Source organism: Allobosea sp. GW822-FHT05A11 (assembly GCF_058800455.1).
Genome location: NZ_JBXAMI010000003.1, coordinates 1 through 55,952 on the forward strand (window position 1 = coordinate 1; position 55,952 = coordinate 55,952).

General features: G+C 67.8%; 50 protein-coding genes and 3 pseudogenes (1 of these 53 running past the window's edge). 12 read left to right on the forward strand and 41 right to left on the reverse strand.

Annotated elements, in window-relative coordinates:
* Nucleotides 1-122: 122 nt before the first annotated feature.
* Nucleotides 123-1,313, reverse strand: coding sequence for an extracellular solute-binding protein (locus tag AC1RLU_RS09595; protein ID WP_061964393.1), 1,191 nt, complete (start codon nt 1,311-1,313; stop codon nt 123-125).
* A gap of 178 nt (nt 1,314-1,491) precedes the next feature.
* Between AC1RLU_RS09595 and AC1RLU_RS09600 the strand changes: the two genes are divergently transcribed.
* Both AC1RLU_RS09600 and uxuA read left to right on the forward strand, forming a co-directional pair.
* Nucleotides 1,492-2,187, forward strand: coding sequence for a GntR family transcriptional regulator (locus AC1RLU_RS09600; RefSeq protein ID WP_061964395.1), 696 nt, complete (start codon nt 1,492-1,494; stop codon nt 2,185-2,187).
* Nucleotides 2,188-2,234: 47 nt separating this feature from the next.
* Nucleotides 2,235-3,431, forward strand: a complete 1,197-nt coding sequence (uxuA, locus tag AC1RLU_RS09605) for a mannonate dehydratase (protein WP_492795260.1) — start codon at nt 2,235-2,237, stop codon at nt 3,429-3,431.
* Nucleotides 3,432-3,489: 58 nt separating this feature from the next.
* Here uxuA and AC1RLU_RS09610 read toward each other — a convergent pair whose 3' ends face one another.
* The 6 genes from AC1RLU_RS09610 to AC1RLU_RS09635 form a co-directional block, all read right to left on the reverse strand.
* Nucleotides 3,490-4,203: an urease accessory protein UreE gene (locus AC1RLU_RS09610; RefSeq protein WP_492795261.1), complete on the reverse strand. Its 714-nt coding sequence runs from the start codon at nt 4,201-4,203 to the stop codon at nt 3,490-3,492.
* A 111-nt stretch (nt 4,204-4,314) separates the two neighbouring features.
* Nucleotides 4,315-5,343 carry an ABC transporter substrate-binding protein gene (locus AC1RLU_RS09615; protein WP_492795263.1) on the reverse strand — a complete coding sequence of 343 codons (1,029 nt, stop codon included), beginning with the start codon at nt 5,341-5,343 and terminating at the stop codon, nt 4,315-4,317.
* Between the two features lie 70 nt (nt 5,344-5,413).
* Nucleotides 5,414-6,301 (reverse strand): DUF1003 domain-containing protein, encoded by an 888-nt coding sequence (locus tag AC1RLU_RS09620; protein ID WP_492795264.1) that lies wholly within the window; start codon nt 6,299-6,301, stop codon nt 5,414-5,416.
* 179 nt (nt 6,302-6,480) lie between these two features.
* Entirely contained in the window at nt 6,481-6,819 is a 339-nt protein-coding gene (locus AC1RLU_RS09625) for a hypothetical protein (RefSeq protein WP_492795266.1), read from the reverse strand.
* 102 nt (nt 6,820-6,921) lie between these two features.
* Nucleotides 6,922-7,818, reverse strand: a complete 897-nt coding sequence (locus tag AC1RLU_RS09630) for a PfkB family carbohydrate kinase (protein ID WP_492795268.1) — start codon at nt 7,816-7,818, stop codon at nt 6,922-6,924.
* A 4-nt stretch (nt 7,819-7,822) separates the two neighbouring features.
* Nucleotides 7,823-8,272, reverse strand: coding sequence for a VOC family protein (locus tag AC1RLU_RS09635; RefSeq protein ID WP_492796192.1), 450 nt, complete (start codon nt 8,270-8,272; stop codon nt 7,823-7,825).
* A gap of 104 nt (nt 8,273-8,376) precedes the next feature.
* On the opposite strand from AC1RLU_RS09635, the gene AC1RLU_RS09640 reads away from it, so the two are divergent.
* The 3 genes from AC1RLU_RS09640 to AC1RLU_RS09650 all read left to right on the forward strand — a co-directional run bounded on the left by AC1RLU_RS09640 (nt 8,377) and on the right by AC1RLU_RS09650 (nt 15,071).
* Nucleotides 8,377-9,825, forward strand: coding sequence for a cation diffusion facilitator family transporter (locus AC1RLU_RS09640; RefSeq protein ID WP_492795270.1), 1,449 nt, complete (start codon nt 8,377-8,379; stop codon nt 9,823-9,825).
* A 79-nt stretch (nt 9,826-9,904) separates the two neighbouring features.
* Nucleotides 9,905-12,550: an aminopeptidase N gene (pepN, locus tag AC1RLU_RS09645; protein ID WP_492795272.1), complete on the forward strand. Its 2,646-nt coding sequence runs from the start codon at nt 9,905-9,907 to the stop codon at nt 12,548-12,550.
* 361 nt (nt 12,551-12,911) lie between these two features.
* Nucleotides 12,912-15,071, forward strand: coding sequence for a PAS domain-containing sensor histidine kinase (locus AC1RLU_RS09650; protein ID WP_492795274.1), 2,160 nt, complete (start codon nt 12,912-12,914; stop codon nt 15,069-15,071).
* 3 nt (nt 15,072-15,074) lie between these two features.
* Here the strand turns inward: AC1RLU_RS09650 and AC1RLU_RS09655 are convergent, their stop codons facing one another.
* From AC1RLU_RS09655 to AC1RLU_RS09760, 22 genes and pseudogenes are all read right to left on the reverse strand, one after another.
* Nucleotides 15,075-18,029, reverse strand: coding sequence for a bifunctional [glutamine synthetase] adenylyltransferase/[glutamine synthetase]-adenylyl-L-tyrosine phosphorylase (locus AC1RLU_RS09655; protein ID WP_492795275.1), 2,955 nt, complete (start codon nt 18,027-18,029; stop codon nt 15,075-15,077).
* A gap of 16 nt (nt 18,030-18,045) precedes the next feature.
* Complete coding sequence (locus AC1RLU_RS09660) at nt 18,046-19,548, reverse strand: HAMP domain-containing sensor histidine kinase (RefSeq protein WP_082617045.1); 1,503 nt, start codon at nt 19,546-19,548, stop codon at nt 18,046-18,048.
* Nucleotides 19,532-20,215 (reverse strand): response regulator transcription factor, encoded by a 684-nt coding sequence (locus AC1RLU_RS09665; RefSeq protein WP_061964415.1) that lies wholly within the window; start codon nt 20,213-20,215, stop codon nt 19,532-19,534. The genes AC1RLU_RS09660 and AC1RLU_RS09665 overlap by 17 nt, the downstream gene beginning before the upstream one ends.
* A gap of 200 nt (nt 20,216-20,415) precedes the next feature.
* Nucleotides 20,416-21,508: pseudogene (locus tag AC1RLU_RS09670) on the reverse strand (trypsin-like peptidase domain-containing protein); the annotation flags it as partial.
* A gap of 126 nt (nt 21,509-21,634) precedes the next feature.
* Nucleotides 21,635-22,105, reverse strand: coding sequence for a cytochrome c-type biogenesis protein (locus AC1RLU_RS09675; protein ID WP_492795278.1), 471 nt, complete (start codon nt 22,103-22,105; stop codon nt 21,635-21,637).
* 4 nt (nt 22,106-22,109) lie between these two features.
* A complete protein-coding gene (locus AC1RLU_RS09680; RefSeq protein ID WP_492795280.1) occupies nt 22,110-24,086 on the reverse strand; it encodes a heme lyase CcmF/NrfE family subunit in 1,977 nt (658 codons plus the stop codon).
* A 7-nt stretch (nt 24,087-24,093) separates the two neighbouring features.
* Entirely contained in the window at nt 24,094-24,609 is a 516-nt protein-coding gene (gene ccmE / locus AC1RLU_RS09685) for a cytochrome c maturation protein CcmE (protein ID WP_142115096.1), read from the reverse strand.
* The gene (gene ccmI, locus AC1RLU_RS09690) at nt 24,606-25,709 is read right to left on the reverse strand and encodes a c-type cytochrome biogenesis protein CcmI (protein WP_492795282.1); all 1,104 of its coding nucleotides are present in this window, start codon (nt 25,707-25,709) and stop codon (nt 24,606-24,608) included. The genes ccmE and ccmI overlap by 4 nt, the downstream gene beginning before the upstream one ends.
* 67 nt (nt 25,710-25,776) lie before the next feature.
* Nucleotides 25,777-27,156: an ATP-binding protein gene (locus AC1RLU_RS09695; RefSeq protein WP_492795283.1), complete on the reverse strand. Its 1,380-nt coding sequence runs from the start codon at nt 27,154-27,156 to the stop codon at nt 25,777-25,779.
* Between the two features lie 9 nt (nt 27,157-27,165).
* Nucleotides 27,166-27,834, reverse strand: a complete 669-nt coding sequence (locus AC1RLU_RS09700) for a response regulator transcription factor (protein ID WP_061964427.1) — start codon at nt 27,832-27,834, stop codon at nt 27,166-27,168.
* Between the two features lie 39 nt (nt 27,835-27,873).
* Nucleotides 27,874-28,191, reverse strand: a complete 318-nt coding sequence (locus AC1RLU_RS09705; RefSeq protein WP_061964429.1) for a PepSY domain-containing protein — start codon at nt 28,189-28,191, stop codon at nt 27,874-27,876.
* A 62-nt stretch (nt 28,192-28,253) separates the two neighbouring features.
* Nucleotides 28,254-32,171 (reverse strand): baseplate multidomain protein megatron, encoded by a 3,918-nt coding sequence (locus tag AC1RLU_RS09710; protein ID WP_492795286.1) that lies wholly within the window; start codon nt 32,169-32,171, stop codon nt 28,254-28,256.
* The gene (locus AC1RLU_RS09715; RefSeq protein ID WP_492795288.1) at nt 32,171-32,602 is read right to left on the reverse strand and encodes an NlpC/P60 family protein; all 432 of its coding nucleotides are present in this window, start codon (nt 32,600-32,602) and stop codon (nt 32,171-32,173) included. The genes AC1RLU_RS09710 and AC1RLU_RS09715 overlap by 1 nt, the downstream gene beginning before the upstream one ends.
* The gene (locus AC1RLU_RS09720) at nt 32,599-33,480 is read right to left on the reverse strand and encodes a phage/gene transfer agent baseplate hub protein (protein WP_492795290.1); all 882 of its coding nucleotides are present in this window, start codon (nt 33,478-33,480) and stop codon (nt 32,599-32,601) included. The genes AC1RLU_RS09715 and AC1RLU_RS09720 overlap by 4 nt, the downstream gene beginning before the upstream one ends.
* A 9-nt stretch (nt 33,481-33,489) precedes the next feature.
* Complete coding sequence (locus AC1RLU_RS09725; RefSeq protein ID WP_492795291.1) at nt 33,490-34,128, reverse strand: phage distal tail protein, Rcc01695 family; 639 nt, start codon at nt 34,126-34,128, stop codon at nt 33,490-33,492.
* Nucleotides 34,129-34,139: 11 nt separating this feature from the next.
* Nucleotides 34,140-34,736 (reverse strand): phage tail tape measure protein, encoded by a 597-nt coding sequence (locus tag AC1RLU_RS09730; protein WP_492795292.1) that lies wholly within the window; start codon nt 34,734-34,736, stop codon nt 34,140-34,142.
* 36 nt (nt 34,737-34,772) lie between these two features.
* A pseudogene (locus tag AC1RLU_RS09735) lies at nt 34,773-34,943 on the reverse strand (phage tail assembly chaperone); the annotation flags it as partial.
* Nucleotides 34,944-34,969: 26 nt separating this feature from the next.
* Nucleotides 34,970-35,311, reverse strand: coding sequence for a gene transfer agent family protein (locus AC1RLU_RS09740; protein ID WP_492795294.1), 342 nt, complete (start codon nt 35,309-35,311; stop codon nt 34,970-34,972).
* 10 nt (nt 35,312-35,321) lie between these two features.
* Nucleotides 35,322-35,732 (reverse strand): phage major tail protein, TP901-1 family, encoded by a 411-nt coding sequence (locus AC1RLU_RS09745; protein WP_492795295.1) that lies wholly within the window; start codon nt 35,730-35,732, stop codon nt 35,322-35,324.
* Between the two features lie 80 nt (nt 35,733-35,812).
* The gene (locus AC1RLU_RS09750; RefSeq protein WP_492795297.1) at nt 35,813-36,223 is read right to left on the reverse strand and encodes a DUF3168 domain-containing protein; all 411 of its coding nucleotides are present in this window, start codon (nt 36,221-36,223) and stop codon (nt 35,813-35,815) included.
* Nucleotides 36,220-36,555, reverse strand: coding sequence for a phage head closure protein (locus AC1RLU_RS09755; protein WP_492795298.1), 336 nt, complete (start codon nt 36,553-36,555; stop codon nt 36,220-36,222). The genes AC1RLU_RS09750 and AC1RLU_RS09755 overlap by 4 nt, the downstream gene beginning before the upstream one ends.
* A 2-nt stretch (nt 36,556-36,557) precedes the next feature.
* Nucleotides 36,558-37,127: a head-tail connector protein gene (locus AC1RLU_RS09760; protein ID WP_492795300.1), complete on the reverse strand. Its 570-nt coding sequence runs from the start codon at nt 37,125-37,127 to the stop codon at nt 36,558-36,560.
* Nucleotides 37,128-37,239: 112 nt separating this feature from the next.
* On the opposite strand from AC1RLU_RS09760, the gene AC1RLU_RS09765 reads away from it, so the two are divergent.
* Together AC1RLU_RS09765 and AC1RLU_RS09770 are read left to right on the forward strand one after the other, a co-directional pair.
* Nucleotides 37,240-38,019: a S1 family peptidase gene (locus AC1RLU_RS09765; protein WP_492795302.1), complete on the forward strand. Its 780-nt coding sequence runs from the start codon at nt 37,240-37,242 to the stop codon at nt 38,017-38,019.
* Nucleotides 38,020-38,082: 63 nt separating this feature from the next.
* Nucleotides 38,083-38,925, forward strand: a complete 843-nt coding sequence (locus AC1RLU_RS09770) for a trypsin-like serine protease (RefSeq protein ID WP_113585985.1) — start codon at nt 38,083-38,085, stop codon at nt 38,923-38,925.
* Between the two features lie 6 nt (nt 38,926-38,931).
* Here AC1RLU_RS09770 and AC1RLU_RS09775 read toward each other — a convergent pair whose 3' ends face one another.
* The 9 genes and pseudogenes from AC1RLU_RS09775 to AC1RLU_RS09815 all read right to left on the reverse strand — a co-directional run bounded on the left by AC1RLU_RS09775 (nt 38,932) and on the right by AC1RLU_RS09815 (nt 46,059).
* On the reverse strand, nt 38,932-40,176 hold the full coding sequence (locus tag AC1RLU_RS09775) for a phage major capsid protein (protein ID WP_492795304.1): 1,245 nt from the start codon (nt 40,174-40,176) through the stop codon (nt 38,932-38,934).
* A gap of 22 nt (nt 40,177-40,198) precedes the next feature.
* Complete coding sequence (locus AC1RLU_RS09780; protein ID WP_492795306.1) at nt 40,199-40,708, reverse strand: HK97 family phage prohead protease; 510 nt, start codon at nt 40,706-40,708, stop codon at nt 40,199-40,201.
* Complete coding sequence (locus AC1RLU_RS09785; protein ID WP_492795307.1) at nt 40,705-40,887, reverse strand: hypothetical protein; 183 nt, start codon at nt 40,885-40,887, stop codon at nt 40,705-40,707. Before AC1RLU_RS09785 ends, AC1RLU_RS09780 begins: the two co-directional genes overlap by 4 nt.
* Nucleotides 40,884-41,084, reverse strand: a complete 201-nt coding sequence (locus AC1RLU_RS09790; RefSeq protein WP_492795309.1) for a hypothetical protein — start codon at nt 41,082-41,084, stop codon at nt 40,884-40,886. The genes AC1RLU_RS09785 and AC1RLU_RS09790 overlap by 4 nt, the downstream gene beginning before the upstream one ends.
* Nucleotides 41,081-42,260, reverse strand: a pseudogene (locus AC1RLU_RS09795) (phage portal protein). Before AC1RLU_RS09795 ends, AC1RLU_RS09790 begins: the two are co-directional and overlap by 4 nt.
* Before the next feature lie 36 nt (nt 42,261-42,296).
* Nucleotides 42,297-43,559 (reverse strand): DNA-packaging protein, encoded by a 1,263-nt coding sequence (locus AC1RLU_RS09800; protein ID WP_492796193.1) that lies wholly within the window; start codon nt 43,557-43,559, stop codon nt 42,297-42,299.
* Nucleotides 43,537-43,938 (reverse strand): hypothetical protein, encoded by a 402-nt coding sequence (locus AC1RLU_RS09805; protein ID WP_492795311.1) that lies wholly within the window; start codon nt 43,936-43,938, stop codon nt 43,537-43,539. The genes AC1RLU_RS09800 and AC1RLU_RS09805 overlap by 23 nt, the downstream gene beginning before the upstream one ends.
* Before the next feature lie 160 nt (nt 43,939-44,098).
* Nucleotides 44,099-44,680 (reverse strand): LOG family protein, encoded by a 582-nt coding sequence (locus AC1RLU_RS09810; protein ID WP_091855733.1) that lies wholly within the window; start codon nt 44,678-44,680, stop codon nt 44,099-44,101.
* Nucleotides 44,677-46,059, reverse strand: a complete 1,383-nt coding sequence (locus AC1RLU_RS09815) for a M20/M25/M40 family metallo-hydrolase (RefSeq protein ID WP_492795313.1) — start codon at nt 46,057-46,059, stop codon at nt 44,677-44,679. Before AC1RLU_RS09815 ends, AC1RLU_RS09810 begins: the two co-directional genes overlap by 4 nt.
* Before the next feature lie 236 nt (nt 46,060-46,295).
* Between AC1RLU_RS09815 and AC1RLU_RS09820 the strand changes: the two genes are divergently transcribed.
* On the forward strand, nt 46,296-47,639 hold the full coding sequence (locus tag AC1RLU_RS09820) for an Nramp family divalent metal transporter (RefSeq protein ID WP_091856150.1): 1,344 nt from the start codon (nt 46,296-46,298) through the stop codon (nt 47,637-47,639).
* A 115-nt stretch (nt 47,640-47,754) separates the two neighbouring features.
* Here AC1RLU_RS09820 and AC1RLU_RS09825 read toward each other — a convergent pair whose 3' ends face one another.
* Nucleotides 47,755-49,299, reverse strand: a complete 1,545-nt coding sequence (locus tag AC1RLU_RS09825) for a helicase HerA-like domain-containing protein (protein WP_492795314.1) — start codon at nt 49,297-49,299, stop codon at nt 47,755-47,757.
* Nucleotides 49,300-49,453: 154 nt separating this feature from the next.
* Here AC1RLU_RS09825 and AC1RLU_RS09830 point away from each other — a divergent pair, with 154 nt between their 5' ends.
* From AC1RLU_RS09830 to scpA, 4 genes are all read left to right on the forward strand, one after another.
* The gene (locus tag AC1RLU_RS09830; protein ID WP_091855735.1) at nt 49,454-49,837 is read left to right on the forward strand and encodes a DUF2267 domain-containing protein; all 384 of its coding nucleotides are present in this window, start codon (nt 49,454-49,456) and stop codon (nt 49,835-49,837) included.
* 167 nt (nt 49,838-50,004) lie between these two features.
* Nucleotides 50,005-51,978 (forward strand): methylmalonyl-CoA mutase family protein, encoded by a 1,974-nt coding sequence (locus tag AC1RLU_RS09835; protein ID WP_492795316.1) that lies wholly within the window; start codon nt 50,005-50,007, stop codon nt 51,976-51,978.
* Nucleotides 51,979-51,993: 15 nt separating this feature from the next.
* The gene (thiD, locus tag AC1RLU_RS09840) at nt 51,994-52,818 is read left to right on the forward strand and encodes a bifunctional hydroxymethylpyrimidine kinase/phosphomethylpyrimidine kinase (protein WP_492795318.1); all 825 of its coding nucleotides are present in this window, start codon (nt 51,994-51,996) and stop codon (nt 52,816-52,818) included.
* Nucleotides 52,815-54,977 carry a methylmalonyl-CoA mutase gene (gene scpA, locus AC1RLU_RS09845; protein ID WP_061964469.1) on the forward strand — a complete coding sequence of 721 codons (2,163 nt, stop codon included), beginning with the start codon at nt 52,815-52,817 and terminating at the stop codon, nt 54,975-54,977. The genes thiD and scpA overlap by 4 nt, the downstream gene beginning before the upstream one ends.
* 62 nt (nt 54,978-55,039) lie before the next feature.
* Here the strand turns inward: scpA and AC1RLU_RS09850 are convergent, their stop codons facing one another.
* Together AC1RLU_RS09850 and AC1RLU_RS09855 are read right to left on the reverse strand one after the other, a co-directional pair.
* Complete coding sequence (locus AC1RLU_RS09850; RefSeq protein ID WP_492795320.1) at nt 55,040-55,312, reverse strand: hypothetical protein; 273 nt, start codon at nt 55,310-55,312, stop codon at nt 55,040-55,042.
* 97 nt (nt 55,313-55,409) lie between these two features.
* Nucleotides 55,410-55,952 carry the 3' portion of an ABC transporter permease gene (locus AC1RLU_RS09855; RefSeq protein ID WP_492795322.1) on the reverse strand. It continues 246 nt past the right edge of the window, so only the last 543 of its 789 coding nucleotides appear in the window; its start codon lies beyond the right edge, outside the window — the gene reads right to left on this strand; its stop codon occupies nt 55,410-55,412.

Consider the following 55,952-nt stretch of genomic DNA (forward strand, 5'->3'; position numbering starts at 1 on the left):
AGCCGAAGCTCGCGGAACGAAGCTGCGTTGATGGTCATGGCTTCCGGATGAATCTGAGAAACGGGATCGAAAGGACGGCGGCGGTCCCCGGCGCGTGCCGGAGCCCGCCGCCGCAACCAGTCTTACTTCTTCTTGGCGCCGCCGACCTGCTCGTCCCAGATCCGGAAGGCGATCACCATCTTGTCGGGGTTGAGCGGGGTTTCCATCGGGTTGTCGGCGATCAGCTTCTCGTATTCGGGGCGGCCGAACTCGGCGATGGCCTTCTGGCTGGAGGCCGGCGCCATCGAGAGCGGCACGTCCTTCACCGCCGGACCCGGATAGAAATAGCCCTCGTCATAGGTGTAGGCCTGCTGCGCGGGGGTCAGCATGTGGCGGATCAGGTCGAGCAGCACGTTGAGCTTCTCGTCGGAAACGCCCTTGGGGATCATCATGTACTGGGCGTCGGTGACCCAGTGGAACCCCTTCAGGGCCTGGATCTTGGCTTCCTTCGGCACGATGCCGAGCACGCGCGGGTTGATGTCCCAGCCGGTGGTCGAGATGATGATGTCGCGCGAGCCGTCGCCGAGCTCCTTCATCGTCTGGCCGGTGCCGGCGGGGTAATACTCGATGTTCTCGCCAAGCTCCTTGAGATAGGCCCAGGTCTTGTCCCAGCCCTTCTCGGGATCCTTCGGATCCTTGTCGCCGAGGAGATAGGGCAGACCCATGATCCAGGTGCGGCCGGGGCCGGAATTGGCCGGGCGCCCGTAGAAGAAGCGGTTCTTGTTCTGCTTGGTCCAGGCCAGCAGTTCCTCAGCGGTGGTCGGCACCTGCTTGACGCGCTCGGGCATGTATTCGAGCAGCGGCCCGGACGGGTAATAGACCATCGCCATGCCCTGGCCCTGGCCGAGATTGTGCATGGCCAGCGCCGGCTTGAGGAAGACATCCTCGGGCTTCGGCAACTCGGATGCGTGGCTCGGCAGCAGCTCGACCCAGAGCTTCTGCTCGATACCCGCCGAAAGCACGTCGAGGCCGCCGATGACGAGGTCGATATCGACGCGGCCGGCATTCTGCTGGGCCTTGATCTTCGCCGGCAGTTCTGGTGCCGGGGCCTTGGTGAAGACCATCCGCGAGACGGCCTTGGGATTCGCCTTCGGATAGTTCTCCAGCGGCGTCTGGACGAGGGCGAGCGCCCCGCCGACGTCGATGACACTGATGGTGAGCGGAGCCGCCGGCAGCTTGAGCTGCTGCGCGAACACGCCCGGCGCATGCGCTGCGACACCGAGTCCGGCGACGCCGCCGATGAAATGACGCCGATTGATGCTGTCGTGAGCCATGATTTCTCCTCCCGATGCGGATGCCCGCTTATGAACTTTATTATGCTGCGCCGATCCGGCCGCCGCGATCCCGTTCCTGCCCCTTGATCCAGGAACTTACCAAGTCGACGAACCTGCCAAGTTGACGCAGCCCCCGGTTGGTCAGTATCCTAGTATACTAGCCGTCGAGAGCTTGGCAATGGCCCACCCTGCAACCCGTCATAGCACGGACCAGATCTACAGCGTGCTGCGCACCGACGTGATCAGCGGCGCGCTGAAACCGCGCGAAGCGATGTCGGAGGCGCGGATGGCTTTGCGTTTCGGCGTCAGCCGCACACCCGTACGCGAGGCGTTCAAGCGGCTGGTCGACGAAGGCTTCCTCGTCGCCGTGCCGCAGGTCGGCACCTTCGTCGCGCCGATCGACCTCGCCGCCGTCCATGACAGCCAGTTCGTGCGCGAGACGCTGGAGTGCCGCACCGTCGTGCTGGCTGCGCAGCGCATCGGCGACGCCGATTGCCGCCGGCTCGCGGCGCAGGTCGAGGAGCAGGCGGAAGCCGTGCAGCGGGGGGACCGGACCGAAATCTTCCGCCTCGACGAGGTGTTCCATGCCGAGATCTCGCGCATTGCCGGCCATCGCGCCGTCTGGAGCATGATCGAGGGCATGAAGGCCCAGATGGACCGGGTGCGCTGTCTCTCGCTGGAAACGCCGTCCTGGTCCGAGGTGATCCTGAACGAGCACAGGATCATCGCGGCCTGCGTCATGAAGCACGACGCCAAAGGCGCGGAGGCCGCGATGCGCGCGCATCTGCGCACCGTCTTCGCGACGATCGACACGATCGCGAAAGACCATGCGGACGCCTTCGACGATTCCCGCCTCGCCCACGAAGCCTCCTGACGCCCCGCGTCCCCGACCAGCGACATCTCTTGTAAGGATATCACACTATGGAACAATGCTGGCGCTGGTTCGGGCCGGACGATGTCGTGACTCTGGCGCAGGCCCGGCAGGCTGGCGCGACCGGCATCGTCAACGCGCTGCACCAGATCCCTTATGGGGTGGTCTGGAGCGTCGAGGAGATCGAGAAGCGCCAGGCGATCGTGCGCGCCGACAAGAGCCTCGGCCTGGAATGGAAGGTGGTCGAGAGCCTGCCGATCCATGAGAGCGTCAAGATCGGCGAAGGCGACCTCGAACCCATCTTCGAGAACTATCGCCAGTCGATGCGCAATCTTGCCGCCTGCGGCCTCGAGGTAATCTGCTACAATTTCATGCCGGTGCTGGACTGGACCCGCACCGAGCTCGCCCACAAATTGCCGGGCGGCGGCACGGCTTTGCGCTTCAACCTGCATGAATATGTCGCGCTCGACCATTTCATGCTGAAGCGCAAGGGCGCCGACGAGGGCCATTCCGCCGCGGTGATGGACAAGGCGAAGGCCTGGTTCGACAACTCCTCGCAGGCCGATCGCGACCGGCTGCTCTCCAGCGTGATGGCCGGCCTGCCCGGCGCGTTCGACCGCTACGACCTGCCCGGCCTCGCCCGCATCCTCGATCGCTATGCCGGCATGACCCATGACAAGCTGCGCGCCAACCTGAAGCGCTTCCTCGAAGCGATCATCCCGACCGCCGAGGAGGTCGGGATCCGCATGTGCATCCATCCGGACGATCCGCCGCGCTCGCTGTTCGGCCTGCCGCGGATCTGCTCGACCGAGGAGGACATCGCCTACATCCTCGGCTCGGTGGAATCCCCCGCGAACGGGCTGACGCTGTGCTCGGGCTCGCTCGGCGCCAATCCGAAGAACGACGTGCCCAAGATCGCGCGGCGCTTCGCCGACAAGATCTGGTTCGCGCATCTGCGCAACGTCGCCAAGGACCCGGACGGCTCGTTCATGGAGGCCGAGCATCTCGGCGGGGACACCGACATGGTCGCGCTGGTCGATGCGCTGATGGCCGAGGAGCAGCGCCGGAAGGCTGCCGGCCTCAGCGCCTGGCAGATCCCGATGCGGCCGGACCACGGCCACGAACTGCTCGACGATGTCGGCAAGGGCAGCTTCCCGGGCTATCCGGCCGTCGGGCGCCTGCGCGGGCTGGCCGAGCTGCGCGGCGTCATGGCCGCCCTTGCACAGGTCAAGGGCTACGCTGCCTGAGACGCGAAAGGCGGGCCAAAAGGCCCGCCTTTGCTAAACTATCGAAGCGCCCGCGGCCTCAGTGATCGTGGGAATGGCCCTTGTGGCCATGGGCGGCGCCGTGGCCGTGGCCATGATCGTGGTGGCCGTGCCCGTGATGATCGTGGTCATGGCCGCAGCCGCAACCCTCGCCATGGGCATGCTGGTGCTCGTGACCATGCTCGTGCTTGTGCCCATGCGCATGATCGTGGCCGTGATGGTCGTGATGATGCCCATGGCCGTGGTCATGGCCATGATGGTGGTCATGGTGGTCATGGTGGTCATGATGGTCGTGCCCGCAGCCGCAATCATCGCCATGGGCGTGGTGATGGACTTCCGCCTCCGGTTGGAACGGACGCTCGACCACCGTCATGGAGCAGCCCTGCCCACGCACCAGTTCGCCGAGCGCCGCATCGTTCGGGATGTAAAGGGCGTCGGCGGCCATCTCGGCCGGGACGTGATGGCCGCCAAGATGCCAGGCGAGACGCACCAGCCGCAGCGGGTTCTCGGCGCGGATTTCCAGCAGGCTTTCCGGCGCCGCCTTGATCTGAACCAGCGTGCCGTCTTCCAGCTTCAGCGCGTCGCCATCGTTCAGCGTCGCCGCCTTGTCGAGCGAGATCGCGAGTTCCAGCCCGCCCGTCGCGCGGACACTGACGCCATTGATCGTGCGGTCGCGGTGACCGAGGGCCAGCGTATCGACGACGCGCTCGGCCTTGACGGCGGCCTTGCGAAGGACGGAGGTGGCGCGGAGCATCGGTGGCGATCCCATGGCTTGAGGCCAGGGCGCCACGCGCCCGAGCCCGGATCGCAGCTTAGTAGCACAAACCAGCGGCCGTGCTACCAAGCTAGGATGTCGCGGAGGTGCTCAGCGCGGCAGCGCCTTGACCTCGGTGTCGAACTTCTTCAGCAGGCGCGAGCGCTCGGCCGGCGAGCCCCAGCGCGGGGTGTCGTAGTCGATCAGCTTCATCTCCGAGAATTTCGGCGCGTCCGGCGAGAGCAGCGAGTTCTTGTTCGACGGGATCGAGTTGATCTTCAGCTTCGCATTGATGTTCTGCGCATCGGGCGAGAGCGTGAAATCCACGAATTTGCGCGCGGCCTCGGGGTTCTTGCCGCCCTTGATGATCGAGACCGAGCCGGTCTCATAGCCCGTGCCCTCGCAGGGCGCGAAGGTCTCGATCGGCGCACCCTGCAGCTTCTGCGTCAGCATGTCGTGGATGAAGGCGATGCCGACCGCCGTCTCGCCGAGCGCCGCAGCCTTGACCGGGGCGATGCCGGACTTGGTGTACTGGCTGATGTTCTTGTGCAGGGCCTTGAGGTACTCGAAACCCTTCTCCTCGCCGAGGCGCTGCACCGTCGTCGCCAGGAAGACATAGGCCGTGCCCGACGAGCTGGGATCGGCGATCTGGACCTCGTCGCGCAGCTTGGGATCAAGCAGGTCGGCCCAGCATTTCGGCGCGGCGATGCCCTTCTTCTTGAGGACCTCGGTGTTGTAGCCGACGCCGAGCGCGCCGAGATAAATGCCGTTGGTGCGGAACTTCGACTGCTCGGCATGGCGCTGCGCCCAGTCATGCAATTCAGGAAGCTTCGGCGACTTGTATTCGTCGAGCAGGCCTTCGTCGGCCGCCTGGAGATGCGGCTCACCCGGCCCGCCCCACCAGACGTCGCCGCGCGGATTGCTCGCCTCGGCCTTGACCTGCGCATAGACCTCGCCGGTGCTCTTGCGGACCATCGAGACCTTGATGCCGGTCGCCTTCTCGAACATCGCCGCGCCCTCGCGGCACTGCTCCTCAAGGATCGAGCAATAGACCGTGACCTGGCCCTGGGCGAAGGCCGGGGCCGTGAAAGCCAGGCCGGCGAAGAGCGCGCCGACAGGCGCAAAACGCGAAGCAACCATGATGATCCTCCCGAGCGGATTCGTTTGCCGACGAAAAGACCGGCGGGAGGATGGGGAGTCAAGCGAAGGGCTAGTTCTCGCCCTCCGGCTTGTCCTGCACGGGAGCGGCGAGCGCCTCGGCCGGCTTCGCGCGTTTCTTCTTGGCGACGGGCTTCTTGCGCCGCTTCGCCCGCGCCTTGGGCAGTTGCGCCTCCTGCAGCATTTCGAGCTGGACCTGCTGGATCTCGGCGAGGCGTTGCCATTGCCGGGTGACGAGATGGTCCATCTTCTCATGCAGGTGCCGGATTTCGAGCTCAGCCTTGAGGTTGACCTGGTAGTCGTTGAGCGAGCGCAGCCGGTCCTTCGATTCCTGCCGCTTCTGGCTCATCATGATGATCGGCGCCTGCACCGCCGCGATGCAGGACAGGACGAGGTTCAGCAGGATGAAAGGATAGGGATCGAAGGCTTTGGTCTCACCCATCAGGCCGTTGATCCCCATCCAGACGACCAGCACGAAGCCGAAGCTGATCAGGAAGGCCCAGGAGCCGCCGAAACTGGCGAGATTGTCGGAGAAGCGCTCGCCCAGCGTGCGGTGCTCCTCGAAATCATCCTCGGTATTCTCCGCGATGGTCTCCTGCCGGGCGATGCTCTCGGCGACCTCGCGGTCGAGGTCCGAATATTCGCCGTGCTCCTCGCGCAGGATTTCCTCGACATAGCGGGTGCGATAGCGCGCAAGCTCCTTCAGGCTGATCAGCGCGTGGTCGGGCAGATCGGGGAAATCGTTACGGATATGGTCGGCGAGCGCGGGGCGCAGCGTGCCGATCTCGATCAGATTCCTGCGCGCCAGCTCCTGCCCGCTGATGGCGCAGACACCGCGCTTCTTGCCGGCCGCGCCGGCGACGCTCGCCGGATCGGCCAGGGTCGCGAGCGCCACTGAAGGCGCCTCCGCGACCCGATCATCATCCTGTTCCTGTGTCATTCCCTGCCCGTCATCACGTCTTAAGCCTTGCGCAGATTGCACCTGATCCCGGCGCGGATACCAGCAGCCGAAAGAGCCCGGCCGATGGCGGCCACCGAAACGAGATCGCCCGGCGAGGCGGTTGCCTCTCCGGGCTCATGGTCGTCACGGGGCCGCGAGCGGCCCGTTCAGGCGAGGCCTCAGCCCTTCGGCTTCTCGTCCTTGCCGGTCTCGTCGGACTCCGCGTCCTCCTCTTCGGATTCCTCGGTTTCATCCTCCTCGCCCTCGTCTTCGTCGTCTTCCTCGTCCTCTTCGTCGAGGTCGATATATTCGTAACCGAAGACGATCTCGCCGGTTTCCGGATCGAAGGCGCTGGCCGAGGAATCCTCGAAGGCTTCGATCAGCAGTTCGGCATCTTCGGCTCCGTCGACATCGAAGCGGCGCACGGCATCCTCGCCATCGGCCCGGAGGACGAGCTCGATCGACCAACCCTTGCCCGTGGTGTCATAGATGCATTTCAGACCCTGGATCGCCAGCATGATGCTCTCTCCTGAGCTCGACCGATGCGCGGCAGCGCGCGCCGGGTCAGATGCCCGACGCGCGTGACGACTGCGCGACGTTGGAGGGAAAGCTCAAACGGGCTAGGCGCCGCCCTGCGCCAGGAAACGCTCGACCTCGTCGCGCTTCGGCGCGCCACTGCGGCCGCCGAAACGGGTGCATTTGATCGCGGCCGCCGCCGAGGCAAAGCGAATCGCCGCCGGCTCGGCCTGCCCTTCGGCCAAGGCCAGCGCAAAGGCGCCGTGCCAGACATCGCCGGCCCCCAGCGTATCGACGGTATCGACGACGAAAGCCGCGCTGTGCCGGACCTCGCCGCCGTCCATAAAGAGCACGCCGCCCTTGCCGAGCGTGACCGCGAGCCAGGTCGGGACGCCGGCGGACACCTTGGCGAGACCACTGCGCGGGTCTTCCTCGCCCGAAATCTCGCGCAGGGCCTGCTGGCTGAAGGCAACATGGCTCGCCGTGCCCACGAGATCGGGATGCGGCGGCCTGCGGTCGCCGTCGAGCACGCCGGGCACGCCTGCGGCGCGGGCGAGCTTCAGGGCGGCGAGCGCGCCCTCCCCCCAGCGGGTGTCGGCGAGCACGGCGCCGGCTCCCCTTGGAAGCTCGGCCGGCAGCCAGGCAACATCCTCGGGCATGGCCGGATCGGAATAGGAGATCACCATGCGCTCGCCTTCGGCATCGACCAGAATGGCCGAGACAGGCGAGCGCAGGCCGGCGACACGGCGGGCGAAGCCGGCATCGACGCCTTCCGCTTCGAGATCGGCGACGATCTGGTCGCCGGTCAGGTCATCGGCGAGGCGCGTCGCCAGCCAGCAGGCGCCGCCGAGCCGCGCGATCGCGACCGAGGCATTGCCGGCGCAGCCGCCACCGACGACGGCGAGCCCGCGCGAGCGGTATTTCTCCCCGCGCGTCGGCATGGTCTCGACGCTGTAGACATAGTCCAGCGTCGCGATGCCCAGGCAGAAGACGCCGGCCAAGGCTTCACCAGCTCCCGGTGTTCTGCATGCTCGCCCAAGGCTCGGCCGGGGCCTTCGGCTCGCCCTTCTGGAGCAGTTCGATCGAGATGTTGTCGGGCGAGCGGATGAAGGCCATGTTGCCGTCGCGCGGCGGACGGTTGATGGTGACGCCGGCCTTCATCAGCTTGTCGCAGGTCGCGTAGATGTCGTCGACCTCATAGGCGAGATGGCCGAAATTGCGGCCGCCGGTGTAGTTTTCCGGGTCCCAGTTATAGGTCAGCTCCAGTGTCGGGCTGCCGCGCGAGGCACCGGCCTTCGCTCCCGCCAGATCGTCGGAGGCGGCGAGGAAGACCAGCGTGAAACGGCCCTTCTCGTTCTCGATGCGGCGGGTTTCGACCAGCCCGAACTTGTTGACGTAGAAATCCAGCGCCTGATCCAGGTCGGTCACGCGCACCATGGTGTGGAGATAACGCATCATGTTTCCTCGTTGAGGGGCGGCAGGGTTGATCCGTTTCCTAAATCAGGCAAGAGCATCGGCATTCCAGACCACCTCGCCAAGCCATCTGAACAGGACGCGCCATGACGACAACGCAAGACGGGCCGGCGACGGCACCGGCCGTGCGCGCCACGCCCGCCCAGATCGCGCAGATCAAGCAGCGCGCCGCGATCCTCTCGGTGATGGCCACGATCCTGCTGACGGCAGCGAAGATCGTCGGCGCCATCATCTCCGGCTCGCTCGCCCTGCTCACCGACGCGCTGCAGGGGCTGGTCGATGTCGGCTCGACGCTGTTCACCTGGTTCGCCGTCCGCGCCTCTGACAAGCCGGCCGATGACGAGCACCACTACGGCCACGGCAAGGTCGAGGCGCTGGCCGCGCTGGTCGAGACCGCCATCCTGTTCACGCTCGCCGGCGCGATTCTGTGGGAGGCCGGCAACCGGCTCTGGACCAATGTCATCGCGCATGTCGAGGTGACGCCGCTCGTCATCGGCGTGCTCGTGCTCTCCATGATCGTCGACGCAATTCGCTGGCGCTCGCTGACCAAGGTCGCCAAGGAGACCGGCAGCGAGGCGCTTGCCGCCGAAGCCACGCATTTCTCGGCTGATTTCGTCGGCTCGACGCTGGTGCTCGGCGGCCTCATCGGCGTCTGGTACGGCATCGAGCGGGCCGATACCGCAGCCGCCTTCGCGATCGCGGCCTATACCGCCTTTTCGGCCTATCGCCTCGCCCGGCGCGTTCTCGATACATTGATGGACACAGCTCCCGAGGGCATGAGTGAAAAGCTGCGCGAGATCGCGCGTGGCGTGCCGGGCGTGGTCGGCGTCAACTGGCTACGGGTGCGTCCGACCGGCGGGCGCGTCCATGGCGAGATCGGCATCAGCGTCTCGCGCACCCTGCCGCTCGACCGGGTCGTCGCGATCAAGGCCCAGCTCGGCGAGGCGCTGGTGAAGGTCGAGCCCGATGCCGAGATCACGATCACGGCCGATCCCGTGCAGGTCGACGACGAGACGGCGCTGGAGCGCGTGCTGCTGATCGCACTCAAGCTCAAGATCCCGGTGCACCATGTCACCGTCCACTCGATCGGCGACAAGCTCTCCGTCAGCCTTGACATGGAGGTCGACCAGAGCCTGCCGCTCGGCGAAGCCCATGAGATCGCCACCCGGCTGGAAAGCGCGATCCGGGCCGAATTCGGCGGCGAGACCGAGGTCGAGACCCATATCGAGCCGATGGAGACGGGCCAGCCCGCCGGCCATAACGCCGCCTGGGAAACGGTCGAGGATATCGGCAAGGCGCTCGCCGGCGAGGCCGCGAAGCTCTCCGGGCCGATCCACGACATCCACAGCGTGCGCGTGCGCCAGACCGCCAAGGGGCTGGTCGTCAACTACCATTGCCGCGTCGACCCGGGGCTTAACGTCGCCGCCGTGCATGATGCGGTCGATGCGATCGAGCGCGCGGTTCGGATCGCCCGCCCGCAGGTCTGCCGGCTGGTGAGCCATGCGGAACCGGCGGTTCCGGCCGGAGCAAAGTGACCCGTCGCGCCGGACGAGGCTTCCGGCCCCGTCCGGCAAAGGCTACACACGCACCCTGACTCTCGCCATCAGGGTTCCCATGCGTACCGAAGATGCCCCGCTGATCCGCCTCGAGGATTATCGCCCCAGCGACTGGCTGATCGACACGGTCGATCTCGATGTCAGCCTGCATCCGCAGAAGACGCGGGTGCGCGCCCTGCTGGCGCTGCGGCCCAATCCGGAGGGCCAGCCCGGCGCGCCGCTCAAGCTCGACGGCGACGAACTTGTGCTGAAGTCGCTCGCCATCGACGGCAAGCCGCTCGACCCCGCCAGCTACACGGTGACGCCGCAGGCGCTGACGATCCCCGCCCCGCCGGCACATGATTTCACGCTGACGATCGAGACCGAGCTCGACCCCTCCGCCAATACCAAGCTGATGGGGCTCTACCGCTCCTCGAAGGTCTATTGCACGCAGTGCGAGGCGGATGGCTTCCGCCGCATCACCTATTTCCTCGATCGGCCGGACGTGATGAGCGTCTATACCGTCAGGCTGGAAGCGGCGAAGGCGGAAGCGCCGGTGTTGCTCTCCAACGGCAATCTCGTCGCGGCCGCCGAACTGCCCGGCGGCGATCGGCACTTCGCCGTCTGGCACGACCCGCACCCCAAGCCCGCCTATCTCTTCGCGCTGGTCGGCGGGGCGCTCGACCATGTCCGGCAGGATTACGTCACCGCCGACGGCCACAAGGTCGAACTCGCCGTCTATGTCGAGCCCGGCAAGGCCGATCGCGCCGGCTGGGCGCTGGATTCGCTGGTGCGCTGCATGCGCTGGGACGAGCAGGTCTTCGGCCGCAACTACGATCTCGACATGTTCAACGTCGTCGCCGTCTCCGATTTCAACATGGGGGCGATGGAGAACAAGGGCCTCAACATCTTCAACGACAAATACGTCCTGGCCGATCCGCAGACTGCGACCGACGGCGACTACGCCTCGATCGAGGCGATCATCGCCCATGAGTATTTCCACAACTGGACCGGCAACCGCATCACTTGCCGCGACTGGTTCCAGCTCTGCCTGAAGGAAGGGCTCACCGTCTTCCGCGACCAGGAATTCTCCGCCGACGAGCGCTCGCGCCCGGTGAAGCGCATCGCCGATGTCCGCACCCTGCGCTCGACCCAGTTCTCGGAGGATGCCGGCCCCCTCGCCCATCCGGTCAGGCCGCGCGCCTACAAGGAAATCAACAACTTCTACACGCCGACGGTCTATGAGAAGGGCGCGGAGGTCATCCGCATGCTCAAGGTCCTGATCGGCGACGACGCCTTCAAGCGCGGCATGGACCTCTATTTCGAGCGCTGCGACGGCACGGCCGCGACGATCGAGGAATTCCTCGGCTGCTTCGTCGAGGCCTCGGGCCAGAACCTCGATCATTTCGCCCGCTGGTACGAGCAGGCGGGCACGCCGACCATCGTCGCCTCCGGCCGCTACGACGCGGCGGCGAAGCGCTACACGCTCGACCTCGCGCAGAGCACGCCACCGACACCCGGCCAGACCGAGAAGCAGCCGGTCGTGCTGCCGATCAAGCTCGGCCTCGTCGGCGCGAAGGGCGACCTGCCTCTGAAGACGGCCTCGAACGCCTATGCCGGCGACGGGCTCGTGGTGCTCGACCAGCCGTCCCTGTCGGTCACCTTCGAGGATGTCGCGGAAGCGCCGATCCCCTCGCTGATGCGTGGCTTCTCGGCGCCTGCGCGGCTCGATCTCGATTTGTCGGATGCGGACCTGCTCCGGCTGTTCTCGGCCGACAGCGATTCCTTCAATCGCTGGCAATCGCTCCAGAGCGTCGCGACGCGCGTGCTCGTGGCTGCCGGCAAGCCCGGTGCCGATGCGGACGTGCTGGCAGCGACCGCCGGCAAGCTCGGCGAAGCACTGCGCAGCTTCCTCAAGGCGGATGGGCTGTCCGACCCGGCCTTCGCGGCGCAGGTGCTGCGCCTGCCCGCGCCGGCCGATATCGCTCGTGAGATCGGTGGGGATGTCGACCCCGATGCGATCTTCGCCGCCCATCGCAAACTATCGACCGCGATCGGCGCCGCCCTCCTCGGCGAATTGCCGGGCCTGCGTGGCGCGCTCGCAGCCAGCGGCGCCTATCGCCCTGATGCGGCCTCGGCGGGGCGACGCGCACTGCGCAACGAACTGCTCGGGCTGGCGGCGCTGGCCGCTCCGACCGAGGCTGCCGATCTCTGCGAGGAGCAGTTCGCCACCGGCGACAACCTGACCGATCGCCTCGCCGCGCTGGCGGCAATGACGCTGATCCCAGGCGAGCGGCGCGAAGCCCTGATCGCGCGCTTCGCGAAAAGCTATGCGGGCGAACCCCTCGTACTCGACAAATGGCTGATGGCGCAGGCGCTGATCGCCGAACCCGGCACGCTGGAACGCGTCAAGGCGCTGATGCAGCACCCCGCCTTCTCGCTCGGCAATCCCAATCGCGTGCGGGCGCTGATCGGCGGCTTCGCGGCGAACCTGACCCAGTTCAACCGGGCCGATGGCGCAGGCTATGATTTCGTCGCCGATATCGTCGTCGCGCTCGACAAGACCAATCCGCAGGTCGCCTCGCGACTGCTCGGCTCGTTCAAGAGCTGGCGCATGCTGGAGCCCGGCCGAAAGCGCCTGGCGCGGGAGGCGCTGAGCACCGTCGCGGCCCTGCCGAACCTGTCGCGGGACGTCGCCGACATCGCCGAAAGAGCGCTCGCCTGAGCACTCTCCGGGAATCGTTAACGCCGACCTGTCCAAAAGATTAACGTTTCATTACCCGCGCAGGATTCATCGGCATAAGCGCTGCAACCTAAAGGAGAATTCGACACTCCTGACTCAACTCAGGGCTAGACAAACCGAGGCGCCCGGATTCAACTGACGGTGATTCGCGGGGATGCGGCACGTCTCCCGATCTTACTGACGGTAAAGTTCCGAAGGGGGACCGGGCATGTCGCGTGCAAACGCGGGCTGCGCACCTGTGCGCGCCGATACGATTCTGGGTGTGGCGCGCTCGCTGACGCACCCTCTGTATCATCGCTTCGAAAGCTTCGAACCTGCCTTTCGCACCGCAATCCCTGCGTTTGTGGGACTTTTCCTCATCATTCTCGGTGCCGGCGCGCTGATCCAGACCTCGGCCATGCGCGACGACGCCCTCATCGACGCGGCCGGCGACATGGACCTGGTCTCGGCTCTGGTCGCCCGGGAGCTCGACGCCGCCACGCTGGCGGGCAAGGAGCCCACCGCCGTCCTCGCTGCACTCACCGCCCGCCACCTCGCGGCCCATGGCCGCTTCGTCCATGTCAGCGGCGCCGATGGCCGCGTGATCGCCAGCGAACCGGTGATCGGCCAGACGCAGCGCACGCTCGTCGACTTCCTCGGCCAGACCCAGCCTCTCACCGTATTCGGGGACCGCGCCGGCGTGATGCGCATTACCCTGCCGAACGGCGCCGACGCCTTCGCCAGCGTGCGCAACCTCGCCGCCCCCCTCGGGCAGGTCGCGGTGCTGCAGCCGGTCTCGCGGGCGCTCTCGACCTGGCAGATCCGCCGCTCGGGCCTGATCATCCTGTTCGGCTCCGCCGGCCTTATCCTCGGCGTCACCACGCTCGCCTTCATGCTCCAGTCGAAGCGGGCGAGCGCCGCCGACCAGGATTGCGACTGCGTCCGCGAACGCATCGACACCGCGCTCAACCGCGGCCATTGCGGCCTGTGGGACTGGGACCTCGCGCGGGGCCGCATCTACTGGTCGGATTCGATGTATGCCCTGCTCGGCTATGACCGCACCGGCGAATACATGTCCTTCGGCGAGGTCTCGAGCTTCATCAACCAGGACGATGTCGACCTCTATGCGCTCGCCGACGCGATCAGCCGCGGCGAGGCCGACCATCTCGACCGCGAGTTCCGCGTCCGCTCCGCCACCGGCGAATGGATCTGGCTGAAGGCTCGTGCCGAGCTGGTCATCGATCGCCGCACCCGCGCGCGCCATCTCGTCGGCATCGTCGTCGACATCTCCGAGCAGCGCCGCATGGCCGAGCGCACCGCCACCTCCGATGCCCGCCTGCGCGACGCCGTCGAGGCGATCTCGGAAGCCTTCGTGCTGTGGGATGCCGACAACCGCCTCGTGCTCTGCAACGCCAAGTACCAGCAGCTCCACCAGCTCCCGGCTGACGCCCTGCAATCCGGCGCCTCCTACGACGAGATCATGGAGCTCTCGGCCCAGCCGCAGATCGACCGCGAGCCGATGCGGGTGCAACGCGGCATGGCCGGGGCCTCCTACGAGGCCCGCCTCTCGGATGGCCGCTGGCTGCAGATCAACGGCCGCCGCACCAAGGATGGCGGCTCGGTCTCGGTCGGCACCGACATCACCAAGTTGAAGCAGCAGGAAGAGCGGCTGACCCAGTCCGAGCACCAGCTCCTGATGCATGTCACCGACCTCAAGGCCTCGCGCCAGAAGCTCGAGGCCCAGGCCCAGCAGCTCGCCGATCTCGCCGAGCGCTATCTCGAGCAGAAGGCTTCCGCCGAAAGCGCCAACCGCGCCAAGTCCGAATTCCTTGCCAATATGAGCCACGAGCTGCGCACGCCGCTCAACGCCATCATCGGGTTCTCCGAGATCATGGAGAACGGCCTGTTCGGTCCGCTCGGCGAGAAGTACACCGACTATGTCCGCGACATCCGCACCAGCGGCGGCTATCTCCTGAGCATCATCGACGACATCCTCGACATGTCCCGCATCGAATCCGGCCGCCTGCGGCTGGAGAAGAGCGAGATCGCTCTCGGCCCGGTGCTCGACCAGGCGCTGCGGAAGGTCCAGCCGGAGGTCGAACGCAAGCAGCTCGTGCTGGCCATCGAAGGCCCGCTCGACACCCATCTCGAAGCCGACCCGCACGCGCTCTACCAGATCCTCGGCAACCTGCTCGACAACGCCGCCAAGTTCACGCCGGAAGGCGGGCGGATCGCGGTCCGCACCCGCCATGTCCCCGGTGCGCTCAACATCTTCATCGAGGATACCGGCATCGGCATCCCCAAGGAGAAGATCGACCGCGTCGGCCGCCCGTTCGAGCAGGTCGAGGGCGATCTGGTGCGCAGCTACAAGGGTTCGGGCCTGGGCCTCGCCATCGCCCGCTCGCTCGTCGAGCTGCATGGCGGCTCGCTCCGGCTGCGCTCGGCGATCGGCGCCGGCACCATCGTCATGATCCACCTGCCACTCGACGGCGGCGCCGACCGCATCACCGCGCAGGCGGCTTGAGCCTCAGCCAGCCTTCGCCTTCGACAGCACGCGGGTGAAGATCGCCCTCACCGCGCCGCGAACCTCGTCGAGCTCCGCCTTCATGACCTTCGCATCGGGCCGGCCGACGGCCGTCGCGATTCTCCTGAGCACCCGGGGCGGCACGGCCTTGGGATCGAAGGCCTCTTCGACGGTGAAACGCTGCCAGAGCTGGACGTCGCCGATCAGGCGATGCGCTTCGAGCAGAACAGAGGCATCTCCGTCCGAGAGCAGGCCAGCCGCCTTGGCTGCCGCGAAGACCGAGGCCGTGTCGTTGACAATCAGGCCGGGGTGTTCGCTGGCATAGGCCAGCAGCAGGAACTGGGCGAGGAAGTCGAGATCGGTGATGCCGCCGGCCGCGAGCTTCAGGTCCCAGGGATCCTTCTCGCCCTTCTCCCTGGCAATCAGTGCGCGCATCTCGGCGACCGCCGCCGCGACCTTGGCCGGCTCGCGCTTGCGCGACAGGATCGCGCGGATCGAGGCCTCCACCCGCTTGGCCAGACCGGCATCGCCCGCGACGACGCGGGCGCGGGTCAGCGCCATCTCCTCCCAGATCTCGGCCTCGCCCTGATGATAGGCCTCGAAGCCGGCGAACTGGGTCGCAGCCGGACTCTTGTTGCCGGTCGGGCGCAGGCGCATGTCGACCTGATAGAGCGTGCCGCGCCGCGTCGGCACGGTCAGCGCCGCGACGAGGCGCTGGGTGAAGCGGACATGCCAGGTGACGGGATCGAGGCTTCTGGCGCCGTCGCTCGCGCCGGCATCCTCCGGCCGGTCGTAGAGCAGGATCAGGTCGAGATCGGATGAAGGCGTGAGCTCGCCTGCACCGAGCCGGCCAAGGCCGAGCACGACCGTCTCCGCCCCTTCGATGGCGCCATGGTCTTCCGTGAAGGATCGGCGGGTGTCGGCGAAGGCGACGCGCAGGCAGGCCTCGGCGACAGCGCAATAAGCCTGTCCCGCCCCTTGTGCCGGGTAGACGCCGGAGAGGAGGCGCGCGCCGACCAGGAAATTCTCCTGCCGGGCTGCGTCGCGCAGGCGGTCGAGCCCGTCCTCGACGCTGGGCGGTGGCGAGCCGACATGATTGCGGATGCGCCGCTCCAGCGCCTCGACATCGAGCACCGCCTGCCCGAAGGCCGGGTCGATGACGCCGTCGAGCACATGCGGGTGCAAGGCCGCGACCTTGGCGAGGCGCGGCGCACTGCCGAGGATCTCGGCGAAGAGCGTCAGCAAGGAATCATGCGAGCGCAGCAGCGTCAGCAATTCGACCGCCGCCGGCATGCGGACGAAGGCGTTGTCGAGATGGGCGAGCGCGCCGTCTGGGTCGGCAGTACGGCCGAGCGCGACGAGCAGCGCCGGGGTCAGCTCCGTCAGCACCTCGCGGGCGCGGGCGCTGGTGACGGCGGCGCGGCGGCCGAAATGCCAGCCGCGCACCGTCTCCGCCGCGGTCGCGCCATCGCGGAAGCCGAGCTTGCCAAGCGTCTCGATCGTCTCGGGATCGGCTTCCGAGCCGGTGAAGCTCAGCGTGCCGGCTTCGGAGGCAAGGCTCGGCCCTTCCTCGAAGAGCAGGGCGTAATGCCCTTCGACGCACTTCGCATGCGCGGTCAGCGCCTTGCCGAAGGCGGCCGTCGAGGGATAGCCGCAGAAGCGGGCGAAGGCTTCGAGATCGCCCGCCGCCTTGGGCAGGGTCTGCGTCTGCTCGTCGGCCTGCATCTGCAGGCGGTGCTCGATGGTGCGCAGCCAGCGATAGGATTCCGATAACTCGTCGCGGGCCTGCGGCGTGATCCAGCCTTCGGTCGTCAGTTCGCCAAGCATCTCCAGCGTGCGCGGGCCGCGAAGAGCCGGGCGACGGCCGCCGAAGACGAGCTGCTGCGTCTGCACGAAGAACTCGATCTCGCGGATGCCGCCGCGCCCGAGCTTCACGTTATGACCGGCGACCGCGATGGTCTCGTGGCCCTTCACGGTCTGGATCTGGCGCTTCATCGCATGGATGTCGGCGATGGTCGCGAAGTCGAAATACTTGCGCCAGATGAAGGGCGCGAGATCCCCAAGGAAGCGCTGGCCGAGCTCGATATCACCCGCGATCGGCCGCGCCTTGATCATGGCGGCGCGTTCCCAGTTCTGGCCGACCGTCTCGTAATAGGAATAGGCCGAGGGCAACGAGACTGCGACATGGGTCGAGGCCGGATCGGGCCGCAGGCGCAGGTCGACGCGGAAGACATAGCCGTCCGGCGTGCGCTCCTGGATGATACGCGCGATCTGCTGGGTCAGCTTGACGAAGAAGCTTGTGGGCTCGGCGACGCCGGCCGCTTCAGCGGCCTCGGGATCGAAGAAGACGACGATGTCGATATCGGAGGAATAGTTCAGCTCGCCGGCGCCATGCTTGCCCAGCGCCAGCACGACGAGGCCGGAGCCGGGGCCGGGATTGGCTGGGTCGGCAAGGTTGATCCGGCCAAGATCGGCGGCCTGCCGCAGGACGTGGTCGGTGGCGAGGCGCGCCGCCATGTCGGCGGTTTCGGTCAACGCGCCCGTCACGGTCTCGACATCCCAGGCACCGCCGATGTCGGCGAGCGCGATCAGGAGTGCCATGGCGCGGCGGAAGCGGCGCAATTCGCGCATCAGGTCCGCAGTTTCACAGCCCGCCTCGGCGAAGGCCGCGATCCCGGCCAGCAGTGCGTCGCGACGGACTTCCGGCGCCTCCGTCAGACTGGCGAGCAGCCCGGCCGGGTCGAAGCGCATGATCTGCGTCAGGAAGGGCGAATGGGCGAGGATGCCGGCGACCAATGCTGCGCTGCGCGGATGCTCGGCCAGATGCGCCTTGAGCGCCTCGGCCGCTTCCTCGTCATGGAGGCGCTCGATCAGCTCTCGCTTCAGCAGCGCATCGGCCTTGGCCTTCGCCGGCAGGACCGGCGCAGCCTCGAGCCTGTCACAGAGCCGTTCCGCCATCGTTCATCGTCCTGCCTCAGTGGATCGGCACGCCAGCAGGGTTTGGCGCCGCTGTCGAGGCGGCAGGCTCGGCGAGGGCCGGCGTGTCCACAGGCTTGGGGCTGCCGACGGGCAAGAGGATGACGACGCGCAGGCCCGGCGCATTATCCTCCAGCGTGAGGCTACCGCCATGCAGGCGCACCACGCCGGCCACCAACGAGAGGCCGAGCCCGAAGCCCGGCTTGCTGCGGCTGGTATCGAGCCGGACGAAACGATCGAAGACGCGGCCGCGATCGGCCTCCGGAATCCCTGAGCCATGGTCGGCGACGGAGAGCTCGACCTGGTCGCCAATCGCCCGGGCAGAGACCGCCACGGTGCCGTCGCCGCCCTGCTCCGGCGCACCGTATTTCAGGGCGTTGTCGATCAGGTTGTTCAAGGCCTGCCCGATCAGTTCGCGATTGCCGCGGACCTTCAGGCCAGGGGCGACATCGCTGGCGAGCGACAGGCCGGCTTCCTCGGCCAGCGGCTCGTAGAGTTCGGCGAGGCCGGAGACGATCTCGGAAATGTCGAGCTCGCTCATGTTGTCGCTGACGCGACCGGCCTCCAGCCGCGCGATCATCAGGAGCGCGTTGAAAACACGGATGAGGTTGTCCGCCTCCTCGATCGAGCCGTCGAGCGCCGCCCGCAATTCATCTGGCGATTTCGCAGTCCGCAGCGCCTCCTCCGCCCGGTTGCGCAGCCGGGTCAGCGGCGTCTTGAGGTCATGGGCGATATTGTCGGTGACCTGCTGCATGCTGGCCATCAATTCACCGATGCGGTCGAGCATGGCGTTGAGGTTGAGCGCGAGCCGGTCGAGCTCGTCGCCGGTGCCGGTGATGGCGAGCCGGCCTTTCAGGTCGCCCTCCATGATGCCATGCGCGGTTTCGCTCATGCCGTCGATGCGCTTCAGCACACGCCGGGCCACGAACCAGCTGGCGAAGCAGCCGAGGATAAGGACCAGCGCCAGCGACCAGCCGGCGGCGCGCCGGATGACGATGCCGAGCCGATCGCGCTCCTCGAGGTCGCGGCCGACGAGCAGGCGGAACCCGGCCGGCAGCAAGAACACGCGCACCAACGCGCGGCTCGGTGTGTCGACCGTCTCGCTGGAGCGGGCATATTCGATCTCGCTCTCGCCGGTGCGATCGAGCGTGCCGGGCGGGATCGCTTCGACATTGCCGGCGATGCGCTCTCCCACCGGCGTGGTGACGAGGTAGAGCGAGGCGCCCGGCGCGCGCGAACGGCGCTCGACGATGTTGACGATACGGCGGATACCGCCCTGGCGCTGCTGCTCGGCCAGGCCCTGGATCTCGGCATCGATGGTCGAGCGGATCTGGTCGTCGAGCAGGCGCTTGGCGTTCCAGGCGACATAGCCGAGGACGAAGGCGGCAAAGAGCGCGAAGATGACGAGATAGGCCGCCGTCAGCTTGAAGGCGGTCGTGCGGAACAGCGTGGGCAGGAAGCGCTGGCGCTTGTGCGAGGAGGCGTCAGCGGGCGCTGTCACGGACCATGTACCCCGCGCCGCGGATGGTGTGGATCATCGGCAGCTCGAAACCCTTGTCGACCTTGGCGCGCAGGCGGCTGACATGCACGTCGATGACATTGGTCTGGGGATCGAAATGATAATCCCAGACGTTCTCCAGCAGCATGGTGCGGGTCACGACCTGCCCGGCATGCTTCATCAGATATTCGAGCAGGCGGAACTCGCGCGGCTGCAGGACGATCTCCTGGCCCTCGCGCGTGACGCGATGGGCAAGCCGGTCGAGCACCAGCTCGCCGACGCGATAGGTCGTAGGCTCGGCGGCTGGAGCACCGCGGCGGCGCGCCAGCACCTCGACGCGAGCGAGCAGCTCGGAGAAGGCATAGGGCTTGGGCAGGTAGTCGTCGCCGCCGGCCCGCAGACCCTTCACCCGGTCGTCGACCTGGGCGAGTGCGGAGAGGATCAGGGCGGGCGTATCGTCCTTCTGCTCGCGCAGGGAGCGGATCAGCGAGAGCCCGTCGAGGCGCGGCAGCATGCGGTCGATGACCAGCACGTCGTAGCCGCCGCCCTCGGCCATGGCATAGCCTTCCAGCCCGTCCGCGGCATGGTCGGCGACGTGGCCGACTTCGCGGAAAGCCTTGGTCAGATAGGCCGCAGCCTCGGCATCATCTTCGACGATCAGGAGTCGCATAGACCAACCCTATCTCAAGAAACGCGAAAACGGCAGGCCGGAGGATACGCATCCGGCCTGCCGCCGCGACGGCGAAGTCCCTGGGCTGGGGCGACAGGGAACCGAGGGACCCGCCAGCTCGGATCAGGCCGCCGGCTGGCGGCCGACCTCGAAGGTCACGTCACGCGACTTGCCTTCGCGGAAGAGAGTGATCGTGGTCTTGGTACCCGGCGCGAAGGTCGCGATCTTGCGCGAAAGCTCGCGAGCGTCCTTGATCGCCTCGCCATTGACGGCGGTGATGGTGTCGCCGCGACGGATGCCGGCCTTGGCGGCGGGGCCGTTGCCCTGTGCCTCGGCGACGAGCGCACCCTTGGCATCCTTCAGGCCGATGGCATCGGCCATCTCGCTGGTCACCGGCTGGATCTGCACGCCGATGAAGCCGCGCGCCACCGTGCCGTCCTTCTTCAAGGAGTCCACGACCTGACGGACGGTCGAGGCGGGGATAGCGAAGGCGATGCCGACATTGCCACCCGAGGGCGAGTAGATCGCGGTGTTGACGCCGACGACCTCGCCGTTCTGGTTGAAGGTCGGGCCACCCGAATTGCCGCGGTTGATCGGCGCGTCGATCTGGATGAAGTCGTCATAGGGACCGGAGCCGATATCACGACCCTGCGCCGAGACGATGCCGGCCGTGACCGTGCCGCCGAGGCCGAAGGGGTTGCCGATCGCGAGCACCCAGTCACCGATGCGCGCCTTGGCGTCGGCGAGCTGGACATAAGGGTAGTTGCCGGCGTCCTTGACCTTGAGCAGGGCCAGATCGGTGCGCGGATCGGTGCCGACGACCTTGGCATCAAGCGTCTTGCCGGCATCGGTGACGAGCTGGACCTCGACAGCGTTCTCGACGACGTGGTTGTTGGTCACGACATAGCCGTCCTGGCTGACGAAGAAGCCCGAGCCCTGGGCCATGCCGACCTGCGGCTTCGGCTTGCCCTGGCGGGCCCCCTCCTGATCACGGAAGAAACGGCGCAGCTGCGGGGGAATGTCGTCGAGGCTCTGCTCGTCGCCGGCGGCGGCGGTCTGCGTCTTGACGCGGACGGAGACGACGGCGGGCTTCACCTTGTCGACGAGGTCGGCGAAGGAGGGCAGCGCCGTCTGCGCGCCCGAGAGCTGGATCGGCTGGGCGATGGCATTGTGGTTCTGCATCAGGGCGCTGTCGGCTATGCCGGCGGCGAGGCCGATGCCAAGGATGGCGGTGCCGGCAAGAAGGGCGCCGCGCTTCAGGATGGACTTGCGATTTTCAGTGTGTGTCGTCATGGCGGGAACCTCGTGGAGCGACAGGGTGCTTTCCCCTGCTCGTGACGAGGACCATGAGACCCGCCGCCTTACGTGGCTTTGGCCTGAAGATGACGATTTCGTAAGGTTGGCCCGGCTCGCCGCGCCTTACCCCTGCTCGTCCCGCAGCAGCTTGTCGACGCGATTGCGCTCCGCGTCCGTCAGGGGCGTTGGGGTGGCGTTTTCCTCGCCGGCGCGCTGCCGGCCTCGACGCCAGACGAAAGCGGCTCCGGCCAGGAAAATCAGGAAAGGCGCGCCCCAGAGCAGCAGCGTATGCGCGTTGAGCGGCGGGCGCAGCAAGACGAAATCGCCGTAGCGGGCGACGACGAAATCCACGACAGCCTTGTCGTCGTCTCCAGCGACGAGACGCTCCCTGACGAGGATGCGCAGGTCGCGGGCCAGAGGCGCGTCGGAATCGTCGATCGACTGGTTCTGGCAGACGAGGCAGCGCAATCCGCCGGAAATGCTGCGCGCCCGCTGCTCCAGCGCCGCGTTGGGCAGGATCTCGTCGGGCTGCACCGCGCGGGCGCCGGGCGCCGCCAGCAGCATCAGACCGAGGATGAGAGCGATCCGCCGCATCGGCCTATTCCGCCGGCTGCACGGCGGCCGCGGGCGCGGCGCGCTTCGGTGCCGCCAGCCGGAAGCGCCGGTCGGTCAGCGACAGGCCGCCGCCGAGCGCCATGACGAGCGAGCCGATCCAGATCAGCAGGATCAACGGCTTGTCGTAGAGGCGCACCGCGACGCCGCCATCCTGCGCCTCGCCGAGGCTGACATAGGCCTGGCTCAGACCATCCGTCCGGATACCCGCTTCAGTCGTCGGCATGGCGCGCGCCGTATAGATACGCTTGGAGGCCTCGATCGGCGCCAGCTCGCGATCACCGGAGAAAACCTGGAAGCGGGCGATTTCGGCGCGGAAATTCGGCCCCGTGCGGGGCGACATGCCTTCGAGCATGATGGTGTAGCGGCCGCTGGTCAGGCGCTCGCCCGGCTTCAGAACCGTGATCGCCTCGCTGCTCCAGGCCTGGGCGGCGATGCCGATGATGCTCAAGCCGACGCCGGCATGAGCCAGTGCCGTGCCCCAGGCCGAGCGCGGCAGCCCGCGCGCTCGCGACAGCATCGCCCGCCAGCCGCTGGCGCGGGTGACGATGCGCTCGGCGAGGTCGAAGCCGGCACCGAGCACGAGGAAGACGCCCAAGCCCACGCCGAGCGGCGCCAGCACCGGCCCGCCACGGGTGAAGGACAGCAGTGCCAGAGCCGCCAGCACCGCGATGCCGAAGGCAAAGGCATTGCGCTGGGCCGCGCCGAGCAGGTCGCCGCGCTTCCAGGCGAGCGACTGGCCGATCGGCAGCAGCAGCAGCAGCGGCACCATCACCGGCACGAAGGTCGCGTTGTAGAAGGGCGGGCCGACCGAGATCTTGTCGCCGGTGACCATCTCCAGCAGCAGCGGATAGAGCGTTCCGACGAAAACGGTGGCGCAGGCGGTCGCGAGGAAGACGTTGTTGACGACCAGCGCGCTTTCCCGGGAGACCGGTGCGAACAACCCGCCCTGCCGCAGCAGAGGCGCCCGCCAGGCGAACAGCGCGAGCGAGCCGCCGACGAAGAAGATCAGGATGAAGAGGATGAACAGGCCGCGCGCCGGATCGGTCGCGAAGGAATGCACCGAGGTCAGCACGCCCGAGCGGACGATGAAGGTGCCGAGCAGCGACAGCGAGAAGGTCAGGATCGCGAGCAGGATCGTCCAGACCTTCAGCGCGTCGCGCTTCTCCATCACCACGGTCGAGTGGATCAGGGCCGTTCCGGCAAGCCAGGGCATGAAGGAGGCGTTCTCGACCGGGTCCCAGAACCACCAGCCGCCCCAGCCGAGCTCGTAATAGGCCCAGTAGGAGCCCATCGCGATGCCGAGCGTCAGGAAGGTCCAGGCCAGCAACGTCCAGGGCCGGACGGCGCGCGCCCACATCGCGTCGATGCGTCCGTCGATCAGGGCGGCGACCGCGAAGGCATAGGTGATCGAGAAGCCGACATAGCCGATATAGAGCAGCGGCGGATGGATCGCGAGGCCGAGATCCTGCAGGATCGGGTTGAGGTCCTGCCCCTCGGCCGGCACCGGGACCAGCCGCTGGAACGGGTTCGAGGTCAGCAGGGTGAAGGCGATGAAGGCGACGGCGACAAGCCCCTGCGCCGCAAGCGCGCCGGCCCGCAGGCGCGGTGGCAGCGAGCGGCGCGACAATGCGACCAACGCCCCGAACAGCGTCAGGATCAGCACCCAGAGCAGCATCGAGCCTTCGTGGTTGCCCCAGACGGAGGTGAATTTATAAATCAGCGGCTGCGCCGAATGGGAGTTGGCGACGACATTGCCGACCGAGAAATCGGAGCGGACATAGGACGTCACCAGGGCGGCGAAGGACAGAGCGACCAGTGCGAACGAGACCAGCGCCGCGCTGCTGCCGACCGAGGCCAGCGTCCGGTCCTGCCGGAACACGCCCCAGAACGGCACCACCGCCTGGATCACGGAAACGCCGAGCGCGAGCGCCAGCGCGTAATGGCCGATCTCGACAATCATGAGCGGCTCACGGCTTGGCCGGCGCGGCAGCGGGGGAGCCGGAGCCTCCCGCCTGCCAATGCCCCTGCTTCTTCAGCGCGTCGGCGACCTCGCGCGGCATATAGGTCTCGTCATGCTTCGCCAGCACCGAATCCGCCTTGAAGCGCCCGGCGCCCTCGAAAACGCCTTCGGTGACGACGCCCTGCCCTTCGCGGAAGAGATCGGGCAGCAGGCCGTCATAGCCGACCTTGATCGAGGTCTTGCCGTCGGTGACGCTGAAGCTGATGCGCTGGCCGCCATTGCGCTGGACCGAGCCGGCTTCGACCAGCCCGCCGAGACGCATGCGGGTTCCGGGCTGGACGCCCTTCTCGGCGATCTCGGTCGGCCCGTAGAAGAAGACGATGCTGTCGCGCATCGCGAAGAGGACGAGTCCGGCCGCCAGGAACAGGACCGCACCGGCCGCCGCGATCAGGGTCAATCTGCGCTGCTTGCGGGTGAGGCGGCGTTTTGCGGGGAGCGGCCGCGTCGGCTGAGCTAGGGTCATGGCGCGGCCTCCTTCAAGGCCAATTCATCGGCGAGAGCGTCGATGGCTGCAAGCGCCGCCTTGTCCTCAGCCAGACGCTCGCGTGCCGTCTTCACGGCCTGAAGCGCCGCAGGCCTGTCCCCGAGGACGGTGCGGGCGCGGATCAGGCGGCTCCATTCGGGCAAGCTGCCACCCCCGGTGCTCAAGCGTTCGGCAAGCCCGTCGACCATCCCCTTGATCGCCTGCTGGCGCTCTGCCTCGGGAAGGGCAGCGACCGCCTTGCGGCCGGCATCGGCCTGCATCCGCTCCAGCCGGGCGCGAACGGCACCGGACCAGTCGGCATCGGCGGGCGCTTCGGCGAGGAGCTGGGCAAGCGCCGCCTGCGCGCCCTCGCCGTCGCCATCCTGCTCCTTGGCGAGGGCGAGATAGTAGCGGGCTCGCGGGCTTTTCGGATCGAGCTTGACGGCCTCGGCCAGCGCTTCGCGCGCCGCGGCGGTCACAATGCCACCGGTTTCCATGATGCGAGCTTCGCCCAGGCCGGCGTAAAGCTCGGCATCGGGCTTTCCGGCGCGGACCGCGGCGGCGAAGGCTTTCGCGGCCTCGTCGTAGCGGCCCTGGCGGAGATAGATCGGCGCCAGCAGCGCCCAGCCCCTCGCATCGCCGGGATTGGCGGCGAGATGGGCCTCCATCCGCGCGAGCACGATGGCAAAATCCTGCTGCGGCCCGGCCTTCTCCAATCGCGCCGCCAACGGCTGGTCGGGCTGCCCGGGAGAGCCGTAGAGGCCGTAGATCAGCAGCGCCAGCAGCGGCACGACCGAGAGCATCAGCGCGGAGCTCGCCCGGCGACGGCGCAGCGAGGGCTCGGTCTCGCCGGTGGGATCAGCTTCGTCGCCTGCGGCGCGCAAAAGGCGGCGGGCGGCTTCGGTACGGGCGGCCTGCGCTTCCTCGTCGCCGATCAGCTTGCGGGCGAGATCGCGGTCGATCTCCTTGAGCTGGGAACGGTAGAGGCTGCGGGCATCGGCCGCGTCGGCGAAACCCTGCGCCCGGCCACGGCTGAGCGGCCAGAGCAAGGCGAAAACCGCTGCTCCCGTCATCGCTGCAAAGATGGCCCAGATCATCATGCGGCGTTCTTACTCAATCGTCCGCTCGGGTTCATGGTGACAAAGGGTCACGCGACAAAGAATTCCTCTAAACCGAAGGCAGTTCGAGCCGCGCCCTCAATCCGCCCAGCGGCGAACGATCGAGGCTCAGGCCGCCACCATAGAGCTTGGCGAGATCGACGACGATGGAGAGCCCGAGGCCTGAACCCGGCGTCGTCTCGTCGAGCCGACGGCCACGCTTCAGAACCTCGGCCATGGCCTCGGCCGGCAGTCCGGGACCGTCGTCGTCGATCAGGAGCGCGATCCGCTCGGTATCGGCCGTCTTCTCACTGGCAAGGGAGACCTCGACTGCCGAGGACGCCCATTTGAAGGCGTTGTCGAGGAGATTGCCCAGCATCTCCTCCAGATCCTGCTTCTCGCCACGGAAGCGCAGGCCGGGCGGGATCGCATGCGAGCCGGAAATACCTCTGCCCTGCGAGATCTTGGTGAAGGTACGCAGCAAGGCATCGAGCGAGGGCGCGATCTCGGTCACGCCGCCGAGCGCACCCGAGAGGGCCGCGGCCCTGGCGCGGTCGAGATAGTACTGGACCTGGTCGCGCATGATCGCAGCCTGCGCGCGGACGGTCTGGGAGAGCTGGCCGTCGCCGCTCGTGCCGGCCTCGTTCATCATCACGCTGAGCGGGGTCTTGAGCGCATGCGCGAGGTTGCCGACCTGGGTCCGGGCGCGGTCGAGGATCTCGTGATTGGCGTCGATGAGCTGGTTGAGCTCGCTCGCGAGCGGCGCGAGATCGGGCGGGTATTGCCCGACGATCCGCGGATTCTCGCCGGTCCGCACCGTCCCGACAGCAGCGCGCAGCCGCACCAGCGGGCGCAGGCCGAACCGCACCTGCACGAGCGTCGAGGCGACCAGGGCGATGCCGAGCAGCAGGAAGGTCATCGCCAGCGCGAAGCGGAAATCCTGAATGTCGCCCTCGATCTCGTCGGCGGGCGCCGCGACCGCGACGGTGAAGCGCCCGTCCTCGCCGACGTCGATCTCGCGCTCCAGCACGCGCAGGCGGCGATCGTCGGGGCCAGAGACATAACTTTCGCGCAGGCCCCGGCTGTTCGGCGCGATGGACTGATCGAGCAGCTTGGGGAGTTGCCCGCCGACCAGCGAGCGCGAGGCGCGGACATTCGGCCGCTCGCCGTCGAGCCTGGTGATCTGCCAGTACCAGCCTGTCAGCGGCAGGTCGAAGCGCGGCTCACCGAGATCGCCGACCGTCTGGCGCTCGGTCTCGGGCGGCGCGGCAAGGTCGGCGACCAGCTGCTTGATATAGACCGACAGCCGCTCGTCGAAGCCGCGCTCGGCCGAGCGGCGATAGAAGGTGGTGAGGCCGACGCCGGCCAGCACCAGGATCAGCACGCAGCAGACGGCCGCCGAGAAGAACAGCCGCGCTCCCAGCGAATAGCGATGGGATTTGAGCGGCATCGCCCGCGATCAGACCTTTTCCGGAGCGGCGGCGATATAGCCTAACCCCCGGACGGTCTCGATGACATCGACGCCCAGCTTCTTGCGCAGGCGGCCGACGAAGACCTCGATCGTGTTGGAATCGCGGTCGAAATCCTGATCGTAGAGGTGCTCGACCAGCTCGGTCCGCGAGACGACCCGCCCTTGATGGTGCATCAGATAGGAGAGCAGGCGGTATTCATGCGAGGTGAGCTTGACCGGGTTGCCGTCGACGACGACGCGGCTCGCCCGCGTATCGAGCCGGACAGGGCCGCAGACCAGTTCCGAGGTCGCGTGCCCGGTGGCGCGGCGCAGCAGCGCCCGGACGCGGGCCAGCAGTTCCTCGATATGGAAGGGCTTAACGACATAATCGTCGGCGCCGGCATCGAAGCCGCCGACCTTGTCGCTCCAGCGGTCGCGCGCGGTCAGGATCAGCACCGGCATGGTCTTGCCGGCGCGGCGCCAGCCCTGCAGCACGGCGACGCCGTCGACCTTCGGCAGGCCGAGATCGAGGATCACCGCGTCGTAAGGCTCGGACTCGCCGAGGTAAAGCCCCTCCTCGCCGTCGAAGGCCTTGTCGACGGCATAACCGGCATTCTCAAGCGCGGTCACGATCTGGCGGTTGAGGTCCTTGTCGTCCTCGACGACGAGCAATCTCACGGTCGGGTAACTCCAGTTGTCGGATGGCCGCGACGGCTGTCAGCGGATGGTGGCGATCTTGCCGGATTGTCCTTCCAGCGTCACCCTTGCGACGCGGCCATCGCGTTTCAGCGTCGTCACCACATAGACGAAATCCTCGCCCTGGCGACAGAGCCTGATGCGGACGACCTCGCCGGGAGCGGCATGGCGGGCGTGGCGTGATGCTTCCGCCGGTTGCATGACGCGACCGTCGGCCACGGCATCGCGCGTCTCTTCGGAGGACAGGCAGGAGATCGGCGTCGCATCGTCGACCCGAACGATCGGCGAAGAGGCGATGAGCGCAAAAGCAAGGATCGGTTCGACCAGCATCGTCGACATGGCTAAGCCTGTCCGCGTGAATGCGCCATGAATGCATCGCCTCGTTCACAAGCTACAGTAGATCAGCGCACGGGAATCCGTCCACGCCATTCGCGACCACGCCCAACCGTGGTGCTGAGCTGGCGAAGCGAGAGCCCGATTTCCTGCTGCTGCGCGCCGAAATCGGCGAGTTCCTGCCCGGCCGGATAGGTCCAGGCGGGCGTATTCACGATTTCGGCATGGAGCAGATCCTCGCCATCGAGGATGCCGATTTCATAGCGTTCGTTCTCCTCGCCCAGAGGTACCTCCACCAACTCCCAGGAATCGCCGTCGATTCGCGTCCGCCTGAGCCAGGCCAGCGCAATGCCGCCCGCGGTGCGGACCGCCGTCGGCCGAACCGGGGACCGCGGGACAAGCGCTTCCCCGGCGACCGAGGTTTCGAACTCGACCATCGTCGCATCACCGACATCGTCGCGAGCCGGCCCGACGCGATAAAGCTGCGCCCGGCCAAGATCGGCCAGATCGCTCGTCAACGAGACGGCTGGTCCGTCCAGCACCACGACCCGGGCTCCGGCCGGCAGAAGGCGGCCTGCCGCTGGCTCGCTGCCGCCAATCCCGCGAACCAGGCCGGACAGGCGGAAGCGCTGCGGCCCGATGAGCTCGACCTGAGACACCGTTACGATCTCAATCGCGCCGTCAGCCCCAATCAGCGCAAGTGCATTCGCGCCGGCCAGGGCTGCTTCCGGCAAAACGGAGGACAGCACGCCGCCGCGCAGCCTGACCTCCAGCACGGTACGCCGATCCGTCCGCCAGAGCGGCCCCGGCGGCAATGCCGTCAAGGTCTCGCCGACGATCGAGGGCGCCTCGACGAAGCCGTCCAGCGCGAACAGCCCCGCCTCGTCGGCACGCCAGATCGCCAGCGCGCCGGGCCATGGTGCCGCAAAGGCGGCGAGCGACAGCAAGGGCGGCGGCTCAACGGTGACGATCGGTAGAGCCAGCGGCACCGCGAGCGGACGCCCGGGCAATGCGGGCGGCGTTCGCGGCGGGCGCGTACCGCCGGTTGCTCCGGTCGAAACATAGATCGCCGGTTCGACAGCCCGGGCACTGACCCGCCGAGTCGGGCCCTCAGTGATGCGGGTGACGCGAAACAGGCGGTTGCCGACCTCGGTCGAAACCGACACGACATCGCCCGGCTCGATCGCGATACAACGCGGCGAGAGTTCGCATTCGAGGCTCTCGCGAGCCGCCCAGGCCTCCTGCAGGCGCTGGTCGGCCAGGCGACGCCCCTCAGTGGAGCGGGTTACGATCGCGGTTTCGACAGCGACCTCGCGCCGGGCCGCCCCGGCCAGCCGGCGCGAGCGCGCGGCAGCATTGCGATAATCAGCCTCGCTGTCGCTGAAGCCAAGGCGCAGTTCGAGCGGCAGCTCCGTCTCCTGGCTGCGCCGCAGCGCAAACGGCTCGCCATCGCGATCGGGAACGAGATCGTCGGGGCCGAGCAGGCGCGAGACCTTGCCGCCCCTGCCCTCGAAACGCAGCATGCCCGCGCTCATGATCGCGTCGAAGCCGACGCTCTGGGCCAGCGGTTCCAACGCCTGCCGGGCGGATAGCGGGCGATCCAGCACATAGCCATCGGCGAATCCGTCGACAGTAATCGCGTCGGCCGCAGGCAAGCCGAAATCAGCCAGCAGTTTCGCGACGAGCCGATCGACCGGCGTGCCTTCGAGGCGCCCGTTCAGCCAGTGACCGGTTTCGAAATTCGCCCCGTCGGCCCAGATGCCGGAGAGATCGGGAAAGGCGGGGAAAGGCCGCGTATCCCAGTTCCACACGAAGATCCTGTTGGGATCGACCATGCGGATGCCGCTGACCGGGTGGACCGGGTTGCGCGTGGCATCGAACCCCACCCGCGCCGGGTCGAAGCCGGAGATGATCGCCTCCAGCGCCCGCGCCTGCACGAGATCGTCGCGCGCACCGCTCGAAAACGGCGGATAGCCGCCCTCGTCCGACTTGGGATCGGGAAACATGTTAGGCGCATTCGCGCCCTTGTCGACGGCCGGCACGCCGATCTCGGTCAGCCAGATCGGCTTTGCGCCCGGTACGAACGGGGTCGTGCTCGTCTCGACGCCGCCCGCGCGGCGGATATGAGCCTGGCTCCACCAGCCCCAGAGGTCCTTCGGCCGGAAGACCCACGGCTTGCCATGGGCGCCGTCGGTGATCGGCAGGCGCGCCTGGGCCGCCCGGCCGGCCTCATCGGCATAGTACCAGTCATGGGCTTCGCCCGCGGTGAGGCGCTGGCGCAGATAGGCGAGATCGGCCGGACCGCGCGCGATGGTCGCATCGGCATGGCTACCGGAATCGCGCCAATCCGAGAGCGGCGGATAGAAATCGATGCCGATCGCGCCAATTGCGGGAGAGGCCCAAAGCGGGTCGAGCGGAAAATCGACGCTATCTCCGCCTTCGCGGACATCCGCGCCATGCTCCGTCCAGTCGGCGGCATAGGTCGCCACCGTGCCCGGCAGCATCACCTTGACGTCCTGCGCGATCGCTACGAGCTGGTCGACCATCGGATAGCCGGATGCGCCGCGCAGATGCGTCAGCCCGACCATCTCGGAGCCGATGACGAAGCCCTCCACGCCGCCGGCGGCCTTTGCCAGAGCGGCGCAATGCATCACGAGACGACGATAGGACCATTCATCCGGCTTGGCGCAAACAACGGCCTCCCCCACGACGGAGATGTCGGCCGTAACGACCGTCCCCACGAAAGCTTCGATCTGTGCAGCAACGGCCGCGCTGCCTTCCGGACTTCCCGGGCAGCCAGGCGCCGGATCGCAGGTGACGCGGCCGCGCCAGGGATAGCGCGGTTGGCTCGCCGCGACCGAATAGGGGTCCGGCAGCGCGTTTCCGGCCGGGATATCCATCATCAGGAAGGGGTAGAGTACGACCTCGAGCCCATAATCGAAGCGGAGGCGCCTGATCAGCGCGACGATGCTCTCGTCCGAAGGCGTCCCGCCGAAGGCAGGCCGGCCGTCAACCGCGCTGACGATGCGAGCCGACGACCGCGTCAACCCGGCGACCGACCACTCCGCCCCGACCGTCGGCTTGTGTGCGATCTCGGCCCGCGGAGCCACGCTGCACGTCCCGGCGCGCAGATCGTCGCCGAACCAAGAGACGACAAGCGACACACGGCGCAGATTGGGGCAAAGCGCCACGAGATGGCCGAGCGCGGTATCGACGTCGCTGCTGCCATAGAGCTGGTGGCGCGTTAAGCTTTCGGTGACGCCGGCCTCCGGCTCATGGCTGACCGGGCGGATATCATAGACGAATTCGCCCGCGCCGGGCGTCAGCGCGACCGCCCGGATCATGCCGCCGAGTCCGTCGACGGCGCGCACCACCTCGAAATCGAATTGCGGTACGCGATTGCCGTAATCGGCCAGCGGAAAGCGCTCGAACACGACATAGGCAAGCCCGCGATAGGCCGGCGCCTCGCCCGCCTCCTTCGCCGCGATCAACGGATCGGGCTCCTGCGTCTCGTAGCCACGGTGGACGCGCATCTGGACAGTCTGGACGTCGAGTTCGCGCCCATCGACCCAGATGCGCCGGATGAAGGCGATCGGGCCTTCGCAGAGGCCGATCGCGAGATTGGCGTGGTAGCTATAGATCGTCTCGTAGGTCTTCTTCGAGCGCCCACCCTTGCCGCCGCTCTTCGAGCGCGTGACCGAGACGGTGACCTCCTCCTCGAAGCGCGTCGCCCAGATCAGTTGCCCGCCGAGCCGCGCGCGGCCATAGAGGCGCGGGATCGCGGCGCCCTCGGTCGCCGCGAGGCCATTCACCTCCTTGAGGCGCGGGCCGTCGACGACCTTGTTGCCACCGGCGCTGCCGAGCCAGGCCTGGTCGATGCTCGCGCCGGCGAGCCCGCCCAAAGCCTGACCGATGACGCCGCCCACCGGCCCGCCCAAGGCCGTTCCGAGGGCAGCGCCGGCAACCTGGAGAAGAAGCGTCGCCATCAGTCCGTCACTCCCGGAAAGGAAAAGGCATGGCTGAGATGGCGCCGCCACCAGGAGGTGAAGGCGACCTCGGCCACGGCCGCGCCGTCATGGGCATGGATGATGCGGTCCGGCCCCGCGAGGATCGCGCAGTGCTTCGCCGGCAGATGCTCGCGCCAGCGGAAAAGCAGGACGTCGCCCGGCCGCGCTTCGGTCGCCGCGAGCGATCGCAGATGCCGCGCAGCCGCCAAGGCCAGTGTCTCCTGCCGCAGGCTTTCCGCCCAGCTCGGCGAATAGGGCGGCGGCGTTTCCGGCTCGTCGCCACAGAGATCGCGCCAGACGCCGCGCACCAGCCCGAGGCAATCGCAGCCGACGCCACGCAGTGAGGCCTGGTGATGATAGGGCGTGCCCAGCCAGAGCCGCGCAGCATCGACGATCTCGTCGCGCGTCATCGGAACAGGCTCCCGCCATCGAGCGCTCCGTCGCCCGGCCGTACGCCGCCGATGATGAAATCGTTCGTCGGCATATGCGGGAAGCCGCGGAAATTGACGCCGTTGGCGAATTTGGTGCGGCAGGTGGCGAAGCTCTTGTCGCAGCCCGGCGTCACCCTGAAGCCGTCGCCGGGGAGAATCTCCGCCGCCGGCGCCTGCCAGAGCTGGAACAGCGCCTGCGCGCCTTCCCGGCCATGGCGCTTCACCTCGGCGGCGAAGCCGGCATTCGCGCCGCTGGTGAAGATCAGCCGGCCACCGGTGAAATGGCCATCGGCATAGGAGGCCATCCCCCCGGCCGAGAGCGAGAGGCGGCCGTCACTTTCGACAACATGGCCTTCCGTCGCGGCGAGCGCGACACCGCAACGCGCGTCGCCAAGGTCCGCGGAACAGGAGCGCAGGTAGAGCCGGCCCCGCTCCTCGTCGAACGCCTTGGCAAAGCTGCGGATCTCGGCGGTGAAGCTCGCCTCACCCCGCTTGATCTCGCCGACGAACCCCTCTTCCATCAGCACGCGCTGGTCGGAAACGGCCCAATTGACCAGCCAGATGCGCACCCGCGCATCGTCATAGAGCCCGCGCGCCAGATCGGATTCATTCAGCCCGAAGGCGGCGAAGGCGCCGGCGACCTCGCCGCCGCCGATCGCGAAGCCGAGCTCCGCCGCGCTTTCCGCCGCTTCAAGGCCCGTCGTGGCTGCGAAATCGATACCGTCGAAGGACAGCCTGCGATCGTGATCGGTGAAGCCGAGCACAAGGCCGTCGCGGCGCGTCAGGCTCCAGCAATGGCAGAGCGTCGTCGCAGCCGTCTCGATATGGCCGGCGAGACCGGATGGAATGTCACGCATGGGGCAGCCTCAGGGGATGATCTCGACCACGGGAACGCGTGGGATCTCGCCGGCCGCGAAGGCGGAGAGATCGACCTCGATCGCATCGGTGTCGAAACGAACAGGCACGTCGAAGGCGAAGCCGGCGGTCAGGACGGCCGCCGATGGCGGAATCGAGCCAGCGGCGATGGTGACCTGCCCGGTCGAGAGGTCGCAGGAGAAGGCGCTGCCCGCCAGCTCGACACCATCCACGGCGACCCGGATCGTGCCGTCGCAGGGCTTGGTGATCTCGCGGCTATAGGCCGACGCGCCGCTCCCATAGGCCTTGGAAAGCTGGAAGACGGCAGTGACGCCATCGCCGATCCCGATGATCTGATCGGTCGCCGTCGGCTCCTGCGAGGGTGGGCAGCTCTTCCAGTCGAGCTGGTCACGCCAGCGAAACCCATGGAGGCGGCCGCGGCGCTCCTCGAAGAAGCTCACCACCGCCGCCAGGGCATCGAGATTGCGGATGCCGAGCCCGGCATCGTAGCGGCGGCGCGAATGCGCCCAGCGGCTGTTGCGCACCTCCCGGCCGGAGGCGAGCGTCACGATCTGGGTCTGGCGCTCCGGTCCGCCGCGCGCCCCGCGTGCGACATCGAGCGGGAAGCGAACCTCATGGAAATCCGGCATGCTTTGCTCCTTCAGAGCGCGCGTCTGCCGCGCGCTACCGCGCGGGCGATAGCGGCCGAGACCTGCGCCTCCGAGCGGCGGAAACTGTCGGCATCGGGAGTCGAGACCTGCACGACGACGTTGAGCGGCCGGGCCTGCCCGCCGCCGCCGGCACGCACGCCGAGCCGCCCGTCCGGGCCGCGAGCGAGCGGCATGATCGCCTCGGCACCGCGCTCGCCCATCAGGCCGAGGCCGCGCCCGGTCGGGAAATAGGAGGGCGATGCGACGATGCCGCCCTCGGCGAAAGGGGCGACCGGAACGCTGCCACTGGCCCCACCTAACCCGATGCCGCCGAACAGGCCGCTCAAGCCCTTGATGCTGCTCCCGAGCAGGCTCGACAGCCCGGTCTGCAGCGGTTTCAGCGCCGTCTTGAGCAGGCTGTCGGTCATCGAGCGGCCGACGCTGCGCAGCACGTCCTCGAAGCGCTTGCCCTCGACGGCGCCGCGCGAGAAGGCGCTGACGATCGACTTCCCGAAACTCTCCGAGGATCGGCTCAATGACTGGGTCAGCCGGTCCATCGTCCTGAGATCGGAAAGGTGTCCCGCATCGATGCCGTCATCATCCGTCATGACCATCACCTCGATAGGTTGGTTGGAATTGCCGCCTCAGGCGTCGGGAAAGGCATCCATCAGCGCCGCGAGTGCCGGGCGCTCCGGAGGGGAGCCTCGGGACCGGTCCTGATGGGCCCGCAGCGCTGCTGCGATCTCGCGCGGCGTTGCCGCCCAGAAAAACTCGGGCGGCCAGGCCAGCCGGCCAAGGCCGAAGGCCATCACCTCGTCCCAGGGGAAACCCGCCGGCGCACCTACGCCGGCGGCTGCGGAGGGCGGGGCGCGTCGTCCTCGCCGAAAGTGGCTTCGAGCAAGGCGATCGCCGCCTCGATCACGCCGCTCAGGCCGCCGTCGAAGGAGAGTTCCGCGACATCCTCGTCACGGATCGCCCTGCCCGCTCCACGCAGGCCGGCGGCGATGATGCGGATGATGTCGCGGGCGGAGAGCCTGCCCTCGACGAAGCGCTCGCCCAAAGCCGGCAGGCTGTCGACGGCGAACGCATGTTCGAGCTCGGCGAGAGCGCCGAGCGTGAGCCGCATCGGCAGGGTTTCGCCGGAAACCATGAGCGCGGTTTCGCCGCGATGACGATTGACCATATCCGCCTCCTCAAAGCGCCGCGAAGGCCAGGAGCCCGGCCGATTCCAGCGACAGGTCGAAGGTGACCTCGCCGGCATGGTCGCCGCGATATTCGAGACCCGTGAGCTGGAACGGACCCGCGATCGTGCCGAAATCCGGCACGACGATCTGCCAGTCCCGGATCGCCCCGTCGAAGAAGGTCTGGCGGACGAGCGCGTCGGAGGCCTCGTCCTTGAAGATGCCGGCGCCGCTGATGCTGGCACGGCGCACCCCGGCACCCGCCAGCAATTCGCGCCAGCGCCCGGCCGATTCCGAATGCGTCACGTCGACGGTCTCGGCGTTGAAGGCGATCTGTCGCGCCCTCAGGCCGGCGACCGTGACGAAGCCGCCGGCGCTATCCGCCGCCTTGAGCAGCAGATCCTTGCCCTTCTGTGCCGTCATGCGGCTCTCCTTTGTATCTGAAGCATTTTCGAGCGAAGTGGGAACCGGTTCGCGTGAAGAAAATGCGATAAAACAGGGCCCTAAAGCGTCTCGGTGACGGCGCGGAAGCGGATCGTCACATGGGGGAGGCCGTTGCGCGTCTCGCGGGTGAGCCGGCTCGACAGCCAGCGCAGATTGACCAGCGCATGCCCGTCCAGGGCGAGGTCGACCTGATCGAGCACCGCGACGATCAGGCCGGCCGCCTCGAGCGCCTGGCGCGAAGAGCCGCTCTGTGCGGCCCAGACGACGAGCGCGAATTCCTGCTCGCAGCCGCGGTCGCTGCCAGTCGACCAGTCGCGCGCCTCGACCTCGCCATGGACGACATATAGCCCGCGCGCCGCGCGCGGGGCTTCGTCGAAGATGCGATCGGAGCCGATCAGCGTGGTCAGGCCTGAATCCGCGACGAGGCGCCCCTGAACGGCGGCACGCAGCGCAAGGATGGCGTCACTCATGGCGTCACCTCCTCGACCAGGCAGACCAGCCGCCGGCGGGCGCCATCGGGATCGGCTGCGGAGCGGATATCGAACAGGCGATCGCCATCGCGCAGACGCCGGCCGGCATCGATGTCGCCGCGCCAGCGCATGGTGATGCGGTAGTTGCGGGACTGCTCCGGCCGCCCCTGACGCCAGACCTCGGTGCCGGAAATCCACTCGACCTGCGCCCAGAGCGCCCCAACAGTCTCGAAGCTCTGCGTCGCGCCACCAAGGCCATCAGGCGAGGCCACCGGCGCCTCCAGCTCGAGCCGGCGCCGCAGGCGGCCGATGACGACAGATTGCTCCGCCATGATCACAGCCTCCCACGGCGGAACGGCGCGACCAGCGCGGCAATGGCAGCCGGCAACGCTTGCGCGTCGCGCCCGGCGACATCGCCGCGCTGCTCGAACCAGCGGGCGGCGAGACGCAGAACCGCCTGCCGCAACGGCGCGGGAACGGCGACGGCGGTCGCCCCGTAGCCGGCGGCGACATCGATCTCGATCGCGCCATGCGCACGGCCGATCTCGGGCACCTCTCCCGTCAAGCGAATGACCGGCGGGTCGGCGGCCTCGTCCAGGGTCAGGGACGCGGTCGCCACCTCCTGCGCCGCACCCAGCACGTCGTAGACGCGCGCGGCCTCGATCCGCAGCAGTGGCGAGAGCGGCATGCGGATCTCGCCGTCGGCCGGCCAGCGGTCGAGCACGATGCGCCAGGGCTGCTCGACCAGGCAGCGGCCCGACGCTGCCTCGATCATCAGCCGGGCGGCCGTGATCAGGGTGGCGACCAGGGCGTCCTCGTCGGTCTGATCGAGGCGCAGGAACTGGCGGACTTCAGTCAGCGTCACCGGCTCCATCGCCGGCGGGCCCAGGGCAAGCGGCGTCATGAGCGCTCCCTTCATCGGTTCGATTTCATGGAACGACTGCAAAGAAGCAGCCGAGAGGGTTCATCTGGGGCGCCGGGCGCGCTATCAGCGCTCTCTCGGAGAGGAGCCCCCGATGCACATCGCCAACCGGATCGCCGCCATCGGCTTCGCCTGTGCCGTAGCCGGCAGCCTCGGTCCCAGCCCCGCGCAGGCCGTGGTGGCCGGGCAGGAGGGCGGACCGGCAGCCGCCTCGACCCTGATGGTGCTCAATGCCCGCGGCGGGGTTTGCACAGGCATCGTCCTGTCGGCGCGCGCCATCCTGACCGCCGCCCATTGCGCGGCCGGCGGCGCGGAATTACGCATCCATTGGCGTGACGCCGGCGAACCGGTCCTGATCGTGCCGGCCTCGGTCGCACTGCATCCGGAATTCGACGCGGGCGCGATTCGCAGCCGCCGTCGCACGATCGACCTTGCGCTGATCCGCCTGACCGAGCCCCTGCCCGGCCGGTTCAGCGCGGCCAGCCTCGTCGACGGCTCGCTGCCGCGCGCCGGCAGCAGCATCACGCTGGCCGGCTACGGCGTCTCCCGCGAGGGCGAGGCCCGCAGCACCGGCACCTATCGCTCGGCGGCGCTGACCGCCGTCGAGCCTTATGGACCCGGCCGCATCCTGCTCTGGGCGGCCGACAATGCCGGCGGCGGCAAGCGGCCGGGCGCCGGCGCCTGCCAGGGCGATTCGGGCGGGCCGATCTTCAACGACGGCGGAATCGTCGCGGTCACGAGCTGGTCGACCGGGCCGGCCGGGCGCCAATGCGGCCTGCTCAGCCAGGGCGTCCTGGTCGCGCCGCAGCGCGGCTGGATCGACAAGACCCTGTCGAAATGGGGCGAAGCTGCCCGCTGGACTCGTGACCGCTGACGGAAAGGCTGGACTGTGGCGCGCCACTCCCTAGATTGATCGGCCGGTCCATTGGTTTGCTTCATGATCTCTCGCTCACTGCTCGCCCTAGCCTGTTTCCTTGTCGTCGGTGCCGCTCATCCGGCACGCGCCGTGGTCGGCGGCGTCGTTTCGCGCGATGCGCTCGGCGCCCGCGCCTCGACCGTCAGGATCGAGACGAGCCGGGGCGAACTCTGCTCGGGCGCGGTGATCGCGCCCGAGATCGTCCTCACCGCGGCGCATTGCCTGATGGGCGGCGGCTCGATCAGCGTCGTCAGCCTCGACGCCCGCTTCCGGGCGCGGCGACAGCTGGTCGTCGCGGTGCTGCCGCACCCGAGCTTCGTACCCGGAACGACGCCCCGCACCCAGCCCGGTACGGACCTCGCCCTGCTGCGCCTGGCGCAACCGCTGCCCGGGGATATCGAGCCTTTGACGCTCGGCAGCGGCCTCTGGCAGGGCGAGACCATCACCATGGCCGGCTACGGGCTGTCAGCGGAGAACAACAAGCGCACGGCCCGTCGCCTGCGGGAGACGCAGCTCGTCAACGCCGGCAACTACACCACGCAGAACACGGTCAAGGTCGCGGTCGACGCCGAAGCCCGCGGCGAGACGGAGGGGGCCGGCGCCTGCCGTGGCGATTCCGGCGGACCGGTGCTGCGGGGCGGAGCCCGCTCGCGCGAACTCGTCGGCATCGTCAGCTGGTCGAGCGGCCCGCTGAAGACACGGGCGAAGCGGATCTGCGGCGGCTTCACCGCGATCACGCCAGTCAGTGACTACCGCAACTGGATCGCTGAGGGCAGCGCACGGCTGCGCTCGCTTGGCCGCGAGCCGCCGCCGGAGCAGGCGGCCGAGCCGCGCGCCGCCTTCAGCTGGTGGTTTTCGCGCTGAAATAACTCAGACCGCGAACTTCAACCCCTTGATCGCGGCGAAATCCTGGATGCCGCCACCGACGCGCTTGGTCGTGTAGAACAGGACATAGGGCTTAGCCGAATAGGGGTCGCGCAGGATGCGCACCCCCGCCCGGTCGACGACGAGATAGCCGCGCCGGAAATCGCCGAAAGCGATCGAGACCGCGCTGGTCGCGATATTCGGCATGTCCTCCGCCTCGACCAGCGGGAAGCCGAGCAGCGTCGCCGGCGCGCCGGCCGAGGCCGGGGGCTGCCAGAGGTAATGGCCGTTGGCGTCCTTGAACTTGCGGACCGTCGCCTGAACCTTGCGGTTCATCACGAAGGAAGCGTTCTGGCGATAGCCGGCCTTCAGCGCATAGACGAGATCAATGAGCACGTCGGCGGGGTTGGAGGCCGGAAAGGCCCCTGCGACGCCGGTATTGAGCACACCGATATTGCCCCAGCTCCAGCTCGCATCGGCGATCGTCGGATAGGCTAGGAAGCCCTTGGGCTTGTCGACGCCGTCGCCGGCGACGAAGGCAGCACCTTCCTGCTCGGCGAAGGCACTCTCGACCTCCTCGGCGATCCACTGGTCGATATCGACGATGGCATCGTCGAGCAGGGTCTGCGTCGCCGCCGGCATGGCGTAGAGCTCCATGGCCGGGAAGGAGAGCTCGGCCAGGGTCGGCGAAGACCCTTGCGGCCGCGCCGCCGTCTCGGCCACCCAGCCGGAGGCCGGACCCGTGGTCGAGAAGGCCTTCTTGTAGGTGCCCGACGAGATCGTGCGGACCGTGGCGAGCGAGCGGATCGGCGAGACATTCGCCAGGCGGCGCAGGATCTCGCCCTCGACGGTCGCCGGCGCGAGATAGCCGCCATCCGGACCGGAGCCGGCCGAGAGCGCCTTGGATTCCAGCCGCTTCAGCCCGCCGGCCTCGCCGGTGCGGACATAGGAGGCGAAGGCGGCCTTGTGCTCGGCCGTCAGCGGATCGCGCGGGCCGTCCTGTCCCAGCGCCGGGCGGGCGCGCTCCAGCGTCAGCCGGTCGATGCGGCGCATGGTATCGTCGAGCGCCGCGTCCATGCGGACGAGCTTCTCCTCGGTCAGCGGGTCGACGCCCTGACGCGCCTCGAGCCCGGCGAGGCGCTCCTCGTTGGTGCTGCGGTAGTTTTCGAGCGTGTAGCGCAGATCCTCGAAAGCCAGTGCGAGATCGGCGCCGGCAGCCTTAGTCTCGGGCGCGGTGTTGAGATGGCTCATGGTCTCTCCTCGGGGTGATCAGTCAGATGAAGGCGGAAGGCCGCATCGCCTTGACGGCGGCGATCCGGGCCTGGGGCAGCATGGGGAAGGTCACGACCGACACTTCCCAGAGATCGATGCGTTCGAGACGACGCAGGCCGGTGCGGGGTTCGGTACGGGCCTTCTCGTGGCGAAAACCGATCGACAGCCCGTCGATCGCGCCGTCGAGCATCAGCGCGTGAAGCTCGCGGGCCCGGGCGACGGCCAGAGACAGCCGGCCGCGCACGAACAGACCGCGACCATCCTCGATGAGGCTCGACCAGCGCCCGATCGGCTCTGCCGGGTCATGCTGCCAGAGCATCCGCACGCCGCCCGGTCCGCGCCGCTGCAGGCTCTCGCGGAAGGCGCCGGGCTCGACGATGTCCTTGCCGAGGTCGGGAATACGAAAGAGGCTGGCATAGCCTTCGAACAGGCCGTCCAATCCGACCCGGGCCGGCTGGACCGGCAGCAGCTTGGATTCGAACGAGGCACGGGCCGGGCTGCGTGGCATCATCGCTCCCCCTCCGCACCGTCACTGCCGCCCTTCGTCCGCCCAGCCTCGAGCTTGGCGAGCTGGCTGACGAAGCGGCTGAAGGTCTCGACCGGCGCGCCGTTGCGCGGCGCCTTCCCCGCGCGACCAGCCGCCGCGGGAGCCTTGGGCGGAGGCTTGGCCACACCGTTTCTGCCTTTCATGACGGGTCCCCTTCGTGGCGTGCGTTGAAGCGGTTGAGCTCGCGGACGAAATCGTCGAAGCGGCGATTGGCGGCGGTCAGCTCGCGCAAGACGAGCCAGGCCAGCCCAGAGGCGCTCGCAACCCAGAGCAGCAGGCCGAGATGGCCGACATCGGCACGTCCGACAAAGGCCGCGACGACCTGTTCGAGCATGTTCATGAGAACTCCTTCCCGGAGGCGCGCCGGCCATAGCCGACGGCCTCCCGCTTCTCGTCCTCGTCGAGGAAGGTCGCGGTACCGAGCCGGCGCCAGAGCGATTCCCGCTCCTCGGCAAGCGCCTCGATGGCGTCGAGATCGGGCTCCAGCACGAGTTCATCGCCGAAGGCCGGGCCGAGCCACTGCGCCAGCGACTGCGCCGTCCGGCGCACCAGCGGAATGACGGTCTGACGCCAGAGCGCCCGATTAGCCTCGGCGAAATTCGCGTGGGTGTTGTCGCCGGGCAGGCCGAGCAGCAGCGGGGGCACCCCGAAGGCGAGCGCGATCTCGCGGGCGGCGACGCCCTTGGCGGCGACGAAATCAAGCTCTGCCGGCGTCAGCGAGAGCGGCTTCCAGTCCAACCCGCCTTCGAGCAGCAAGGGGCGGCCGGCATTGCGCGCCCCGGAACGAGTCCTCCAGCTCCTGCTTCAGCCGCTCGAACTGCGCCTCGGTCAGCGTCGCGCCTTCCGGCCCATCATAGACCAGGGCGCCGGACGGCCGCGCGGCGTTGTCGAGCAGGGCCTTGTGCCAGCTGCCGGCGGCATTGTGGATGTCGAGCGAGACCGCCGCCGCCTCGATCGGAGACAGGCCGTAATGGTCGTCGACGGGATGGAACAGCGTCAGATGCAGGATCGGCGGTAGGCCGCCCTCGTCCTGCCGGAAGCGCACGGTGTCGCCTCCGACCGTATAATCGTAGGCCTCGGGCCAGCCGTCGCGGCCGGGCACCACACGCATCCGGTCGGGCCGCAGCGCATAGAGCTCGCGCGGCTCGCGGCCGGCACTGACCGCCTCGACATAGGCGTTGCCGGCGACCATCAGGTGGCCGACCAGCATCTCGCGGAAGGCAATACCCCCCTGGCGCGGATTGGGCCGCTCGATCAAGGCGAGCGCCGGATGTTCCGGCACCTCGCGCGAGCCGACCTTGGCAATGAGCGGCGTCTGCGCCGCCGCTTCCGCGATCAAGCGGATGCAGCGATGCACGACCGGGTTTCGCTCATAACCCTCCCGCGCGAGAGCAACGTAGTCGCGCGGCGTCCAGACGGCGCGCCCCGTCTCATGCAGCGCGATCAGCGGCCCGACGCGCGAGCGCTTCTGGCCCGGCGCGGCTCGGCCGCGCAGGCTGCGAAGGAAATCGAACATGGATATCTCGCTGTTGGAGCGTGAAAGAAGCGAGGGCTAGATCCCCCGCACCCGCGGCCGGGCCTTCGGCGCGAGCATCAAATGCGTGAGCGCCCAGACGAGCGCATCGAGCCGATCCGGCGAGCGGCCGGTTTCGAGGCCCCGCGGACCGAAGGCGCACATCTCGTCTTCGAGCGCGGGAAAGGCCCCGGCATGGCGTACCCGGCCCTGCGCATAAAGCGCCGCCACCGGCTCGGCCCGGAGATACTTGCCACGCGTCGCCCTCACCGAAACGACGGGAACGCCGGCATCGACCTCGCGGATGATGCTTTCGACCATCTCGCCGCCCTGGTTGACCTCAACGACCAGCGCATCCGCCTCATGGCGGCGATAAAGCGCGACCGCCCTCTCCGCCCATTCCTGCGGCCGCGCGCCGGCCAACGTCGCGTCCTCCAGCACATGGCCGAGGCCGTCATGGTCGACACCGGCCACGACGAGCCCGCAGCGGTCGGCCCGCTGCGAGGAGGTCGCCGGCGGATCGACTGCGACCGCGATCCGGGCGAGCGCCGGGCTCTCGCGCTCGCGGGCCGCCTCGATCATCGCTCGCGTCCAGAGCGCATCCGGGCTTTCCTCGACGATCTCGCCATCGAGCTCCTGCCGGCCGAGCCGCGTTCCGCCATAGGTTTGCGTGACCGTGCGGACGAATTCGGCGGCGAGATTGTAGCGGTTGTCCTGCGTCCGTGCCCGGCTCACCGCGACATGCGGCTCGACCAGCAGGCGCAACACCAAGGGCAGCGGACGCGGCGTCGTCGTCACCACCTGGCGGGGATGATCGCCAAGGCGCAGGCCGAATTGCAGCATATCCCAGCACTCCCCGAGGTTCGGCCATTTCGCCAGTTCATCGGACCAGGCCGCGCCGAATTGCGGGCCGCGGAGCCCTTCCGGGTCTTCGGCGGTGAAGACCTGCGCGATCGCGCCGTTCGTCCATTGCAGGCGGCGCAGCGAGGGCTGCCAGACCGGCCGCTCCCAGCGCGTATGGATCGAGAGCAATCCCGAAACGCCCTCGATCATGACGTCACGGACCTGCGCTTGCGTCTCGCCGACGAGGGCGATCCGCTCCGTCGGCGCATCCGCGAAGGGCGGATGGCCCAGCGCCATGCCTTTGACCCATTCGGCCCCGGTGCGAGTCTTGCCGGCACCGCGCCCACCCAGCACCAGCCAGATCGGCTTCAGCGGTTCGGACGGCAGTTGATCGGGACGTGCCCAGATGTCCCAGGTATTCCGGATGAGTTCGACCTCATCCGGCGTCGCCGTCGGCATCAGCTTCTTGAGAATTCTCACTCGCGTCCTGAGCGACAAGGGTCTCAAGACGTCGAGCAAGATCCTGACGGAGCTGTGCGACATGTCGCAGATCGTCGGCAGCGGAAGGCTCATCCGTATGCTTGTCCTTCCTTGCGGCCGGGGGCTCCTCGATCGCGACCAGCTCGCGGACGGTGCGAGCGAGCACCGCCAGCGCCTTGGCGTCGGCCTCGCTCGCGGTCGTGCCCTTCGGCAGGTCAGCGAGATGTTCCTCGTGGGTGTCGATCTGGCGCTTGGCGGCACGCCAGAGCTGACCCACAACCGCTTTGCGGGACACCGTCGTACGTTTCGGCTTCGGCTCGGAGGGCGGTTTTGGCGTGGCGCCGTCCTGTTCGGCCATGACGTCCCTCTCGGATGACAGGCACGAAAAAGCCGCCGGCTGGAGAGCGCGGCGGCTTCGTTCGGGCAGATTTCGTGAGCGTTCCTGATCTCTACCGGATCATCGCCACGATGTCAAGGATAAAATTCCTACAATCCTGAGATGCATCGCCCCAGAGCTGTCAGGCCTGTTCCTTCTCGATCCATTTATAGGTCGCGGCCGGGACATAGTTCTGCATCCGGTCGAGCAGCGTCGCCGGCTCGGTATCGGTCATCGCCATCGCCCGGTGGTTCTGCTTCAGGAAACCGGCCTCGACGGTGCGATCGAGGAAGGTCGCGAGCGGATCGTAGAAGCCGGCGACGTTGAGCAGGCCGAGCGGCTTGGCGTGGATGCCGAGCTGGCCCCAGGTCCAGATCTCGAACAATTCCTCGAAGGTGCCGATGCCGCCGGGCATGGCGATGAACCCGTCCGAGAGCTCGGCCATACGCGCCTTGCGGGTGTGCATGGTGTCGACGACCTCGAGCCGGGTCAGCCCGACATGGCCGACCTCCTTGTCCTTCAGCGCCTGCGGAATGACGCCATGGACCTGGCCGCCGGCCTCCATCGCGGCATTGGCGACGATGCCCATCAGGCCGACCGCGCCGCCGCCATAGACCAGCGTCAGGCCGCGCCGGGCGATCTCGGCGCCCATGGCGCGGGCGCCCGCCGCGTAGACGGGGTCATTGCCGGGGTTGGAGCCGCAGAAGACGCAAACCGATCTCATGAACCGAGAGCCTGCAGGATGCGGGCCCAGGAACGCTGGCCCTTGTGGAAGGAGGACAGGTCGTATTTCTCGTTGGGCGAGTGGACCCGGTCATCGTCGAGGCCGAAGCCGACGAAGAGCGTGTCGATGCCGAGCGTGCGCTTGAAATCGCCGCCGACGGGGATCGAGCCACCGCTGCCGATCGAGACGACGCGCCCGCCCCATTCCTCGGCGAGCGCGACGCGTGCCTTCTGGAGCACGGGCGAATCCACGGGCACCGCCAGCGCCGGCGAGCCGGAATGGCTGATGAATTCGGCGGTCACATCCTCCGGCAGGCGTTCGCGGATGAACTGGTGGAAGGCGGCGGCGATCTTCGCCGGGTCCTGGTCGCCGACGAGGCGGAACGAGACCTTGGCCGAGGCCTGGCCCGGAATGACGGTCTTGCTGCCCTCGCCGGTATAGCCGCCCCAGATGCCGTTGACGTCACAGGTCGGGCGCGACTGGATCTGCTCGATCAGCATCCGCCCCTTCTCGCCGATGGAGTGCTTCAAGCCCACCTGGCCGAGGAATTCCTTCTCGGTCAGGTTGAGATCGGCCCATTCCGCCTTCTGGGCATTGGTCGGCTCGTGCACGCCCTCGTAGAAGCCGGGAATAGTGATGCGGCCGGTCTCGTCATGAATCTCGCCTAGAATGCGGGCGAGAAGATGGATCGGGTTGGCGGCCGCGCCGCCGAACAGACCGGAATGCAGATCGCGATCGGCGGCCGTCAGCGTGACCTCCTGATAGACCATGCCGCGCAGCGTCGAGGTGATCAGCGGCGTCTCGCGATCCCACATGCCGGTGTCGCAGACCAGCGCGTAATCCGCCTTCAGCTCGGCGGCATTGGCCTTGATATAGCCGGGCAGATTGACCGATCCGGATTCCTCCTCGCCCTCGACAAGGATGGTCAGGCCGATCGGCAGTTCGCCGGTCTCGGCCAGCGTCGCGCGCACGGCCTCGATGAAGGTCATGACCTGCCCCTTGTCGTCGCAGGCGCCCCGCGCCGAGATGATCTTGCGGCCGGGCTCGAGCTCGCGGACGACCGGTTTGAACGGGTCGGTGTCCCAGAGGCTGACGGGGTCGACCGGCTGCACGTCGTAATGGCCGTAGAACAGCGCATGCGGCGCGCCGGGCTTGGGACGATGGGCGAGGACAACGGGGTGCCCGCCGGTCTCGCGCAGCTCCGCCTTGAAGCCGAGGCCTTCCAGGTCGGCCCGCAGCCATTCGGCCGCGGCACGCGTCTGCGCGTTATAGGCCGGATCGGTGCCGATCGAGGGGATTTCGAGCCAGGCGGAGAGACGGTCGAGCGAGGCATCGAGCCCCTCGTCAAGGCAGGCGAGAATAGCGGGAAGCTTGGTCATGACAGCCATCGGATGCGATTCAGATGACGCCATCATGGCAAGCCCCGACCGGTGCGTCAGCCCATATTCGCGCATTGCCGCCCGGCGCCCTCCCGAGAAGGCGAAGCCGACGAAGCAATCCGGAAGGGCAGGGTCAGACGTCGAAATCGCTAATTGCCAATCATTCGCAATTGCGTTGACACGGCGATGGGAAGCCGATACCCCTTATTGCAACCAAGTTGCAGCAAGGCATCGTGATGACGCAAAGCGGCCCCGAATCCTCGTCGATCTGGCTTCGATCGCGGGGCGAGCCGTCCCTGACGGATGTCTTCCGCACCATCAAGGTCACGCCGACCTCGTCGACCTGGCGCAAGTTCCTCGCCTTCTTCGGGCCGGGCTATCTCGTCGCGGTCGGCTATATGGACCCCGGCAACTGGGCGACCTCGCTCGCCGGCGGCGCCCAGTATGGCTACACGCTGCTCGTGGTCGCTCTGGTCTCGAACCTGATGGCGATCATCCTGCAGTCGCTTTGCGCGCGGCTCGCCATCGCCTCGGGCCGCGATCTCGCCCAGGCCTGCCGCGATGCCTATCCGCCCTATATGGCCTGGCCGCTCTGGCTCTTGGCCGAGCTTGCGATCTGCGCGACCGACCTCGCCGAAGTGATCGGCACCGCGATCGGCCTCAACCTGCTCTTCGGCATCCCGCTCGAGATCGGCGTGCTGATCACGGCCTTCGACGTCTTCATCATCCTCTGGCTGCAGACGCGCGGCTTCCGCTGGATCGAAGCCTTCATCATCACGCTGCTCGGTGTCATCGCGCTGTGTTTCGGCATCCAGATCGCGCTGGCCGATCCGAACTGGGGCGAGGTCATCCGCGGTTTCGCGCCGACGACCGAGATCGTGACCAATCCGAACATGCTCTACATCGCGCTCGGCATCATCGGCGCGACCGTGATGCCGCATAACCTCTACCTGCATTCCGGCATCGTGCAGACCCGCGCCTATGGCGAGACGCTGCCGGAGAAGCGCGAGGCCCTGAAATTCGCGACGATCGACTCCACCGTCGCGCTCTGCTTCGCGCTGCTGATCAATGCCTCGATCCTGATCCTGGCCGCCGCGACCTTCCACAAGGCCGGCCACCACGACGTCGCCGAGCTCGGCAAGGCGCAGGAACTCCTGCAGCCGCTGCTGGGCGCTTCGATCGCGCCCTCGCTCTTCGCCATCGCCCTGCTCTGCTGCGGCCTGAACTCGACGGTGACCGCGACCATGGCCGGCCAGATCGTGATGGAGGGCTTCCTCCGCATCCGCCTGCCCGCCTGGATGCGTCGGCTGGTGACGCGCCTAGTCGCGATCGTACCGGCGATCGCGGTCACGCTGATCTATGGCGAGAGCCAGACGGCGAAGCTGCTGATCCTGAGTCAGGTCGTACTCAGCCTGCAACTGCCCTTCGCGGTGGTGCCGCTGGTGATGTTCACCGCCTCGAAGCAGAAGATGGGTGCGCTCGTCGCGCCGCGCTGGCTCAGCCTGACCGCAGGCATCATCGCCGCGATCATCATCGTGCTGAACCTCAAGCTGATCTACGATTTCGCCACGGGGGCGTGACGCACCGCCGTCATGCTCGGGCCTGACCCGAGCATCTCAGGACCAGCGTCCTCTCGTCATGAGATTCTCGGGTCGAAGCGTCGCTTCGCCCGAGAATGACACTGTGAAGCAGCCCTCAGCGCTTCCCCGACATCGAGCCCAGAATACCCCGCAGGATCGCGCTGCCGACCTGCCGGCCGATCGAGGTCGCGGCCGAGCGGGCGGCCGAGGTGATGATCTTCTCGGTCATGCTCTGCGGCAGCGGACCGCCGCGCGAGCCCGGCCCCGTCTTCGGGCGCTGCTGCGGCGCCCCGCCACCGAGCCAGCCGCCGATCGTGTCGAGGATGCCGCCGCCCCCGCCGCCATCCGTCGACGCCTCGACCGGCGAGCCGTCCGGGTTGAGGTTCTTGCGCTTCATCAGCACTTCATAGGCCGACTCCCGGTCGACCATGGTGTCGTATTTGCCCTTTTCGGGCGAAGCGTTGATCGCCTGCTGGCGCTGCTGCGGGGTGCAGGGGCCGACCTGCGCCATCGGCGGCGCGATCAGGGCGCGCTCGACCATCTCGGGCGAGCCCTTGCCTTCGAGCATCGAGATCAGGGCCTCGCCGACGGCGAGCTGACTGATCGCCTCCTCGGTGTTGATCTTCGGGTTCTGGCGGAAGGTCTCGGCGGCGGCACGCACCGCCTTCTGGTCGCGCGGGGTGAAGGCACGCAGCGCGTGCTGGACGCGGTTGCCGAGCTGGGCGAGCACCGTATCGGGGATATCGAGCGGGTTCTGCGTGACGAAATAAACGCCGACGCCCTTCGAGCGGATCAGGCGCACGACCTGCTCGACCGCCGTCAGCAGCGCCTTAGGCGCGCCGTTGAAGAGCAGATGCGCCTCGTCGAAGAAGAAGACGAGCTTCGGCTTGTCGAGATCGCCAACCTCCGGAAGCTGCTCGAACAGCTCGGAAAGCAGCCAGAGCAGGAAGGTCGCGTAAAGCCGCGGATTGTTCATCAGCTTGTCGGCGGCGAGGATGTTGACGATGCCGCGTCCGTCGCGATCCGTCTTCATCAGGTCGTTGATGTCGAGCGCCGGCTCGCCGAAGAAGAGGTCGCCCTTCTGATTCTCCAGAACGAGCAAGGCGCGCTGGATCGTGCCGACCGTCGCCGAGGTGACGTTGCCGTATTTGGTCGTCAGCTCCTGCGCATTCTCGGCGATGAAGCTCAGGATCGCACGGAGATCCTTGAGGTCCAGCAGCAGCAGCTTCTGCTCGTCGGCGACGCGGAAGGCGATGTTGAGCACCCCTTCCTGCGTGTCGTTGAGGTCGAGCAGGCGCGCCAGCAGTAGCGGCCCCATCTCGGAAATCGTGGCGCGGACCGGATGGCCCTGCTCGCCGAACACGTCCCAGAACACGGTCGAGAACTGGTCAGGCTCGTATTTCAGGCCGAGCTCCTTGGCCCGGTTGACGAAGGGCGGCTTGGAATCGCCGGGCGCCGCGATGCCGGACAAGTCGCCCTTGATGTCGGCTGCGAAGACCGGGACGCCGTTGCGGGCGAAACCCTCGGCCATGACCTGCAGCGTCACCGTCTTGCCGGTGCCGGTGGCGCCCGTCACCAGCCCATGGCGATTGGCGAGCTTGAGCAGGAGGTTTTCGGGCTTGCCGCTCTTGCCGATCAGAATCGCGCCGTCATTCGCCATTGAATTCGCCCATCAGGTTTCAAATCGGTCCGGCAAGGGTGTAACCAAACGACGCAGAAGGCGGAAGCCCGGGGCCGTTGGAAATCAGATCGTAAACATATAAACTATTTTGGAGGCTTCGTGGCGAAGCCATTTGACGAGGGGTTTTGGATCCATGGAAGAATTGCTGACGCGCGTGGCTGGGGCCGCCGGCATCAATGAGGAGCTCGCCCGCAAGGCGGTCGGCATCATCCTCGCCTTCCTGCAGAAGGAAGGCCCGGCCGCCGAGATCGGCCAGTTGATGGCGGCGTTGCCGGGCGCGCAGGCGCTGGCCGATGCCGAAGGCGGCGCCAAGGGCGGCATGCTCGGCGCGATCGGCGGATTGATGGGCGGCGGCGGCGTCATGGCGCTCGGCGGCCAGCTGATGGGCGCTGGTTTGTCGATGGGCCAGATTCAGAGCGTCTCGAAGGAAATGTTCACGGTCGGTCGCGAGAAGGCCGGCGAGGATGCGATGGGCGCCATCGTCGGCGCGATTCCGGGCCTCGGCCAGTTCGTCTGATCCCCTTGGAATTCCCACAACGCCGCGACGCTGTCTCAGGATAGCGCCGCGGCGTTTTTGCATTCTCGCACCTGCCTTGCGACGAAGTAGGGGTGGCGGTGCGCGCGCCCCCATGGCAATCAGCGTTCCACGACTGCACATTATGCGGAAGAGGAGCATCGGCGCGCATGAACTCGGCTGCCCCATCCGACCTTCCCTATCTGGACGCTTTCGCGGCGCCGTCAAATGACGCCTGGCGAGCGGCGGTCGACAAAGTCCTGAAGGGTGCCGATTTCGAGAAGAAGCTCGTCGGCCGGACCGCCGACGGCATCCGCATCGAGCCGCTCTATCCCGCTGCCTCCGCGCCTGCACGGGCGCTGCGTGCCGAGGCCGGACGCTGGCATGTCGCTGCCCGTCTCGACCATCCGCATCCGCACGAGGCGCGGACACTGGCTCTCACCGATCTCGAAGGCGGCGCCGATACCCTGACCATCAGCTTCGCCGGAGCATTGGGTGCGCGAGGATACGGCCTCGTCGCCGACGACGTGTCGACGCTCGATACCGCGCTCCACGGCGTGATGCTGGATCTCATCCATTTGCGGCTCGATCCGGCCCCGCAGGGCCGCATCAATGCGCTGCTGCTGGCGGCCCTGATCCAGAAGCGCGGGCATGCGCCGAGTGAGCTCTCCGTCTCCTTCGGCCTCGATCCGATCGGCGTCTTCGCCAGCCGCGGCTCGCTGGCGGCGCCCTGGCCCGAGCTTGGCCGCCGTCTGGCGGCAACGATCCGCACGCTGAAGGAACGCGGCTTTGCCGGACCGTTCATCGAGGTCGACAGCCGGCCCTATCACGAGGCCGGCGCCAGCGAGGCGCAGGAACTCGGCGCGGTGCTTGCGACCGCCGTCGCCTATCTGCGCACGCTCGAAGCGCAGGGCATGACGCTGTCCGAGGCGCGCGATGCGCTGGCCTTCACGCTGGTCGCCGATACCGACGAATTCCTGACGGTGGCCAAGTTCCGCGCCGCGCGACTGCTCTGGAACCGCGTCCAGCAGGCCTGCGGCTTGACGCCGAAGCCGGCGCGCATCCATGCCGAGACCGCCTGGCGTTCGCTGACGAAGCGGGATCCCAACGTGAACCTGCTGCGCGGCACCGTCGCCACCTTCTCGGCTGGAATCGGCGGCGCGGATTCGATCGCCGTCCAGCCCTTCACCGCCGCGCTTGGCCTGCCCGATGCCCTCGCGCGCCGCGTCGCCCGCAACACCCAGCTCATCCTGCTCGAAGAGAGCAATCTCTGGCGCGTCGCCGATCCCGCCGCCGGCGCCGGCGGTTTTGAGACGCTCACGCAGACGCTCTGCGAGCAGGCCTGGCAGATCTTCCAGGAGATCGAGCAGCAGCGCAGCGGCGATCTCGCCGGCATCGTCGCAGCCCTGGTCGACGGTCATCTCCAGAAGATGCTGGCGGAGCAGCGCGCGGCCCGCGCCAAGGCCGTGGCGACGCGGCGCGAGCCGATCACCGGCACCAGCGAATTCCCGAATATCCACGAAAACGTCGCTGCGGTACTCGCCGTCACGCCAATCAGGTTGGACAGGCAGCGCACGCAGGGCAGTCTCGCCGAGCGGAACCAGAGCGAGATTATCCGCTCCTTCGCCGGCGGAGCCGGCCGAGCCGATGCGTTGGCCGCGCCCGGCACGGCCCTGCAAGCGGAGCCTTTGCCTTCGCTCAGGCTGTCGGAGCCGTTCGAGTCGCTCCGCGACAAGGCCGACGCCCAATCAAAGCGCCCGGTCGTGTTCCTGGCGACGCTCGGCCCGATCGCCGATTTCACCGCCCGCGCCGGCTTCGCCCGCAACCTGTTCGAGGCCGGCGGGCTCGCCGCGCCAAGCGGCGACGGCTTCGCCAAGGACGGTGCAACCGATCTTGACGCGTTCACCGGCGCCTTCCGCGCTTCGGGTGCGAAGCTCGCCTGCCTGTGCGGCTCGGATGCGGCCTATGCCGCCGAAGGCGCCGCGGCGGCCGAGGCGCTCGCCAAGGCTGGCGCAACGGTGTGGCTCGCCGGGCGCCCGACCGAGCCCGAGGCCTTGAACAAGGCCGGCGTCGCCACGTTCATCTATATGGGCTGCGACGTGGTCGAGACACTCACGCAAGCGCAGGCCATCGCAGGCGCCTGACCGGAGACTAAGAGTTTGACTGCCATCGCCCTCACCATCGCCGGTTCGGATTCGAGCGGCGGCGCCGGTATCCAGGCCGATCTCAAGACCTTCGCGGCGCATCAGGTCTATGGCGCCTGCGTCATCGTCGCGCTGACCGCGCAGAACACCAGGGGCGTCAGCGGAATCCATGCCGTGCCGCGCGACTTCGTCGCCCAGCAGATGGATGCGGTGTTCGAGGATCTGGACGTCGGGGCGGTCAAGATCGGCATGCTGGCGACGGCCGAACTGATCGAGACCGTCGCGGCCGGGCTGAAGCGCCACGGCGCGAAGAACATCGTTCTCGATCCCGTCATGATCGCCGCTTCCGGGGCACGGCTGCTGGAAAGCGCGGCCGTCGAGGCGATCCGCACGCATCTCTTCCCGCTTGCGACCTTGATCACGCCGAACCTGCCGGAGGCCGCCGCCCTGCTCGGCACCAGCCCGGCCGAAACCGATGAAGCGATGGACGAGCAGGCCGAGAAGCTCGCGGCGCTCGGCGCAGCGAACGTTCTGGTCAAGGGCGGGCACGGCACCGGCGAGATCAGCAGCGACCTTCTGTTGCTCGCAGGCGGCGCGCGCCAGCGCTTCAACGCGCCACGGCTCGAAACGCGCAACACCCATGGCACCGGCTGCACGCTGTCATCCGCCATTGCCGCCAATCTGGCCAAGGGACTGGAGCTGCCGGAGGCCGTCGGCCACGCCAAGACCTATATCTCGGCCGCCATCGCTGCCGCCGATCAGGTTGCGGTTGGCCAAGGCCACGGACCGGTGCATCATTTCCACCATTGGTGGGACAGGACCGAGGGGAGCCAGTCATGACCGCGATCCCGGATTTCACGAAGCTCGCCTTCGCAGGGGCTCGCCCCGCCGCCAGTGCCTTGCCCACGGGCGAAGCCTGGCAGACGCCCGAGGATATCCCGGTCAAGCCGGTCTATACGGCGGCCGACCGCGACGGCCTGCCCTTCGTCGACAGCCTGCCGGGCATCGCGCCCTATCTGCGCGGCCCCTACCCGACCATGTATGTCAACCAGCCCTGGACGATCCGGCAATATGCCGGCTTCTCCACGGCCGAGGATTCCAACGCCTTCTACCGGCGCAACCTCGCCGCCGGGCAGAAGGGCCTCTCCGTCGCCTTCGATCTCGCGACCCATCGCGGCTACGACAGTGACCATCCGCGCGTGGCGGGCGATGTCGGCATGGCCGGCGTCGCGATCGACTCGATCTACGACATGCGCACGCTGTTCTCCGGCATCCCGCTCGACCAGATGAGCGTGTCGATGACGATGAACGGCGCCGTGCTGCCGGTGCTGGCGCTCTATATCGTCGCGGCGGAAGAACAAGGCGTACCGCAGGCCAAGCTCTCGGGGACCATCCAGAACGACATCCTCAAGGAGTTCATGGTCCGCAACACCTATATCTACCCGCCCTCACCCTCGATGCGGATCATCGGCGACATCTTCGCCTATACCTCGGCGAACATGCCGAAATTCAACTCGATCTCGATCTCCGGCTATCACATGCAGGAAGCCGGAGCGACCCAGGACCTTGAGCTCGGCTACACGCTCGCCGACGGCGTCGAGTATATCCGCGCCGGCCAGCGCGCTGGCCTCTCCGTCGACGTCTTCGCGCCGCGCCTGTCCTTCTTCTGGGCGGTCGGCATGAACTTCTTCATGGAAGTCGCCAAGATGCGGGCCGCCCGGCTGATCTGGGCGAAGCTGGTCAAGGATTTCGGCGCCGAGAACGAGAAGTCCCTCCCCCTGCGCACCCACTGCCAGACCTCCGGCTGGTCGCTGACGGCGCAGGACGTGTTCAACAACGTGCCGCGCACGATGATCGAGGCGATGGCGGCGACGCAGGGACACACCCAGTCGCTGCACACCAACGCGCTCGACGAGGCGCTGGCGCTGCCGACCGATTTCTCGGCCCGGATTGCCCGCAACACCCAGATCCTGCTGCAGCAGGAAAGCGGCACGACCCGGATCATCGACCCGTGGGGCGGCTCCTATTACGTCGAGCGTCTGACCGCCGAGCTCGCCGAGAAGGCCTGGGGCCATATCCAGGAGGTCGAGAAGCTCGGCGGCATGGCCAAGGCGATCGAAGCCGGCATCCCGAAGCTGCGCATCGAGGAGGCCGCCGCCAAGACGCAGGCGCGCATCGATGGCGGCCAGCAGGCGATCATCGGCGTCAACTGCTACAAGCCGGAGAGCGAAGCCGCGATCGATGTGCTGAAGGTCGACAATGCCGCGGTCCGTGCCCAGCAGCTCGACAAGCTCAGGCGCCTCAAGGCCGAGCGCAACGAGACCGAGGTCGAAGCTGCCCTCACCGCGCTGACCAATGGCGCGTCCGGCAACGGAAACCTGCTCGACCTCGCGGTGAAGGCCGCCCGCGCCAAGGCGACGGTCGGCGAGATATCGCTCGCGATGGAGAAGGTCTTCGGGCGGCACAGGGCCGAGATCAAGGCGATCTCGGGGGTCTACAAGCGGGAGGTCGGCGACATGAACCCAGCCGTCACGCGCGTCCAGTTGCTCTGCCAGGATTTCGAGGAATCGGATGGGCGCCGCCCGCGCATCCTCGTCGCCAAGATGGGCCAGGACGGGCACGATCGCGGCCAGAAGGTCATTGCCTCGGCCTTCGCCGATCTCGGCTTCGACGTCGATATCGGCCCGCTCTTCGCGACGCCCGATGAAGCGGCACGGCAGGCTGTCGAGAACGACGTCCATATCGTCGGCGTCTCGTCGCTCGCGGCAGGACATCTCACGCTGGTGCCGGAGCTGAAGGCGGCGCTGGCCAAAGCCGGCCGGCCGGACATCATGATCGTGGTCGGCGGCGTCATCCCGCCGCAGGATTTCGATACGCTGATCGAGGCGGGCGCCTCGGCGATCTTCCCACCGGGCACCGTCATCGCCGACGCCGCCGAGAAGCTGCTGCAGGAGCTGAACGAGCGCCTCGGCTACGCCCAGCGGACGGCGGCTGAATAAAAGAAGGCGGGCGCTGCCAGCCGGCAGCGCCCGCCCCATGATTACGACCGACGTGGCGACACTTACCGCCAGCCGTAACCATAGCCGTAGCGCGACGCAGGCTGCCGCATGCCGTAACTGTCGGAATAGCGATGCCAGCGGCGCTGACCCCAGAAGCCGTGGACGGCGGGTGGCGCCGGGCGCCAGCCATAGCCGTAGGCCGGGCGCTCGTAGGAGCGCTCATAACGGCCACCGAAGGCCTGCGCCTCGCCCACCCCGGCGAATGCCGAAACTGCGAGCACCGCGCCGCTAAGCGCAAGGGCAGCCAAACCGATCCGGGCGCGATTGCCAAACATGGTCTCATGTCCTGTTCCGGCAGGGATCGCCCTGCCACGGATCGGACATTCGCAGGTCGTGGCTGAACGGGCTTTGAGGGCGCCGTTCAGCCGTCGTTTATCTGCCCGACGCTTGCTCGCGCTTCAAAAGCAGCGAAGCCGCGATCACGACGACGGCCACGGCCCCGATCATGATCGTGCAGGCGGCGTTGATCTCGGGTGAGACGCCGAGCTTCACCGCTGAATAGAGCCGCATCGGCAGCGTCGTCGCGCCCGGCCCGGTGGTGAAGCTCGCGATGACGAGGTCGTCGAGCGAGAGCGTGAAGGCGAGCATCCAGGCTGCCGCGACCGCCGGCCAGATCAAGGGCAGGGTCACGGTCCAGAAGGTGACGAAGGGCGTGGCTCCCAAATCCTGCGCCGCCTCTTCCAGCGAGCGGTCGAAACCAGCGAGCCGCGACTGCACGACGATGCAGGCGAAGCCGAGGCTGAAGGTCGCGTGGGCGATCGTCACGGTCCAGAAACCGCGTTCGACATCGACGGCGACGAAGAGCAGCAGCAGCGACAGCCCCGTCACCACCTCGGGCATGACCAGCGGCGCCAGCACCATGCCGGAAAACAGCGTGCGGCCCATGAAACGCCCATGGCGGGCGAGCGCAAGCGC

Coding starts and splice junctions, on each gene's coding strand:
- AC1RLU_RS09805 (WP_492795311.1), bottom strand. CDS start 43,938: ATGGCCGAACAGGACGGCGCCACGCCAAAACCGCCCTCCGAGCCGAAG.
- AC1RLU_RS09595 (WP_061964393.1), bottom strand. CDS start 1,313: ATGGCTCACGACAGCATCAATCGGCGTCATTTCATCGGCGGCGTCGCC.
- AC1RLU_RS09790 (WP_492795309.1), bottom strand. CDS start 41,084: ATGAACATGCTCGAACAGGTCGTCGCGGCCTTTGTCGGACGTGCCGAT.
- AC1RLU_RS09655 (WP_492795275.1), bottom strand. CDS start 18,029: ATGGCGGAACGGCTCTGTGACAGGCTCGAGGCTGCGCCGGTCCTGCCG.
- AC1RLU_RS09820 (WP_091856150.1), top strand. CDS start 46,296: ATGACGCAAAGCGGCCCCGAATCCTCGTCGATCTGGCTTCGATCGCGG.
- ccmE (WP_142115096.1), bottom strand. CDS start 24,609: ATGACCCTAGCTCAGCCGACGCGGCCGCTCCCCGCAAAACGCCGCCTC.
- AC1RLU_RS09750 (WP_492795297.1), bottom strand. CDS start 36,223: ATGAGTGACGCCATCCTTGCGCTGCGTGCCGCCGTTCAGGGGCGCCTC.
- AC1RLU_RS09720 (WP_492795290.1), bottom strand. CDS start 33,480: ATGCGTGACATTCCATCCGGTCTCGCCGGCCATATCGAGACGGCTGCG.
- AC1RLU_RS09745 (WP_492795295.1), bottom strand. CDS start 35,732: ATGACGGCACAGAAGGGCAAGGATCTGCTGCTCAAGGCGGCGGATAGC.
- AC1RLU_RS09625 (WP_492795266.1), bottom strand. CDS start 6,819: ATGCTGGCGATCCAGGGTCTGAAATGCATCTATGACACCACGGGCAAG.
- AC1RLU_RS09715 (WP_492795288.1), bottom strand. CDS start 32,602: ATGACGCGCGACGAGATCGTCGATGCTGCGCGGCTCTGGCTGGGCACG.
- AC1RLU_RS09755 (WP_492795298.1), bottom strand. CDS start 36,555: ATGGCGGAGCAATCTGTCGTCATCGGCCGCCTGCGGCGCCGGCTCGAG.
- AC1RLU_RS09775 (WP_492795304.1), bottom strand. CDS start 40,176: ATGAGCCATCTCAACACCGCGCCCGAGACTAAGGCTGCCGGCGCCGAT.
- AC1RLU_RS09810 (WP_091855733.1), bottom strand. CDS start 44,680: ATGAGATCGGTTTGCGTCTTCTGCGGCTCCAACCCCGGCAATGACCCC.
- AC1RLU_RS09680 (WP_492795280.1), bottom strand. CDS start 24,086: ATGATTGTCGAGATCGGCCATTACGCGCTGGCGCTCGCGCTCGGCGTT.
- uxuA (WP_492795260.1), top strand. CDS start 2,235: ATGGAACAATGCTGGCGCTGGTTCGGGCCGGACGATGTCGTGACTCTG.
- ccmI (WP_492795282.1), bottom strand. CDS start 25,709: ATGATGATCTGGGCCATCTTTGCAGCGATGACGGGAGCAGCGGTTTTC.
- AC1RLU_RS09785 (WP_492795307.1), bottom strand. CDS start 40,887: ATGAAAGGCAGAAACGGTGTGGCCAAGCCTCCGCCCAAGGCTCCCGCG.
- AC1RLU_RS09615 (WP_492795263.1), bottom strand. CDS start 5,343: ATGGTTGCTTCGCGTTTTGCGCCTGTCGGCGCGCTCTTCGCCGGCCTG.
- AC1RLU_RS09740 (WP_492795294.1), bottom strand. CDS start 35,311: ATGGTCAATCGTCATCGCGGCGAAACCGCGCTCATGGTTTCCGGCGAA.
- AC1RLU_RS09780 (WP_492795306.1), bottom strand. CDS start 40,708: ATGATGCCACGCAGCCCGGCCCGTGCCTCGTTCGAATCCAAGCTGCTG.
- AC1RLU_RS09620 (WP_492795264.1), bottom strand. CDS start 6,301: ATGACACAGGAACAGGATGATGATCGGGTCGCGGAGGCGCCTTCAGTG.
- AC1RLU_RS09705 (WP_061964429.1), bottom strand. CDS start 28,191: ATGTCGACGATGCTGGTCGAACCGATCCTTGCTTTTGCGCTCATCGCC.
- AC1RLU_RS09800 (WP_492796193.1), bottom strand. CDS start 43,559: ATGCCGACGGCGACGCCGGATGAGGTCGAACTCATCCGGAATACCTGG.
- AC1RLU_RS09730 (WP_492795292.1), bottom strand. CDS start 34,736: ATGACGGATGATGACGGCATCGATGCGGGACACCTTTCCGATCTCAGG.
- AC1RLU_RS09770 (WP_113585985.1), top strand. CDS start 38,083: ATGATCTCTCGCTCACTGCTCGCCCTAGCCTGTTTCCTTGTCGTCGGT.
- AC1RLU_RS09635 (WP_492796192.1), bottom strand. CDS start 8,272: ATGCGTTATCTCCACACCATGGTGCGCGTGACCGACCTGGATCAGGCG.
- AC1RLU_RS09600 (WP_061964395.1), top strand. CDS start 1,492: ATGGCCCACCCTGCAACCCGTCATAGCACGGACCAGATCTACAGCGTG.
- AC1RLU_RS09825 (WP_492795314.1), bottom strand. CDS start 49,299: ATGGCGAATGACGGCGCGATTCTGATCGGCAAGAGCGGCAAGCCCGAA.
- AC1RLU_RS09835 (WP_492795316.1), top strand. CDS start 50,005: ATGAACTCGGCTGCCCCATCCGACCTTCCCTATCTGGACGCTTTCGCG.
- AC1RLU_RS09710 (WP_492795286.1), bottom strand. CDS start 32,171: ATGGCGACGCTTCTTCTCCAGGTTGCCGGCGCTGCCCTCGGAACGGCC.
- AC1RLU_RS09815 (WP_492795313.1), bottom strand. CDS start 46,059: ATGACCAAGCTTCCCGCTATTCTCGCCTGCCTTGACGAGGGGCTCGAT.
- AC1RLU_RS09830 (WP_091855735.1), top strand. CDS start 49,454: ATGGAAGAATTGCTGACGCGCGTGGCTGGGGCCGCCGGCATCAATGAG.
- AC1RLU_RS09765 (WP_492795302.1), top strand. CDS start 37,240: ATGCACATCGCCAACCGGATCGCCGCCATCGGCTTCGCCTGTGCCGTA.
- AC1RLU_RS09850 (WP_492795320.1), bottom strand. CDS start 55,312: ATGTTTGGCAATCGCGCCCGGATCGGTTTGGCTGCCCTTGCGCTTAGC.
- AC1RLU_RS09695 (WP_492795283.1), bottom strand. CDS start 27,156: ATGCCGCTCAAATCCCATCGCTATTCGCTGGGAGCGCGGCTGTTCTTC.
- AC1RLU_RS09725 (WP_492795291.1), bottom strand. CDS start 34,128: ATGCCGGATTTCCATGAGGTTCGCTTCCCGCTCGATGTCGCACGCGGG.
- AC1RLU_RS09610 (WP_492795261.1), bottom strand. CDS start 4,203: ATGCTCCGCGCCACCTCCGTCCTTCGCAAGGCCGCCGTCAAGGCCGAG.
- AC1RLU_RS09675 (WP_492795278.1), bottom strand. CDS start 22,105: ATGCGGCGGATCGCTCTCATCCTCGGTCTGATGCTGCTGGCGGCGCCC.
- scpA (WP_061964469.1), top strand. CDS start 52,815: ATGACCGCGATCCCGGATTTCACGAAGCTCGCCTTCGCAGGGGCTCGC.
- pepN (WP_492795272.1), top strand. CDS start 9,905: ATGCGTACCGAAGATGCCCCGCTGATCCGCCTCGAGGATTATCGCCCC.
- AC1RLU_RS09640 (WP_492795270.1), top strand. CDS start 8,377: ATGACGACAACGCAAGACGGGCCGGCGACGGCACCGGCCGTGCGCGCC.
- AC1RLU_RS09760 (WP_492795300.1), bottom strand. CDS start 37,127: ATGACGCCGCTTGCCCTGGGCCCGCCGGCGATGGAGCCGGTGACGCTG.
- AC1RLU_RS09665 (WP_061964415.1), bottom strand. CDS start 20,215: ATGCGACTCCTGATCGTCGAAGATGATGCCGAGGCTGCGGCCTATCTG.